We start from the raw sequence: 56,272 nt of genomic DNA, 5'->3' as shown, positions 1-56,272 counted from the left end.
TGACCTTGGTGGCCACGTCGGTGACCTTACCCTCGGTGGTTGCGTTCTTGAGGGTGATGTCGTGCTTCTTCAGCTCTTCGTGTGCCAGGGTGCCGCAGGGGACGTCTTCCTTGCAGACTGCGACGACGCCTTCGGTGGTCTTCAGGTCGTCGAGGCTGTTGATCTTACCGGGGTTGCCTTCAGCGGTAACGAGAACCAGCTTGTTGGTGACCAGAACGGTGGAGTCGGATCCAGAGAACTCGTCCAGCTTCTTAGCCTTGTCCATGTTCTTGGTGTCTGCGGTGATAAGCATGTCGGGGGTTGCGCCCTGCTCGATCTGGGTGACGAGCTTTGCGGAGCCCTCGTAGACGAAGGTGATGTCAACGCCGGGGTTAGCTGCCTCGTAGGCCTTCTCCAGGTCGGCGCCCGCATTGTTCAGGGATGCTGCGGCGAAGACCTGAATCTTGCCGGAGGATGCCTGAGATGCAGCGGAGGAAGAGGCCTGGGAAGAGCCGCAACCGGTCAGGGCCAGGGTTGCAGCAGCCAGTGCGCTAAGAGCGGCGAGAGGAGTCTTCATGAAAGTACTTTGTCCTTGAACTAGTCGTGTTAGTTGCATGAGGTGAGGTGCTCCACGCGAGGCTTTTGTGACAATTTATGTACGCCCCCTAGCTTGCGTACACCATGACACGTTATCGCGGTTTCTTTGGGTCACCGCGAATGTAACTTACCCTTCACACACTATGTAATGGGTCTTCGAACGTGGAATAATCATATTGTTACCCGAAATATACTAATTTTCTACATAGGTTTTCCATGGCGTACACGGCAGATTCTGGCCGCTCTCAGCTGATTGCAGGCCCTTTGTTAAGCACCTTATCTTCTGCGGATAACAGCGGTGCTGCTTTTGTGACGCCCGAAAAATCTGAGACCTCCACAAAGCCGCGGAGGAAGCTCCCAAATATTACGAACAGCGGTCCGCTCCTCGACCGCTGGGGACGCACCGCAACCGACCTGCGCATCTCATTAACCGATAAATGTAATCTTCGTTGCATTTATTGCATGCCGGCCGATGGACTGCAGTGGCTCCCCAAGGAAAACCTGCTTTCCGCCGAAGAAATTGCGCGCCTTGCAGATATTGCTATCTCCCAGCTGGGCGTCGAAGAGATTCGCTTCACGGGCGGTGAACCCCTCGTCCGCGCTGATTTGGTCGACATTATCTCCCGCATCCATCAGGAGCACCCCGAGGTTCCCCTGTCCATTACGACCAACGGCATCGGCCTGGACAAGCGGGCCGCAGCCCTTGCCGAGGCCGGGCTGACCCGCATCAACGTCTCGCTGGATACCATCTGCCGCGAGACCTTCGCCGAGCTCACCCGACGCGACAAGCTGGAGGCCGTGCTCAAGGGTATCGACGGCGCCGCCGAAGCCGGCCTATGGCCCATCAAGATTAATGCCGTGCTCATGCCCGGCCTCAACGACGGGCAGGCTCCCGAGCTCCTCGAGTGGGCGCTCAAGGGTGGCTACCAGCTGCGCTTCATCGAGCAGATGCCCCTGGACGCAGACAACCGCTGGACCCGCGAGGGCACCATCACCGCTGCTGAGATTCGAGAGAAGCTTTCGGCCGCCTACGTGCTCGGTTCGGTACGCGAAGCACGCGGCGATTCCCCCGCCCGGCTGTGGGAGGTCTACCCGCTCGGCACCGTGCTGGATGAGGCGGGGTTCCCCGTCGACGGCACCGAATCCCTGGGCCGCGTGGGCATCATCGCTTCGGTGACCGAGTCCTTCTGCGGCGCCTGCACCCGCACCCGCCTAACGGCCGACGGCAAGATCCGTTCCTGCCTCTTCTCCGATACCGAGACCGACCTCATGCAGCTATTGCGCTCCGGCGCCACGGACGATGAGCTGGCCCTGCGCTGGCGTGAAGGCATGTGGTTCAAACCGCGCGCCCACGGCAAGGAAGACGCAGATTTCGATATTGAGGAATTTGCCAAGGCGAGCCGCTCCATGAGCGCCATCGGAGGCTAACCCCTAGCCGCCCCGCGCACCCCCTTGTTTTTCGCGCCCCCTCGTATAGCATTAGGAGCATGATGCAGGTTCATTTCTTTGCTGCCGCGCGCGCGGCGGCGGGTACCGCCGAGCTGTCGGTGGCCCCGAGCGACATTGATTCGCCGACCCTGGGCGCGCTCATCGCCTACCTGGGCCGGGAGCTTACGGGGACCACCCCCTCCGGCCTGACTCTGGCCCAGGTTATGGAGCAGTGTTCCTTCCTGGTCAACGGCACCCACTCCGATGCCGACGCGCCGCTAACCGATGGCGATCGAGTTGACGTCCTTCCCCCCTTCGCGGGCGGTTAAGATGAGCGATTCTTCACCGTCGCCCGCCGCGATTCCCCCGATTCTTCCCGAGTACCCCGAGTTCTCCTGCGCCGCGGTTGTCGTGGCCGGCGGGCAGTCCAGCCGCCTGGGGCATGTGCCCAAGGCCTCGCTCTCGGACGGCACGAACACGCTTCTCGACTGTGCTTTGCAGGCGGTACGGCAGGCCTCGCCGCGAGTTGTGGTCGGGCCCGATACCCTGCCCGTCCCCTCCGACGTTCTACTCACCCGAGAAAACCCACCCTTCTCTGGACCGGCCGCGGCCATTCACGCAGGCCTAGAACGTATGGCGGCCCAATGCGAGGGCTCAGGTGCCCCGACGCCGAAATGGTGCCTCATCCTGGGTGTTGATACCCCGCGCATCGCTCCCGCGGTACAGCGACTTATGCGTACCGCCGCGGCCAACGATGCGACTGCCCGACCTCTCAGCCATGAGGGGGATTCCCCCGCGTCCGAGGGCTTCTGGGGGGTTTCTGAGGGCATCTACCAGCCACTGGTGGGTATCTACCGTTATGAGAGCATCCGTTCGGTGTTTTCAGAGGGCACCACCGACGCCTCCGTCCGTTCCTTCCTGCGCCGTCTCAACCCGGTCAACGTTGAGCTCTCCGCCCAGCACACCGCCGATGTCGATACCTGGGAGCAAGCGGAGCGACTGGGGTACACCACTTCCCTGTGGTCTAGCTACTAGACCGCCCCGCTACCACGGGCATCTACTTTCAGCGGCCAACTAGCGCCGCTTCAGCACACACGAGGTACCATGTCCCACCATATTCCCGCCGTCTCATGGGATCAGGCGCGCGAGCTGTTGCACGCCGCCGGCACACAGGCCGCCCCGGACACCAAGGCCGAGGCTCTTCCTCTCTTAGCGACGATTGACCATTACCTATCCGAAGACGTGCACGCCATGATGCCGGTGCCGCACTACAGCTCCTCCGCGATGGACGGCTACGCTGTGGCGGGCAACCCGCCCTGGCGTCTGGTGAGGCCTTCCTACCCGGAGGATTCTCGAGCCAATATTCACCGTCTCACCGTGCCGATTAGCCCGGGCGAGGCCACCCCGATTCTAACCGGCGGCCTGATTCCCGAAGGCACCGAGGCCATCGTGCGCGAGGAGCACACCAGCAACTACGAGGGAGCCGATTCCCTGGCCTCCGCCGATACCCGAGCCAGCATCCACTACCTGGAGATGGCTGAGGGATTTGAACCGCCCGCCCCCGGAACCGATATTCGTTTCGCCGGTGTGGAGCTACAGCACGGTGATTACCTGGCTCGCCACGGCGAGCGCATCTCCTCCCGCATGGCAGCGTTTCTGGGCACGAACGGTTTCGATGAGCTGCCCGTCTACGCGCCCATCCCGGTGCGTTGCGCTTTCACCGGTAACGAGGTGATTACCTTTGGCCTGCCCGACCCGGGTCAGGTGCGCGACGCTTTCGGAGGTTTCGTGGAGCACGCCATCGCCGCGGCCGGATGCGAGGTTCGCCCCTCGGCCCGCCTGGCCGACGTCGAGTCCGAATTCTCGACCTTCCTGACGACCTCCACCGCGCGCATCCTGGTGTTTACGGGCGGCTCGAGCACCTCGGGCGTGGACATGGTGCGTAAGGCCCTCAACGATTTGGGAGCGACCTATATCTTCGAGTCGGTGGATGTGCGTCCGGGCCACCCGGCCCTGGCCGCAAGCCTGCCGGTACCCGAAACCGGGCCGAACGCCGGTCACCAGCGTTTCGTACTGGGCCTTCCGGGTAACCCGTTGGCCGCCTATACGGCTCTCTACTCCTACCTGCCGCCTCTTCTGGCCGGCCTGCGCTCCATGCCCCTGCCCGCAGCAGACGCGGCCGTTCTTGCCGAGGATGTTCCCACGTTGCGCAAGGCTGTGACGACTCGCCTGGTGCCCGTCCGGGTGACCGAGGGCGTTGCCTATCCGCTACCGAAGTCGGCTTCGCACATGCTATCTTCCCTGGCAGCCGCCACGCACTTTGCGGTGCTCGACGATTCCACGGTAACCGGCGGGGCGCATCCTGCGGGTTCACGCGCGCGCATTATTCCGGTCTTCTAAGCCTGGGACACTTCATGCGGGGTGGGAAGGCTGGTTTCACCGTGGGTGTTATCGGCGTTCCCATCCAGCAGAAGGTATAGTTGATAGAGATATGTCAATCGTTTAGCATATCCTGTCTCAACCACAAAGGAGCCCCGTGGCAAAGCCCAAACTCAGCGACGTTGCCGCACTGGCGGGCGTCTCCCCCACCACCGTATCCCGAGTGCTCAACAACCGCGGTTACCTGAGCGAGGCCACCCGCACCAAGGTGCACGAGGCCGTCCAGCAACTCGGCTACCGGCCCAACGCCATCGCCCGAAGCCTGCAGGGTCAGCGTTCCCAGACGGTGGGTCTCATCTTCCCCACCGTGGCCAACCCCTTCTACGGAGAGATGGTGTACCAGCTCGAGAATCACCTGGCCGATGCCGGGTACAGGGTGATTCTCTGCAATAGCGAAGACCACCCCGAGCAGGAGAAGCGCTATCTCGATATGCTCTTCGCTAATCAGGTGGACGGCATCATCACCGGCGCCCATTCGGATGCGCTCGTGAACGTCCCGCATGCCCAGGCCCCCCTGGTGACGGTAGACCGTCGCGAGACCGGTTTTTACCCCAACATCCGCTCAGATAACTACGGCGGCGCACACGCGGCCACGGAGCACCTTATCGCCACGGGCGCCCAGACAATTGTGCACGTAACCTCAACCCTGGGCGAGCACAATGAGCGTCAGCGCGGTTACCGCGAAGCAATGCTCGATGCTGGCCTGACCCCCGAGTTTGTGGAGCTTGGCTTCCGCCCCTCCCTCGGCCTTAAGCGCGAGATGCTATACCGCTACCTGGACGAGCGAGCCGATAGCGCCGAGCCTGTGGATGCAGTGTTCGCCTCCAACGATAACTACGCCGCGCTGGCCCTGGGCTGGGCGCGCACGCGAGGTATCCGCGTTCCCGAGGATTTCCAGGTCATCGGCTACGACGGTACACAGACCGTTCAGCTGCTCATGCCGGAACTCGCAACCGTCATTCAGCCCATCGAGGGAATCGCTCGACGAGCCGTTCAGCGCCTGCTGGAGCTTATCGAAAGACAGGATGCATCGACCGCCTCCGCGGCACCCGCAGATTCGACTTCCGAGGGTTCCGCGTACCTTCCCGGGGATGTGCTGCCCATCGAGCTACACCTGGGGGCCACCGTGCGAACCATCCCCGATCTCTCGCTCGTGGAGCCGGACACCTCGGCACCGGACGAGCTGCAGTAGCTCTCCCCCGCTTTTCTTCCAAAGATTCGCCCCACCACTCCACATTTGTGGGGCGGTGGGGCAAATCTTTACGTTTAGGATCTTGTGGGGCTCTTGAGTAACCGAGTTACGACCGGGCCGTCGCGCTAGGCCTGACCGGCGGCACGGGCGACGACTTCCGCGGGGCCGATTGCGGGGTACACCATGCCGACCGCGTGAGCCTTCGGGAAGATACCTCCGAGAGGCCCCAGGGAGAGGAAGCCGCGACGCTCGTAGAGGCGAGCGCTGTCGTAGGTCGACGCTTCGAGGTAGGCCGGGTAGCCTTCAAGACGCGCGGTGCCGTAGTCGAGGAGCTTGCTGCCGATACCGCGGCCGCGTAGCTCCTCCAGCACGCCAATGTTGAAGAGATACCAGTGCTTGTACGAGGGGCGATACTTGAGCAGGTGCAGCTCCATCATGATGGCGCGAACCAGGGTAACCGGCCTCAGTCCACGGTAGTAGGCGCTAATCTGCTTGATTTCGTTGAGGAATGATCCCTCCTGGGACTCCGGGTTATTCCAGAGGCAGACGCCAACAATCTTGCCCGAGGAGTCATCCACGGCAACGTCGATTCGTCCGCGGTCCTTGAAATTACCGTAAACCTGCAGGGTCATAATAGCGCGGAGCTTTTCCATCTCCTTACGGCGGTTTTTGCCACCGATGATGGCCATCATGGCGGGGTCACCGTCAAAAGCCGAGATAAGCACCTCCACTACCTCCGAGTACTCGTGAGGTTCGGCGGTGCGGACGGTATAGGATTCCGAGGACATATTCACCCTTTACGAAAGCTTGAAGTCTACATAAATATTAGCTGTATTCCGTCCTCATGGCTAACGAATCGTGCCTAATCAAGACATTTTACATGCATATGCACAGACTCCCGGTAGTAAATATTGCACCATTATGCACAATTTATATGAATAGTTATTCACCCTTTCTATTTAGCCGCCCATAAAAAATTTGAACACCCCGCATTATTTCAAGGAAAAGATACGGGGTGTTCAAAAATGGAGAGTTTATCTACTCACTCTGTGTACAGACTATGCGTTAGCCTTAGCCTTCAGAACAACCTTCAGCACGGAGTCAGCGTTGGTCACAGCCGCGCCGGAATTCTGAGCGTCCTGCACCGACTCGGCCAGCTTCTTGGAGTTCGTGATAACCAGCGGAGTGGCCAGCGGGTAGCCGGCTGCCTTGATCGCGGGAATATCAAACTCAGCGATGACATCGCCGCGCTTGACGGTGTCGCCCTTAGCGACCTTCGGGGTGAAGTGCTTGCCGTCCAGCTCCACGGTGTCCATGCCGATGTGCATCAGCAGGTCCAGGCCGTCCTCGGTGCGCAGACCGTATGCGTGGCCGGTGGGGAAGGCGACGGTGATCTTGCCGTCAGCCGGTGCGTAGAGCTTACCTTCGGTGGGCTCCACTGCGGTGCCTGCACCCAGTGCGCCGGAGGAGAAGGTGGGGTCCTTGACGTCTACGAGAGGCACCACAGTACCCACCAGGTGAGCGCCCAGCTCAACGCCTTCGCCGGAGGCCTCGGCAGAAGCTACCGAGGGAGCCTCGGTGGAAGCTTCGGTAGCTGCGGGAACGGCAGGAGCCTCAGCTTCCTCAGTGTTGCCAGACTCGACCTTCTTGCCCCAGATGAAGGAGGCAACGAAAGCGATGACGGTGGTCAGGACGAGGCAGCCCAAGAAGCCCGGGATACCGGCACCGACGGTTGCTTCAATCGAGGGGAAGCCAAGGTAACCAGCAGCGCCCAGCTTACCCGCCTTAATTCCAAGGATAGAGGTAACCATCGAGCCAATACCCGCGGAAACGATTGCAATGTAGAAGGGCCAGCGCAGAGCCAGGTTCACACCGAACATTGCGGGCTCGGTAATGCCCAGGAATGCGGAGGGTGCGGCTGCCGAAGCAATACCCTTAATCTTCTTGTTCTTGGTGGTCAGTGCGACACCGGCTGCGGCAGCACCCTGAGCCACGTTAGACATGGAGGCAACGACGAAGATGAAGGAACCACCGGTTGCCCACAGGCTCATCTCGATGGGCGGGAATGCCTGGTGCATACCGGTCATCACGATGAATGCGTAGAAGGTACCGAAAATCAGACCACCCAGCGGGCCGGCAACAGTGTAAAGCCAGTTGATACCTTCACCCAGCCAGGTACCCAGCTGGAACATCGGCGGACCAACCAGCAGGAAGGTCAGGAAGCCGGTAATGAGGATGGTGAGGGTCGGGGTGAAGATGAAGTCGATGGTGCCCTTGAGGACCTTGTGGAAGAACTTCTCAATGTGGGAGAGGATGAAGGCAACCAGCATGATGGGCAGCACGGTGCCCTGGTAGCCCGCCTGCTGAACCTGCAGACCGAAGAGGTTCCAGTACTTCATCGGGTCGGTACCCTCGGCACCTGCCAGGGATGCTGCGACGTTGTAGCCGTTCATCAGGGCGGGGGAGACCATTGCGGCACCCATGGTCAGACCGAGGTAGGGGTTACCGCCGAAGACCTTGGTGGCGGAGAAGCCGACCAGCACGGGCAGGAAGGCGAAGGGAGCGGCGGAGAGCAGGTTGACAATGTCTGCAAAGTCAGCCCATTCGGGGAAAAGTTCAATAACAGCCTGAGGACCGAAAATACCCTTAGAGGTCAGGAGGCTATTGAGCGCCATCAGCATACCGCCACCGACCAGCACCGGGATCAGCGGCACGAAGATGTCGGCAATGGTCTTGATGAAGCGGGAGACAAGGTTACCCTGCTTCGCGGCGATGCTCTTGAGGTCATCCTTGGATGCCTCGGGTGCGCCAGCGGCAATCAGGTGCTTGTGCACCTCGTTGACGTCGCCGGGGCCGACGATAATCTGAAACTGGCCAGCGTTGAGGAAGCTACCCTTGAGATCCTCGTCGTTGTCGATTGCTGCCTGGTCGACCTTGTCCTGGTTCTTCAGGACGAGGCGAAGGCGGGTTGCGCAGTGCGCGGCTGCAACGATGTTGCCGGCGCCACCGACGTCCTTCAGCACGCGCTGTGCCACTGACTTGTGGTCCACGCTCGCTCTCCTTTGTTCGGAGCACCACCGGATGATGCTTTGTGAATGAGGTGAGATATGTCTGTGTGTGCATGTCATGCATATGTCATACGTTTGACATATCGGATGTAAGACATGGTATCACGCAGAATAACGCAAAGCGAGGGCCCACCCTCTCAAGAGAGTGAGCCCTCCGGCACATTTGTTCACTTTCCGCTCGGTCCGCACGAGCCTCAACCCGCGGACGAGCCACGGCGGGCCTAAAGGCGGCCGTACTCCAGGGACAGCACCTCGCCACCGGTCAGGCGGACGCGGCGCTTATCCCCCTTGAAGAAGGTGCGAGCCGTCATAACCTCTGCACCCATAGAGGCGGCCAGCTTGCCGCCCACGTACAGCTCAGTTGCCGAGCCGTCCACCAGTAGGTCGAACTCACGAATCTTCGAACGCTTCAGGCTGCGACGGCGCAGGCTACCACCCTCGGTGTAGCGGGTACCGCCGCGGTCCATCTGCACAAAGTCCTTATCCAGAACGATGCTCAGGGCCACGCCGTGAGTGTCCTTAATCTTGATCTTCACCCGTTCATCAGCCACGTTCACGCGGCCGCGCAGGCGGAAGGTCAGGGCGTTCTTCAGCTCGACGAGCTTGCCCTTCTCCTCCTCGCGGTACAGCGGCTTCATCTCCATCGCGTCGTTCAGCTGCGGAACCGGACGCTGGAAGAGCTTACCGTTGCGCAGGTGCAGCTCACGCGGGTAGGTGAACATGTGCACCCAGCGGTGGCTCCACGAGGGCAGGTCATCCTGATCCGCGTTGCCGAGCCAGGCGATCATCACCGGGGCATCGCCGCTTGCGGTGTGCGGTGCCTCCGGGTCGGCGCTCAGACCGGTGCCCGAGATGGTCTGCGGGGCGTAGAACTCGAAGCCCGCATCCAGCTCGGTGAAGGGGGTCTCCACCTTAAACTTGAGGGTCTTGTTATCCAGCGAGCCCACAATGTAACCGCTCTGGAAGATATTGTTGTACTTCTCCCCCAGCGGCTCCAGTCCCTGCGGGCTAAAGATCAGCACATCACGCAATTCGCCGGTCAGCTCATCGCGCATGCTCAGCAGGGAGGGGCACTCGTACATGTAGGTGCCCTTGAGGGTCTTATCCTTAATGCCCAGCTCACCGAGGAAGGTCCACTCGCGGCGGTCCTCGGAGGTGTACACGACCACGGCACCGGTCTTATCCTCGCGCTGAGCGCCGATGACCATCCACCAGCGACCGTCACGCTGGAACACGTGCGGGTCTCGGTAGTGGGCGGTGTAGCCCTCCTCGGGGCCGGAAATCAGCGGGGGCAGCTGACGAGTCGGCTTGGCGTCCTCACCGGCGGTGGCAAGAATCTGGTAGGTCTCGCGGTTGCCCTTGGAGTCCTTGACGTTACCGGTGTAGAAGAACTCAAAACCGCCGGGAACCTTAATTCCGGAACCCGAGTAGCAACCGTGCGAGTCGTAGCGGCTGTCCGGGACCAGTGCGGTGCCCTCATCGGTCCAGTGGGTCAGGTCCTCGCTCACGGCGTGACGCCAGTACACCATGCGCTCGGGGTGCAGGGGCGAGTATTGGTAGAAAGCATGGTAGCGCTTGCCGTCAAAGACAAGGCCGTTCGGGTCGTTCAGGCGGCCGACCGGAGGAGCCAGGTGCAGGGCGGGGTAGTCGCGATCTTCGCGAACTCCGGCACCAAAAGCATCCAGGATCTGCTGTGCCTCTGCCGCCAGGTCACGGGCGGGGCGGGGCGAGGACTTCTGATTCTTTTTCTTCTGCTCGCTCATGTCTTATCCGTTTTCGTCAGGAAGAATGTCTGGGTTGTCTCATCCCATCATACGGCACCCCGGAGCCCCGTACCGGGCCAAGGAGAGAGGCACCACAGAGGACGTTAAATGCCGCAGGGCGGCACATCCGTAAGGATGTACCGCCCGCGTAAGAATCGAGAAGAAGTCGATTACTTGAGGGTGACGGATGCGCCGGCAGCCTCGAGCTGCTCCTTAGCCTTCTCAGCGTCTTCCTTGGAAACGCCCTCGAGCAGGGTCTTGGGAGCGCCGTCAACCAGGTCCTTTGCTTCCTTCAGGCCGAGGGAGGTCAGGGCACGAACTTCCTTGATCACTGCGATCTTCTTGTCGCCAGCGGACTCCAGGACAACGTCGAACTCGGACTTCTCTTCAGCAGCCTCGCCTGCTGCGCCGCCTGCGACAACTGCAACGGGAGCAGCTGCGGTGACGTCGAACTCTTCCTCGAATGCCTTGACGAACTCGGAAACCTCAACCAGGGACAGTTCCTTGAATGCTGCAATGAGTTCTTCGATGGACAGCTTAGCCATTGTTTGGCTCCTTCACTATCTGTGCGGGTCGCCCCGCTGTGTAAATCTTGGGTACCCACCCCGTAGGGGTCGGTCAAACTAAGGGTGCGCATACGCTGTTGCGTTGTGCGCTGCTGAGTATCTCAGCGGCTGGTGCAGTAGCACGAAGGGGCTTATGCCTCCTCCGAAGCCTCCTCGGCAGCAGCGGGAGCTGCGCCTTCCTGCTCCTCCAGCTTGACGCGCAGTGCGTCCACAACCTGTGCGATGCGTGCGATGGCAGCCTTTGCACCACCTGCAACCTTGGACAGCAGAACCTCGCGGGATTCCAGGTCAGCGTAACGCTTGACGTCGTCCTCGGACAGAGCGGCACCTTCGTAGTAACCGTTCTTCACGATCAGCTGGGGGTTAGCCTTGGCAAAGTCACGCAGGCCCTTGGCAGCATCGATCAGGTCGCCCTTGATGAATGCCAGCGCGGAGGGACCGTGGAGGTGGCCTTCGAATGCGTCGATGCCAACTTCCTTAGCTGCGATAGCAGCCAGCGTGTTCTTCACCACGGCGTATTCGGTCTCTGCACCGAGTGCGCGACGCAGCTCCTTGAGCTGTGCAACAGTGAGACCGCGGTATTCGGTCAGGATGACTGCGTTCGAAGCTTCGAAGAGTTCCTTCAGCTCGGATACTGCAGCGATCTTTTCCTGAGTCGCCATGGTAGTTCCTTCTTCCGATTCTTGTAAGGTCGCCGGTAGAGCCTCGAAGCACTATTGCAAGCAATAAAAAATGCCTCGACGCGCAGGCGTACGAGGCACGATAGACGAAACCCTCAGGGTTTGCGTCTATTCACTTCGAGTCACCTACGCGGGCGGCGATTTCTTGAGGGAAATCAGCTCTTATCAGAACCCTGTTCTTAACCTCCACCAAAGTGGGGATAAAGGACATAGTTCTAGACCGGCGGTCTTTGGTTTGTTTATCATCTCAGGTTCTCGGGCAGGCCGCAAGTTAAAACAGGAAAATCCCGCCGTTAAGCGGGGTTAATCACTTAAAAGCTCAGAACCTCCGCCAACAGCGGGATTTACCAGCCTCAGCTCGACGTCGAAACAACACCGAAACTCGAGCTATCCGCCCAGGTAGAAGCGTTTGCCCCCGGAGAAGAGGAAGCACCGCTGCGGAGCAACACCCAGCTGCACATCGCTACCAATTGCGTAGGAGATTCCCCCGGCATCAGAGAGGAAGAATTCCAGCTCCTGACCGGCCGGCACACGCACCGAGTACTCAGCATTTTCAACATTCGAGGGTTCCACGGGATGACCGTCCGCCCCCAGCTGTTCCGAAGCCACAGGCAAAGTTGCGGTCTCACTCAGAGCCGCGCGGTAGAGCATACCGCCCACCAGGTGACGCTGCCCCAGAACCTGCGCCGACAGGACACCGTGCAATTGTTCGGATTCTCCCCCACCCAGTTCGTAGAAGGAGGAGGCGCGAATCACCAGGCGGCAATCGGCGGGCAGGGAATCCTCCGGTTCGATATCCAGCAGATTCAGCGCGGGGGCCGAAAGCAGCTTCGCCACCTGCAGGGTGTGAGGATAGTCCAAAAGACGACCCGGGGTATCCACCTGCACCAGGTAGCCGGAGTCCATGACCGCCACACGATGACCCAGCATGAGCGCCTCATTCTGATCGTGAGTCACGTACAAGCCGGTAAAACCGTAACGCTCGTGCAGGCGCACAATATCGGCTCGGATGCTCGCGCTCATCTCCTCGTCAACGCTGGCCAAGGGCTCGTCAAAAAGAACCACGGGAGCACGACGGATAAGGGCTCGGGCAATGCCCACGCGCTGGGCCTGACCGCCCGACAGCTGCGAAGGCTTGCGGTTCTCCAAGCCCTCAAGCTTCAGGGCTGCCAGCAGCTCGCGGTAATAGTCAATATCGGCCTCACCGGAAAAAGCATGCAGACGCGTGGGGAAGAGAATATTATCCTTCACGCTCAGGTGCGGGTACAGAATGGGACGCTGAAACACCACACCCACCGAGCCGCGCTCCAGAGGCTGACCGCCGTAGGTCACCCGACCCGTCGTGGGGTCCTCCAGGCCGGCAATAATGCGAAGAAGCGTTGACTTACCGGTACCCGAGGAACCAACCAGCGAAATCAACTCGCCGGGGTGCACATCCAGGTCAATCTCATTCAGAACCGTCGTACCGGCGCCAAAGGTCTTCGCGACGCCTCGAATACGCAGGCCCTCAAAAGGCTCCGCCGCGGCAGAAGAATAGGATGCAGAAGTCATTCCCCCATTATCGCCGAAACCCACCCACGGCATAGGCGCAGAAGATAAGCGCCGTCATACAACAGCACACTAACTTCACGCCGGCGCCTCACACGGGAACCTTAGTTCGGGCGCACCAACAGGCGTCCCTTCACAGCCAAGTACAGCGTGCCCGCCCACAGGAAAATCAAGAAAGCCGTACCCGCCACCGTTAGCGCAGGACCCACCAACCCCAGCGAGCCAGCAGCCGTCAAGCGAATACCGCTCGCCGCCATGGAAGCCATACCGAAGGAGAAGCCCCACATGCTCATCGAGAAACCACCCTCAAGAGTCCACGGGAGCAGACGCATCAGGAAAATCAGCTGCAAAATGCCGTAGCCGGTCAGCACCAGGAAGAACCAATCCACCGTGCCACCGTTAGCCGCAAGGTAGGCGTTACCACCCACAAAAGGCGGTGCCATCTGGATACCAATAATGCCGCGCTCCCCCTGCGGCAAGGGGGTCAGGGTGCGCAGGCGGCTCAGAATCGCGCCCTCAATGCTAAACCACGAAATCAGGCCCGCGCCGAAGAAGAGCATCGCCATATCATGCCAACCCACAAAGCCCATCGCCGTAGCAGTCGCGAAGTTTGTCGCAACCGTCGGCAGATACAGCACCGGTGAGGTTGCCTCAGGTGCATGCCCGCCACGCCACGTACCGGCAATACGATGAGAGGCGAAATACAACTGACCCACAGCGCCCAGCACAACCAGCGTGAGAGCCGGAACCTCCGCATACGGGTAGAGAGCCGCGCCCACCTGCGCCGTCGTCGCCGGAATCAGCGAAAAGAAGCAAGTACGCGCCGGATGCTCCCAAAAACTACACACCCATGCGCGGTACTTCACCACCGCGTGAACCAGGAAACCCACAAGGAGCAGCCACACCACGGCGTTAAAAGCCAGGATGCTCTCACCCACCCAGTCAGGCGCCATACCCTTCGAAGCACCAGTACGCCAGGCCGCACCCAGGGCCCCGGTGCCCAGTGCCACGGCAAAATAGTTGACCGGCAGGCTGAGGCCGCAACGGGCCAGCTGCGCGTTCTGGGTGGAAGAAGACATGGGTTCTATCTCTCGTCATAGATTGGGAGCGGATAGGAAGCGCTTGGGCTTCCTCCGCCATCGGTTTTAGAGGTGCCGGGGTAATCACGGCCAGGAGTTCATTCTACGTTTTAAGCCTATAAAAACTGGAAGTCCATGACGCACTTTAACTGACGCCGGTCACGCAATGTCTTGAATCTTCACACTGTGTTTTGAATCCTCACATAGACAAAATCATGCACAAAAAATCGCCCCCGACGCCTAAACGTCAGGGGCGATCACTAGCGAATGCTAGACGCTACAGGTGCATACCTTAGGCAGCAACGGAAGCCGGATCAACGGGGATACCGGGGCCGAAGGTGGTAGCAACGGTTGCCTTGGAGATGTAACGACCCTTAGCCGAAGAGGGCTTCAGACGGTTAATCTCTTCCAGTGCTGCCTGGAAGTTCTCCTCGAGCTGCTCAGCGGTGAAGGAAGCCTTACCGATGATGAAGTGCAGGTTGGAGTTACGGTCAACACGGAAGTCAATCTTACCGCCCTTGATGTCTGCAACAGCCTTTGCAACATCCATGGTCACGGTACCGGTCTTGGGGTTCGGCATCAGGTTACGGGGACCCAGGATCTTACCCAGGCGACCGACCTTACCCATCATGTCGGGGGTTGCAACCGCTGCGTCGAAGTCGGTCCAGCCGCCGGCGATCTTTGCGATCAGGTCGTCGGAGCCAACGAAGTCAGCGCCAGCTGCCTCGGCCTCAGCAGCCTTGGGGCCTGCTGCGATAACGACCACGCGAGCGGTCTTACCGGTGCCGTGGGGCAGGTTCACGGTACCGCGAACCATCTGGTCTGCCTTACGGGGGTCAACGGACAGACGCATTGCAACCTCAACGGTTGCGTCGGTCTTGGTGGAAGAGGTCTCCTTCGCCAGGGCGACTGCCTCGGCGGGGGTGTAGAGCTTACCCTCTTCAATCTTGGCTACAGCTGCCTTGTACGCCTTGCTGCGCTTTGCCATCTGCTTTTCTCCTTATGCAGTTGTGGTCTCGTGAGCCGCGCTCGGCTCTGCCACATCCCGTCACTCGACGGGCATTTACAAGTTCTGTGTAGAAAAATCTACGGTGCCGATCACTCGGCTATTCGGCGAACCGAAATTACTCGACGGTGATACCCATGGAACGAGCGGTACCTGCGATGATCTTGGATGCTGCATCCAGGTCGTTTGCGTTCAGGTCGGGCATCTTGGTCTCTGCGATCTCGCGCACCTGAGCCTCGGTCAGCGAGCCAACCTTGGTGGTGTGGGGAACAGCGGAACCCTTAGCAACGCCAGCAGCCTTCTTGATCAGCTGGGCAGCCGGAGGGGTCTTGGTGATGAAGGTGAAGGAGCGATCCTCGTAGACGGTAATCTCAACGGGGATGATGTTACCGCGCTGCGACTCGGTTGCAGCGTTGTATGCCTTGCAGAACTCCATGATGTTCACACCGTGCGAGCCCAGTGCGGGGCCGACGGGGGGAGCCGGGTTAGCGGCGCCTGCCTGGATCTGCAGCTTAATGAGGCCAGTGACCTTCTTCTTGGGAGCCAATGTAGGGTCCTTTTCTTAGCTGGGAACCGACGCACAGGAGCGTACGCCGGCAGGGTGATGACCGTGGCGCGGCCATCGGCGTGCGCGCACGAAAGCGTGACGTGCGCATACACAAACCAAAAGTTTAGCGTTAATCCGCCGCTTAATCCAGTGTTCACCGGTATTCGCTAATACCGGAGGCACGCGCCGGAACAAATGACCGGCGGCGGGAATGAAAAGATGCGGGTTAACGCAGAGCGAGCCCGGCCCCTTTCGGGTACCGGGCTCGCTCATGCGCTACAGCCTCGCTAGATCTTCTCGATCTCGGTGAAGCTCAGGGTCACGGGGGTGTCGCGGCCGAAGACGGAAATCATCACGACAATCTGCTGAGCCTCGGCCTTAATCTCGGACACGGTGGCGTCCATACCCTCGAATGCGCCGGACTTCACGCGGACGTTCTCACCCACGGTGTAGTCGGACTCAACGACGGGCTTGGAGACGGGCAGGCCCTGGCTCTGTTGCTGCTCCTCGAAGACGGGCAGGAGCATCTCGAAGACTTCATCCATGCGCAGCGGAACCGGGTTGTATGCATCCTGGCCCACGAAGCCAGTCACGCCCGGGGTGTGGCGCACAACGCCCCACGAGTGGTCGGTCAGTTCCATACGGACCAGCACGTAGCCGGGAACGCGCACGCGGCGGATGGTCTTCTTCACGGTGTTCTTGAACTCGACCACGGTCTCCATGGGAACCTGGACCTCGAAGATCTCATCCTCGGCCTCGAGGTTCTGGATACGGGTCTCGATACCGGTCTTCACCTTGTTCTCGTAACCCGAGTAGGTGTGCACCACGTACCAATCGCCCACCTGACGGCGCAGCTTCGACTTGAATTCTTCCAGAGCGTCGACTTCCTCAGCCACCTCGGCAACTTCCTCGGCTGCCTCAACAGCCTCGGTAGCCTCCTCAGCCAGCTGCTCGACAGCTTCGGCCTCTTCGGCAGCCTCAGCAGCGGCTACCTCGACCTCTTCAATCTCGGATACCAGTTCCTGCTCGGACACGTCGCTCCTACTTTCTATCGCTTACGATCTGGCTGCGCTGCATACGCAACACCGATCAATAATCCGGGAAAAATTATGATACTCGGCGCAACACCCCACCGGGGATGCGCTCGGTATCGGTTAGCTAGTTACGCTGAATCGTTCCGTTACCAAAGATCCAGAATGCTCCCTGGCCGAACAGATAATCCAGGCCGGAAATCAGCAGGAGCATCACCACGACGAACAGCAGAACCGCGAGGAAGTAACCAATCAGCTCGCGTCCGGTGGGAGTGGTAACCTTCTTCAACTCCGCGATAACTTCGCGAAGGAATGCAAAAATACGGCCGAAGAAACCGCGCTTCTCATCGCTCTTTGAGGATGCGCCAGACTCAGCAGCCTGAGTGGCAGTAGCAGACGATGCCATTTCTTCTGCCCCTTTCTGTATCTAAAAAAGTACGCCCGGAGTGCGGGCGTACAATCGTTTATTGAGGCAATTTGAGCAGGGCGGACAGGACTCGAACCTGCAACCTGCGGTTTTGGAGACCGCTGCTCTACCAATTGAGCCACCACCCTTTGAAGCCTGAGCTTCGGCGTGAGAGTTGCTTCTCACTCGTTCGCTCCTCCATTGCCTCCTAAGCCAGTGGGCTTTAGAGGGGCAAACAATTACACCCTTGCGGGTGCAGAACTAACTCTAAACCATGCCGACGCGCTCGTGCAACTCCAGAACGCAATATTTTTCAGAAAAAGGCTGTCCATTCTTTCTTTCGGAGGTATCCTATCTCCGGCGATGCCCCGTATCCTATAAGGAAGAACGCATCTTTACACACGAGGAACGCACGAGGTGACGCACCCGTACGCCCTCCAACGGGCCCGCCGGCTACGACCTCACCGGCGTTTCGCCCCCGCTACACACAATAAGAGAGAAGAGAGCCCCCATGGCGCGCATTTCCAGCCGTATCGGTGCCATTGCACCCTCCGCAACCCTTGCCGTTGATGCAAAGGCCAAAGCACTCAAGGCTCAGGGACGCCCCGTCATCGGCTTCGGCGCCGGCGAACCCAACTTTGCTACCCCCGCACACATTGTGGATGCCGCCCACGAAGCGTTGAAGGACCCCAAGAACTTCCGCTACTCCCCCGCCTCCGGCCTGCCCGAGCTGAAGAAGGCCATCGCGGACAAGACCCTGCGCGACTCCGGCGTTGAGGTCGATCCCTCCCAGGTCATCGTGACCAACGGCGGCAAGCAGGCCGTATACCAGGCCTTCGCCACGGTCATTGACGAGGGCGACGACGTTCTGCTGCCGGCTCCCTATTGGACCACCTACCCCGAATGCATCCGCCTGGCCGGCGGTAACCCCATCGAGGTTTTTGCCGGTAGCGACCAGCACTACAAGGTCACCGTCGAGCAGCTCGAGGAAGCCTACACCCCCGCAACCAAGGCGCTCATCTTCGTCTCCCCCTCCAACCCGACCGGTGCCGTGTACACCGAAGAGGAAACCCGCGCCATCGGCCAGTGGGCTCTGGAGAAGGGCATCTTCGTCCTGACCGACGAAATCTACGAGCACCTCACCTACGATGGTGCCGACTCGGTCTCGATTCTGAAGGCCGTACCCGAGCTGGCCGATCGCTGCGTAATCCTCAACGGTGTGGCCAAGACCTACGCCATGACCGGTTGGCGCGTGGGCTGGATGATTGGTCCTCGCGACGTTATCGCGGCGGCTTCTAACCTGCAGTCGCACATGACCTCCAACGTCAATAACATCGCCCAGCGTGCCGCCCTGGCCGCCCTGACCGGCCCGCAGGACGACGTGAAGGTCATGCACGCCGCCTTCGACCGCCGCCGCCGCGCCATCGTCGAGGGTCTTAACGCTATCGAGGGCGTGCACTGCCCCGTTCCCACCGGCGCGTTCTACGCCTACCCGGACGTTCGCGAGTTGCTGGGCAAGGAAATCGACGGCGTACGCCCGCAGACCAGCGCCGAGCTCGCCGAGCTCATCCTCGAGAAGGCCGAAGTTGCCGTTGTCCCCGGCGAGGCCTTCGGACCCAGCGGCTACCTGCGCCTGTCCTACGCCCTGGGAGATGACGATCTGGCCGAGGGCATTGCCCGCCTGCAGGAACTACTGGGTCGCGCGCGCGATTAGTCGCCTCTCGCGAGTGCGTTTCATGAATCGTTAAATATTTTTTTGAGCGCCCGGGGCCTGCCTCTACCATTACGGTGGAAGCAGGCCCCGGGCCTCTCTTCGTTGTCAGGGCGCGGATGCGGCAAGCGGCCGCTCAAAATATGCCAGCTGAGGGTGTAAAGCACCTGAACTTTTATGCCGGAATGAGGCCATTCCCACCCCAATCCACCACTACCCACACATCCCAAACCCCGCTAAAATAGAGACCAAGAGAATGACCTCCCGAGCGGCACTTTCGTGCGTGCCGACTTCGTGGAGGCCATAGTTATATACGCGCGCAACACACCCCCGACGCGCAGACATTCACAAGGAGCCAACATGAAGATCGGTCTGCTTACTTCCGGCGGCGACTGCCCCGGCCTGAACGCTGTCATTCGAGGTGCCGTGCTCAACGGTGTCAAGAAGTACGGTTACGAATTCGTCGGCTTCCGTGACGGCTGGCGAGGCGTCGTCGAGGGCGACTACATGGACCTGCCCCGCCAGAAGGTCCGCGGCCTGGCAGCCCAGGGCGGTACCATCATCGGCACCTCCCGTACCAACCCCTTCGACGGCCCCAACGGCGGCCCCGAAAACATCGAAATCATGATGGAGCGTCACGGTATCGACGCCATCGTCGCCATCGGCGGTGAAGGCACCCTCGCCGGCGCCAAGCGCCTGGCCGACGCCGGCCTGCCCGTCATCGGCGTGCCCAAGACCATTGATAACGACCTGCGCGCGACCGACTACACCTTCGGTTTCGATACCGCAGTCTCCATCGCAACCGAGGCTATGGACCGCATCCGCACCACCGGTGAGTCGCACCACCGTTGCATGGTCGCAGAGGTCATGGGTCGTCACGTCGGCTGGATTGCGCTGCACTCCGGCATGGCGGCAGGCGCACACGCCATCCTGATTCCCGAGGTCAAGGTCTCCATGGACCAGGTCGCCGAGTGGGTCACCGAGGTACACGACCGCGGCCGTTCTCCCCTGGTCGTTGTTGCCGAGGGCTTCATCCCCGAGGGCTTCGACGATGTCATGGCCAACAAGGGTACCGAGAAGGACGGTCGTCCGCGCCTCGGCGGCATTGGTGAATACGTGACCCACGAAATCGAACGCATGACCGGCGTCGAGACCCGTAACACCATCCTCGGCCACATCCAGCGCGGTGGCGCCCCCACCGGCTTCGACCGCGTGCTGGCAACCCGCCTGGGCATGGGCGCCGTGGACATGGTTGCCCAGAAGCAGTGGGGCAAGATGGTTTCGGTCCAGGGCACCGTCGTCAAGTACGTGCCGCTGGAAGAGGCTTTGGACGGCCTGAAGTCCGTTCCGCAGGAACGTTGGGACGAGGCCTCCGTTCTCTTCGGCCGCTAAGCCGCTCCCCGTACACAAAACCGCTGAGGCGGGCACTCCATCGCGAGTGCCCGCCTCAGCGGTTTCTACGCTTCCAGAAAGAACAGAGAGTCGGTTTCTAACGCTTCAAGAACTCCTGACCGGAGAGGGAACGGCGCGCCACCTCGCCCGAATCGGGCGAAACCACAGTCGTCTGAGCCACCGCATACTCCGTGGCCGGTGCCGGGGACCCGTCGGGCAGGAAATCCCCACCGTCTACCGCGCGCAGGGGCGCCTTCGGATCAACGCCACGCTTAATGACGGCCAGGGCGATGGGCCCGGCCTCGTGGTGCAGCGCCACCGAAGTGATACGGCCAACCGGGCGGGCCTTGCCCTCCACGAAGAGCTCACTACCGACGGCCGGCAGGGTGTGCTCCGAACCATCGATGTCCAAGAATACCAGGCGGCGCGGCGGGCGGCCCAGGTTGTGCACGCGCGCAACCGTCTCTTGCCCCTTGTAGCATCCCTTATCGAAGTGCACCGCAGTGCGGGAGTAGTCCAGCTCCTGCGGAATACTCTTGTCATCCACCTCGGTGCCGTAGCGGGGACGCCAGGCCTCGATGCGCAGGGCCTCGGCGGCCCATACACCCGCGAGGCGAACGCCCTCGCGGTTCTCCGCCAGGGCATCTAGCGTCCCGCGGGGAACAATCGTCCAGAACCGCACGTAGTCGGCTCCCGGGTGCGCATCCCCGGCCTCGTCGTAGCGATAGCCACCCGGGGCGGGGGTGTTCCAGGGGTCCTCCCACACCGGCAGGCCTTCGGCGGAGGCACCGGCGAGCGCCGCGGCCAGGGCCGGATGTACTACTCCATCAGCACCGCGGGGATCGCGGCTCGTCTCGAGCACCGCGTACTCGTCGCTGAGATTCTGAATCTCGACACGCAACATGAACTTCATGCGGTTGAGGTACTCCTCCAGGGATTCGGCCTGGTCACCCTCGACGATGAGCCAGAGGGCCTCACCGTCTTCGAAGGCTGCGGGGGCGTATTCGATGCGTCCCTGCGGGGTCAACAGCAGGAATTCACGGCTATCGCCGGCCTTCATATCGCTCAGAATCTGCGAGGCGATGGAGGTCAGCCAGGTCAGGCGGTCCGGGCCCGTCACTCGCACGATACCCAGGGACGAGCGGTCTACCACCACCAGGGGTTCGTCCGCCCCGGCGGAACGGTCGCGGCTCAGAGCTCGCTGCTCGTGGATGGGGTCGCCGTAGTGGGCCGCCACGCCCTCGTCGGGGCCGCCGGCGGCGAAAGCCCCGCTCACCGAAAGCAGGGGGCTTGCGAGGCGTGCGGTCCGGTCCTGTTCGGTCTCAGGCCGGGTCGGACCTGTCAAAGATTCAGTCACGGAGGAAACCTTTCACACAAAAGAACCCACCCCACCGGGGAGCGGGGCAGGCTCTAACTATTGGCACAAGCTATTCGGCGGCGGGCTTATCGGAAGGCTCGCCGGTGGGCTCTTCGCCGTCCAGGGAACCGAACATTGAAGTTCCCAGGGAATCGCCGGTCATCGAGGAGGTCTTGCGCAGCTCGGCGGAAGCGTGCTTGTGCAGCTTGCCCTCGGCGTCCGCAATCTCCCAGTCCCACATGAGGTTACCGTTGACCAGGCCCCACAGGCGCACCGAGCCGGCGTACTCGTGGGAAATCTCGTCGCGCAGCAGGTTGCCGGTCTGCATGCGCACGACCGGGCCCTTAACCATGCCCACGTAGTTCTCGCTGATACCGCCGGGGTGGGCGATGGTTGCGAGCAGGGAGAAGCCGTCGTCCTCGTTACGCAGGGTCTCGACGCTCTCCGCGTCGGCGAAGGCGGGAACAACGTCCTTGGGCACGATGCCGAAGCCGCCGTCGGCATCGGTGAGCGGGCGATCGATCTGCCAGAAACCGGTCTCTACGGTGATGGGACGGAGCTTCTTACCCTCGTCGTCGAGGAGGAAAGATTCGGCGCGGTACTCAATGAAGGGCAGGCCATCCTGCTCAAAGGTAATAATCTGGCCGAAGGGGGTGTTTTCCTGACCCTCGTACCACATGGTTCCGGTGCCTTCCCAGGTGCCGAGGAGCCACGCAAAGGGAACGAGTTCAGGGGTTAGGTTGGAAGGAATTTCAATAGCCATACCCACATTCTACCGGCTAGGGCAGGCAACGGATAGAGATATGTTACGAGTTCGCCAGCGGCCCAGAAGCCTACCGCCGGTAGCCCACCGGAGAAAACAGGCATAGGAAACCCCCGCCCGGATGAACCCGGACGGGGGTTTACGCCGTCATTGGCGCGGGCGGCTCACGAACCGCCCAATGCCCTATGTCAGGCTTATGCTTCTGCCCTTATCGGAAGATTACTTCTGACCGCTGAAGAGGCCGCGCAACACCGCGAAAGCACCGATTGCGATGCACACGGAGATGATAGCCATCAGCACCATGAAGAAAGCTTCGAGAGCCATAAGATTGTTATCCATGTCTTAAAGCTACCACACGCCCCAGCGCGAAAGAGCGCACGGGGGGCTGGCGGGGCGGGGTGTCCTTAGTCTGAGGCTGGCGCCGCTCCCGGCGGTTGGGGGCCGGGCGGGTACACTAGAAGAGATTTATCAAGCCGCCGCGTGACGTGTAGGAAGGGAGAGAACGTGTACCGTATTGCGCTTCTGAGCGACACCACGGCTCAGGACGTCGTTCCCTCTCTGAGCCTCCTCAGCCACCGGGTGCAGCTCTTCCCCCTCGACACGGCGCATAAGGTCCTCGAGGATCAGGGGTTTGACCTGGTCATACTGGATGCCCGCACCGCGCTCGTGCAGGCTCGCCACAGCGCCCAGCTGCTCCGTGCATCCGGCCTACAGCTCCCCCTCATCGCGCTTCTTAACGAGGGCGGTATGGCGGCGGTTGCCTCCTCCTGGCAGGTGGACGACATCGTTTCGGATCAGGCTTCCCCCTCCGAAATGGATGCCCGCCTGCGCCTGGCCATCGTGAGTGAGGCCGAGCCCCAGGACGAGCCGATGCAGGAGCGCATCATCCGGGCCGGCAACCTGGTTATCGACACGCAGGCCTATTCGGCACATCTCTCCGGGGCCGCGCTCAACCTGACCTTCAAGGAGTTTGAGCTCCTCAAATTCATGGCCATGCACCCGGGCCGCGTCTTCTCGCGCGCGCAGCTGCTCTCGGAGGTCTGGGGCTACGATTCCTACTACGGCGGCACCCGCACGGTCGACGTGCACGTGCGTCGCCTGCGATCGAAGCTGGGCACCGAGCACGAGCAGATGATTTCGACCGTCCGCAACGTGGGATATTCCTTCAGCTCGACCCGTTAACCGACACGCGAGGGGCGTAGGACGGTCGGTTCCCGTCATATTCGTTCGTAACCTAGACCAAACTCTTCAAAGAACAATATTCCCCGGTAGAGTTAAAGGGAAGGCTACGAAAGAAGGCAATGATGGCCACCAGTCAGACAACCCCTCCCTCAACCGACCTTGTCTACACCGAACCCGCACTCACCGCCGAGCTGCTGGACCGTTTCGATACTTTTGCCCGCGAGGTTGCGCTCCACGACGGCGTCTCGGCGTTCTCCGAGCAGACCCGCATCGAGCTCACCAAGGCCCTGCGCGAGCGCACCCTCACCCCTCCCCGCCTCTTCCTGGCCGAGGACGGCGGCACCATCGCGGCCGCCTTCGTGGCCCTCACTCCCGTCTCCGATGAGGACGGCGGCGTCATCGAGGCGGCCGTGGCTCCCGCCTACCGCGGTCGCGGCGCGGGAAGCGCGTTCTTCGAGCACGCCGTCCGTCAGCTCGGTAAGGATGCCGTGCGATACCGCCTCTGGGTGCACGGAAGCGCCAACGACACCGGCATCGAAACCCCCGCGCACGCCTTCGCGACCCTACACGGGTTCAGCCCGGTGCGCGTTCTGTACAAGATGGTTCTGCCGCTGGACGAGTCAACCCGCGAGGACCTCGTTGAACGCTCCGACGCGCGCGCCCTCCCCGAGAATCTGCGGATGCGCACCTACACGGGCGCGGACGAGTTCCCCTGGCTGCGGGTTAACGCGGCCGCCTTTGCGCACCACCCTGAGCAGGGCAAGCTCACCCTGGCCGATTTGCGCGAGCGCACCGGCTCCGATTGGTTCCGTCCCGAGGGCTTCTTCATCGCCTCCGAGAAGGAAGACGACGCTTCGATTGCTGCGTTTACCTGGACCAAGATTCCGACCGGGCAGGGGAGGGGCGAGCTCTCCCCCGCCGGCGAAATCTACGTGGTGGGAGTGAACCCCGACTCGCAGGGAGGCGGCTTGGGCCGCACCCTGACCCTGCGAGCGCTGGCCTACCTGGCGTTGGCCGCCGACGAATCGGGCGAGCCTCTGCACGCCATCGAGCTCTACGTGGATGCCGACAACACCGCGGCCTACTCGCTGTACACCTCGTTGGGATTCAGCGTGGCCACGGTGGACCGCATGTACGCTCCCGGTCACGCCGCTTAGCCCGCCTGCCCCCGAGCCCGCTCAGGCCTCATTGCATGCCGGGCCCGCCCCTGCGCGCCGCCGCGGGTGCGCCCACCGATTTAGCTAACCACTACACAGGAAAGGAAGTACAGTATGGTACCCGCCCCTAACGGTCTGAATAAGGCACCCAAACCCAAGCCCACCGAGCCGGCGCCCATGACCGGCGTTATCCACATCGGCAACGACATCTCCAAGATCGAGCGCGCGGACTCCCGCGGCGACCGCATCGAGAAGGGCGAGAAGCGATCCTACTTCAGCCTGGAGGAAGAGTTCGGCCCCGAGCGTTTCTTCGACCGCGAGAGCAGCTGGCTCGACTTCAACACCCGCGTGCTGGAGCTGGCGGAGGATCCGGACCTGTACCTGCTGGAGCGCCTGAACTTCCTGTCCATCGTCGCTTCCAACCTCGACGAGTTCTTCATGGTGCGCGTGGCCGGCCTGAAGCGCCGCATCGCCACCGGGCTGGCCGTGCCCTCCGCCGCCGGTCTGAGCCCCGAGGAGCAGATGGAGGAGATTGCCGAGCGCGCCCACAAGCTGCAGGAGCGCCACGCCAAGGTATTCCACGAGCAGGTGCTGCCCGCCCTGGAGGAACAGAATATCCGCATCGTGAGCTGGGAGGATTTGGACACCGACGCCAAGGTACGCCTGCGCCAGGATTTCATGCGCGACATCTTCCCGATTCTGACCCCGCTGGCCGTGGACCCGGCTCACCCCTTCCCCTACATCTCGGGTCTTTCGCTCAACCTTGCCGTGCTGGTGCGCAACCCGCAGACCGGCAAGGAGCTTTTCGCCCGCGTCAAGGTACCCGATCAGCTGGACCGTATGGTCTCCGTGGACGGTGCCCGCGCCGCCAACACCGCCGGCCGCGAGAGCCGCTACATTCCGCTTGAGGACATCATCGCGGAGCATCTCGACACGCTCTTCCCCGGCATGGAGGTTGTGGAGCACCACGTCTTCCGCGTGACCCGTAACGAGGATCTCGAGGTGGAAGAGGACGACGCCGAGAACCTGCTGAAGGCCCTGGAGAAGGAGCTTCTGCGCCGCCGCTTCGGCCCGCCGGTGCGTCTGGAGGTTGAGGATACTATTAACCCCACCATCCTCGACCTGCTGATTTCTGAACTGAACATCGACGAGTCCGAGGTGTACCGCCTGCCGGCCCCGCTGGATTTGCGTGGCCTGAGTGCCATCGTGCGCGCCAACCGTCCGGCGCTGCACTACCCCAAGCACATTGCGCACACCTCCCGCTGGCTCAACGCCGCCGAGACCGCCAAGGAAGCGGATGTCTTCGCCGCAGCCCGCGACCACGACGTGCTGCTGCACCACCCCTACGATTCCTTCGCCACCAGTGTGCAGGCTTTCCTGGCTCAGGCCGCCGCCGACCCGCGCGTGCAGGCCATCAAGCAGACCCTGTACCGCACCAGCGGCGATTCCCCCATCGTGGACGCCCTGATTGAGGCCGCCGAGGCCGGCAAACAGGTCGTGGCGCTGGTCGAGATTAAGGCCCGCTTCGACGAGGAGGCCAACATCTCGTGGGCTCGCAAGCTCGAACGCGCCGGCGTGCACGTGGTGTACGGCATCGTGGGCCTGAAGACGCACTGCAAGCTCTCCCTGGTGGTGCGCCGCGAGGGCAACCACCTGCGTCGTTACGCCCACATCGGCACCGGTAACTACCACCCCTCCACGGCCCGTTTCTACGAGGACCTGGGCATCATCACCTGCGACGAGCAGATTTGCGAGGACGTCTCGCGCCTGTTCAACCAGCTCTCCGGCTACGCCCCGAAGACCAGCTACAAGTCGCTGCTGGTTGCACCCCGCTCCCTGCGTAGCGGCCTGATTGAGCGCATCGACCGCGAGATTGAGAACCACCAGGCGGGTAAGCCGGCCAAGATTCAGATCAAGTGCAACTCAATGGTGGACGAAGCCGTCATCGACTCGCTCTACCGCGCTTCCCAGGCGGGCGTGCCGGTGGATGTGGTCGTACGCGGTATCTGCGCCCTGCGCCCCGGCGTTCCCGGTCTGAGCGAAAACATTCGTGTGCGCTCGATTCTGGGCCGCTTCCTGGAGCACTCGCGCGTGTTCGCCTTCGAGAATGCGGGCGATCCGGTCGTGTACATCGGCTCGGCCGACATGATGCACCGCAACCTGGACCGCCGCATCGAGGCGCTCGTGCAGATCAAGGATCCGCGCCACATCAAGTACCTGCTCGATATGTTCACCATCTACATGAGTGATTCTTCGCGCACCTGGCACCTGGCCGCGGACGGCACCTGGACCCGTCACAACACCGATAGCGAGGGCAAGCCCCTGCAGGATGTGCAGTCCTACTACCTGCGTTCGCGCTCGCGTAAGAACGTGGATAAGGTCTAGGCCGGTATCGTCCCTTCCACAAGGAGCCCCACTTCCCACCCCGTACGGTGGGGAGCGGGGCTCCTTCGCTATCCTGCGTCGGTTTGCCGGTTCCCGCACGCCCACCCAGACATAACCCGGACGCAAAGGTGAACAGAAGGTTACGTCAAGGTGACAGGTTGTGGTTTTTCTCCCGTACAATAAGACGCGGAACCCGGCGCTTCCACCGCGCCGTGCAGACCCAACCACCAAGGACTAGAGAGACATGGCCCCGCAGGATTCCTCCTCCATCTACTACTCGGCCCGACGCTTCGACGCGGTGAACAGCGTCGACCGTTCCCCCGCCAACACCGCAGAAATCGTTGCTGCCGGCGCGCTGATTTGGCGCGTGCGCGACGATGTCTTCGAGGTGCTCATCATTCACCGACCCAACTACGACGACTGGTCCTGGCCCAAGGGCAAGCAGGACCCGGGCGAGTCCCTCGCAGAAACCGCAATCCGCGAGATTCGTGAGGAAGTGGGCCTGCAGGTGACCCTGGGCGTGCCGTTGGCTGTCACCTCCTACCCCGTGGGCGGCCGTCCCAAGGATGTCTTCTACTGGTCCGCTCAGCTCCCCGAGGGCGCTCGCGCCCTGGCCGATGAGGGTGAAGTGGACGAGCTTCGCTGGGTGACCCCCGAGGTGGCCCGCGCCCTGCTGACCAACCGTGATGACCTGGGCCCGCTAGATTCCCTCGAGGCTCTGCGCGAGGCGGATGCGCTACGCACCCGCCCCGTCATCATTGCCCGCCACGCGAAGGCCAAGCCGCGTTCGCACTGGGCCGCCGCCGAGGATGACCGTCCGCTAGCCGGCACCGGTAAGCGCCAGGCCCTCGCCTCCAGTGGCCTCTATGCTGCCTGGGCACCCAACCGAATCCTCTCCTCGCCGTGGCTGCGCTGCCTGCAGACGGTGACCCCCTACTCCGTGGAGCACGGCGTGGCGATCAAGGAGAAGAAGTCCCTCTCGGAGGCCGGCGCTCAGCGTCACCCTGCGCGCACGACCCGTACCGTGGCCTCCCTCTTCGAGAAGGACGCCCCCTCGCTGCTGTGCACGCACCGCCCCGTGCTGCCCATCGTCATGGAGGTTCTGGGCGAGCACCTGTGGGAGGGATCGCCCGCCGATATCCTGCCGGCCGCCGACCCCTACCTGGAGCCCGGCGATGCCCTGGTGCTGCAGGTGACCGAGGGTGAGAATCCGCGTATCGTTTCGGTGGAGCGGGTACGCCCGGCCCTAGATTAGCCCTCCGCTTTTAACTTCTGACCGCGAACGCGCCGATTCGTACTCCTCGGCGCGTTCGCGCGCTTCTACAATGGATAAACGGCCCGGCACGAACCGCGCCCGGCCATCCCGCACGGACTACCACGAAGGTTCATCATGAGCGACGCACCCATCCCCACCCCGTACGAAGATCTTCTGCGCGACATCCTCGAGGAAAACAAGGACGCCATCGCCGCCGACGCTCAGCGTTCCGACCGCACCGGCACCGGCACCTTCGGCGTGTTTGGCCGCCAGATGCGCTTCGACCTGCGGGATTCCTTCCCCCTGATTACCACCAAGCGCGTGCACTTTAAGTCGGTTGCTATTGAGCTGCTGTGGTTCCTGCGCGGTTCCTCGAACGTCCGCTGGTTGCAGGAGCGCGGCGTGACCATTTGGGATGAATGGGCCGACGAGAACGGTGACTTGGGTCCGGTGTACGGCGTGCAGTGGCGTTCCTGGCCGACCCCCGACGGAGGCACGATCGATCAGATTGCCAAGGTCATCGACTCGCTCAAGAACAACCCCGCCTCGCGCCGCCACATCGTTTCGGCGTGGAACCCGGTCGAGGTGGACAACATGGCGCTTCCGCCCTGTCACGCGCTCTTCCAGTTCTACGTGCACGAGCGCCCGGACGGCGTGAAGGAGCTCTCCTGCCAGCTGTACCAGCGTAGCGCGGACATGTTCCTGGGCGTGCCCTTTAACATCGCCTCCTACGCCCTGCTGACCTACCTGATTGCGCAGGAGGTGGGCATGGTTCCGGGCGAGTTCGTGTGGACTGGCGGTGACTGCCACATCTACTCGAACCACCTGGAGCAGGTGAAGAAGCAGCTGGGTTACGGCACCGACCCGGAGGGCAACCCCTACCCGCCGCGCGAGCCCTACCCGTACCCGAAGCTCGTTATTAAAACCAAGAAACCTTCTATTTTCGATTACGAGTACGAAGACTTTGAGCTGGTGGACTACAAGCACCACCCGGGCATTGCCGCCCCGATTGCGGTCTAACTGCAGGTAGCTCTAGGAGGCATGATGTATTGTCTGGGTGCTATTTGGGCTCAAACCGATGCCGGAGTCATTGGCCGCGCGGGGGATATGCCCTGGCGCGCCCCGGAGGATTTGGCGCATTTCAAGGCGGTCACCCTGGGGGCTCCGGTCATCATGGGGCGCCGCACGTGGGAGTCCTTCCCGCCGCGTTTCCGTCCACTGCCGGGCCGCACGAATATTGTGATTAGCCGTTCGGTTTCTGAGGCTGAAGAAAGCGATGGTGCCCTGTGGGTTCCCTCGCTGGATGCGGCCCTGTACGCGGCTCGCGACGCCGTGGGCGCACCGGTTGAGCCGAATCCCGAGCTGCCGGAAAGCACCGCGGCTAACACCCCTACCGTTGATGCCTGGATTATTGGCGGCGGTTCCGTGTACGCGGAGGCGCTCTCCCGCAACGACCTGCCCGCCTTCGGTCGGGTGGAAGTGGTGGAGCGTACGTTCTTCTACTGCCAGGAAGGCAACGAGATTACCGGCGATACGCGAGCGCCCGAGCTGCAGCTCGCGGACTCTCACGGAAACTGCGCGGCAGGCTCCCCGAACGGATGTTGGCACGTGGTCTCCGAGACGGCCTGGGAGAAGAGCGAGAAGGGGTATCTGCTCGATGAGTCGGGCACGAAGAACCCCATGTACTTCTCCTTCCAGAGGCTCGAACGTCTCTAGCGTTGGCTCGGCTTCTCCGGCCCGAACGCGTCTTTTAGGCGCATCGCTCAAGCCCGCGGATACTTCACCCGGAGTGCCGCGGGTTTGAGCGTTTAACCCGCCCCGAGCGCCCCGAGGATAAGCCCCGGCGGTAAGCTCCGCGCCTCCGCGGGATGTTCCGTTCCGAATACCAGATTTTTTGTACGGTGTTATCCCGGATGCGCCAACCTGAGAGTACACTGGGAACCATGAACTTTAATCCCGGTGACTCTGTAGGTTTTGTTGGCTGGCGCGGCATGGTGGGCTCGGTCCTCATGAAGCGCATGGTTGAGGAAGGCGACTTCGAGGGCATTACCCCCGTTTTCTTCACCACCTCTAACGTTGGTGGCCAGGCGCCCACCTTCGACGGCGTTCTCGAGCCGTCCGAGCTGAAGGACGCCTACGACATTGATGAGCTGCGCAAGCACTCGATTATTGTGACCGCTCAGGGCGGTGGCTACACCGAGGCTGTGCACCCGAAGCTGCGTGCGGCCGGCTGGGACGGCCTGTGGATTGACGCCGCCTCTACCCTGCGCATGAACGATGACTCCATCATCGTGCTGGACCCCATTAACCGCGACGTCATCGACCGCGGCCTGGCCTCCGGCGTGAAGGACTACATCGGCGGCAACTGCACCGTCTCCTGCCTGCTGATGGGTCTGGGTGGTCTCTTCAAGAACGATTTGGTCGAGTGGGCAACCTCCATGACCTACCAGGCGGCTTCCGGCGGCGGCGCCCGCCACATGCGCGAGGTGCTCGCACAGTTCCGCGACCTGGGCAATGAGGTGGCCGCAGAGCTGGACGACCCCGCATCCGCAATTCTGGACATTGACCGCAAGGTTCTGGCAAAGCAGCGTTCCGGCGAGCTGGATTCCACCCAGTTCGGTGTGCCGCTCTCCGGCTCCCTGATTCCCTGGATTGATTCGGATCTGGGTAACGGCCAGTCCCGTGAGGAATGGAAGGCTGAGGTCGAAACCAACAAGATTCTGGGCCGTTCCGCCGACGATAAGGTCACCATGGACGGCCTGTGTGTCCGTATCGCCGCGATGCGCTCGCACTCCCAGGCGCTGACCATCAAGCTCAAGAAGGACCTGCCGCTGGAGGAAATCGAGCGCATTATCGCCGAGGATAACCCCTGGGTTCGCTTCGTGCCGAACGAGCGCGAGGCCTCGATGGAGCAGCTGACCCCCGTGGCCGCCTCCGGCTCCCTGGAGATTCCGGTTGGCCGCGTGCGCAAGCTGGCCATGGGCCCCGAGTACATTAGCGCGTTCACCGTGGGTGACCAGCTGCTGTGGGGTGCCGCCGAGCCGATTCGCCGCATGCTGCAGATTGCCGTGGGCAAGCTCTAAAGCTTGCTGACTAGCACGTACGAAAGCCCTCGCTTTCCATCCCGGACGGATGGAAGCGAGGGCTTTTGCTCTGTCATTAGCGCTGGCGGGTGGGATACAGGCGTGAGGCGGGCTCTAGCGTTGCTGAGCTCGGGCCGCCTTGCGTGCGGCTTTGCGCTCCTTACGCTGCTGGCTCCAGGCGCGGTAGCGGTACCAGGCGGTGAGCACCACGTGCTTCATGAATCGGTTGGCGCGGCGGGCCCAGGTAAATTCGGTGCCCCAGATGCCCAGGCCGATGAAGATGAAGAGCCAGCCGGGGCCGGGGGTGACGAGCATGATGAGCCCGGCGATGAAGCAGAAGGCGCCCACACCGATCACGAGGGGTTTGTAGAGGTGCCGCAGGACCGGATGCGCGTTCATACGCTCCTTGCGGGCTTCGAGCCAGCGGTGAAAGCGACTGGTTTCGCTTTCTTTGACTTCGTCTTCGATGGTTTTCAGGGGTGGTCCTTCCAAACGGGCGGCGAGTTTCGCCGAGCGGCGGGCTGGTTAGAGAATATCATCTGTCGCTGGGCGGGGGCTGTGAAGAGTTTTCTTAATCTATGAGATTTTTTGTCATCTTCACGTTTTTTCGTTTCTATGGTGTTCAAGTCGAAAATACCTTTATACACTGTAAGGGAAACAATTCACCGGCATTACGCCTAAACACTAAGGAAGCGACCCACCACCGTGTCCTCCTCCCGTCCCGTATCAACGGACTCATCCCGCACCAACGCCGCTGCGCCCGCCACGGAACGCAACGCCGCACCCACTCTCAACGAGCGCCTCGAAAACCTCCCCTTCACCCGCGCCCACGGCAAGCTCCTGGGCATCTCGGGCCTCGGCTGGGCACTCGACGCCATGGACGTCGGCCTCATCTCCTTCGTCATGGCCGCGCTCCTCAAGGAATGGCACCTCAGCCCCACCGAAGCCTCCTGGCTCGGTTCCATCGGTTTCGCCGGCATGGCACTCGGCGCAACCTTCGGCGGTCTGCTCGCCGACAAGCTCGGCCGCCGCTATATCTTCGCCCTCACCCTGCTGATCTACGGCCTGGCGACCGGCGCCTCCGCGCTGTCCACCTCGCTGGGAATGCTGCTGGTCTTCCGCTTCCTGGTCGGCCTGGGCCTGGGCGCCGAGCTGCCCGTGGCCTCCACGCTCATCTCCGAGTTCTCGCCCCGTTCCATCCGCGGTCGCGTCGTGGTCGCTCTTGAAGCGTTCTGGGCCATCGGCTGGATTCTGGCCGCCGTCATCGGCACCTTTGTCGTTCCCCAGGCCAACGGCTGGCGCTGGGCCCTGGCCATCGGCCTGATTCCCGCCATCTACTCGCTGGTGGTCCGCATGGGCACTCCCGAGTCCGTGCGCTTCCTGGAGTCCGTCGGCAAGCACGATGACGCCCGCCGCGTCGTCGAACGCTTCGAAGCCTCCCCCGCTCTCTTCCCCAAGGCGCAGAAGGCCGAGGAGACCGCCGTCCACGGCACCGAGGAGAGCACCGACAACGCCGAATCCGCCAAGGTCCACTCGATTTGGGCCGCGGGTCAGCGCCGCAAGACCATCGCCCTGTGCATCATCTGGTTCTGCATTAACCTCTCCTACTACGGCGCCTTCATCTGGATTCCGGCGTTGCTGAGCGCTCAGGGCTTCAGCCTGGTCAAGTCCTTCGCGTTCACACTCATCATGACCCTCGCGCAGCTGCCCGGTTACGCCGTGGCCGCCTACCTCATCGAGAAGTGGGGCCGCCGCGCCACCCTGGCCGCCTTCCTGATTGGATCCGCGCTGGCCGCGGCGGGATACGGCCTGGCACACTCCGACGTGTTCATCATCATCGCGGGTTGCCTGCTCTCCTTCTTCAACCTGGGTGCTTGGGGTGCGCTCTACGCCCTGAGCCCGGAAATCTTCCCGACTCACCTGCGCGGCACCGGCACCGGTGCTGCGGCCGGTATTGGACGCCTGGCCTCGATTGCGGCACCGCTCATCGTGCCCCCGCTCGTGGCCTTCGGCGGAACCCCATTGCTGTTCACGCTCTTCGCTCTGGCCTTCCTGACCGCCGCAACCACGGTGTTCTTCCTGCCTGAACGTCGCGGCCAGTCGCTCTAACCGCGATTCGCTGTAAACCCGCACGCCGTGCCCTCCCGCAGCTTTTGGGGAGGGCACGGCGTTCTTGTGGGCCATAATGGTTGAAGACCTAGAATACGTCTTTGAGGGGTCACCGCAATGCTTGATTCTTTTGTACCCACCGCCTACCGGACAGAGTTCACGCCCTGGCCCGTGAGCGAGCGCTACGCCACCGCCCGCCGCGCGGGAACGCCCGAGGCCCAGCTGCTCCCCGGCGAGCTCACGGTGCATCGTAGCGACGGGGCTTCCATGAGCTACTACCTGGACTGGCCCGAGAACTTCGGACCCACCGATAAGCCGATTGCATTGAGACCCCGGTACAAGAACTCCTACCCGCAGGACTTCGTGCTCACCGTGCAGGTGCGCGATGCGCAACTCCTCTTCAGCGTGTCCTCGCGTAGCTTCTGGGAGCAGCGCGACGGTCGCGCGGTGGAGCGCGGGTTGATAGCCCGCGGCTACCTTCCGCTGGATGCGCCCGGAACGCCCCGGCGCGATGAGAACCGGGGCAAGGAGAATCTACGCCAGGAAGGGGATTCTTCCCCCGCGGTCTCTTCCGCCCCGCCCCTGCTCGGCTGGGATATCACCGACATCTACCCGGCCCGCATGGCGCTGATTCGTGCACTCTGTGAAGGCCTCTGCGCATCTCTCGCGGCGCAGGCCTCTGTTCTGGCCCCCGGCGAGGCCCGCGTGGACGAGCTCGGGGACAGGCTGCGGGCTGTACATCTGAATCCCTCCGAACGCCCGGATGAGGCAGAGGCGGGCCGAGAGGTTTCCGCGGGCATGGTGCGCGCGCTCATCATTGAGCAGGATGAATCCGCGGGCGGCGAGGCCCGCGCCTACTACGCCAACGTGCTCTCGCCCGTGCCGAACGAGTTCGGCAATATCGTCTGGTCCACCCGCGAGGACGCCGAATACTTCCCCTGCCGTCCCGTGAGGCACAAGCCGATTTTCCACGTCCCCTGCCCCCGCGAACGGGTCCCCTTTGCTGTACAGGCACTCGTGCGGCATCTGCCCGAGGCTCCCGCAGCTACCGGCCGCGAGGCCCCTCCGCGGAGCCAGACCCTACCGGCCCCCGGCGAATCTCCCTCGGCCGATCCCCGTTAGGTTGCATCCGGCACGGTCACTTCCGGCACAGTCGCTTGCGGTCAGGCAGGCTCCGGGCGGAATAACCGCTTCCCCATAAACGCACGATACCCCGGTTCCGTTTCACACAAAACGGAACCGGGGCATCGTCACTACAATGGCGTCTAGATTTCGCCGTTGACCACGACGGGCTCGGGTACGAGGGTTACGCCAAAGCGCTCGCGCACGCCGTCACGCACGGCGCGAGCAATCGCGAAGATATCCTCGGCGGAGGCGCCACCGCGGTTCGTAATGGCCAGAGTGTGCTTGGTCGACAGGCTTGCGCGGCCGTGGGCAATCTCGCGGGACTCGCCCTCCAGACCGAAGCCCTTGTCGAAACCGGCGTGCTGAATCAGCCAGGCAGCCGAGAGCTTCACATGATCGGGATCCTCAACACCCGCGGTGAACGGGGAAGTCTTCACGACCACCGGGAAGTTCGGGGCGCCCTCGGGCAGGGAATCCAGGGCCGAGCGCGGAACGATCGGGTTGGTGAAGAAGGAACCGGTGGAGAAGGTGTCGCGATCCTCGGGGTTGAGCACCATGCCCTTGGAGCCGCGCAACTGAAGCACCTTTTCGCGTACCAGGGCGGATTCGGCGCGCTGACCGGGCTCAACGCCCAGGCTCTTCGCCAGCTCGGCGTAACGAATCGGGGAGGACAGGCTACCGAGGGTGAACTGGAAATCGACGGTCAGCACCACGTAGCGGGGCGAGCCGTTGACGGTTGCGCGCTTGAGCACCGAGTCGCGGTAGCCGAAGCGCAGGTCTGCGCTCGCGAAGGTCTTCCGAGTGTTCTTTTCGCGGTCCCAGGTGCGTACGGAGGCGATGAACTCGCCCACCTCAACGCCGTATGCGCCGACATTCTGCACGGGGGTTGCACCCACGGTGCCGGGAATGCCGGAGAGAGCCGCGGGGCCAACCCATTCGTTCTCGATGCTGAGCTTCACGAAGTCGTCCCAGATGGTGCCCGCCTGCACGCGCACGTTCGCGCCGCCGCATGCGGGGATGGGCAGAACCTCTACGCCTTCGGAGGCGATGTGCACGACGGTTCCGTTGAAGCCTTCGTCGGAAACCAGCAGGTTGGAGCCGCCGCCCACGATGAGGACGGGTTCGCCTGCGGCGTCTGCAGCGGAGACTGCTTCGATAATTTCTGCTTCGGAGGTGGCGCGGACGTAGGTCTTAGCGGGGCCGCCTACCTGGGCGGTGGTCAGTTCGCTCAACAGCTTTTCAGTCATAGGTTAAGAATACCGGTCGTTGTGCGGGGTCAACACCCGCCACACGTTAAAGTCACGAAAACCTTATGGTGATTTTGTCTTCATTTTCCGCCGTACCTTTCTCAGAAAACGCAACTACCCCGCCGGTAAGCGCACAAAAGCGGTGAGCGCGCAAAGCCCCGGCACCACCGCATCGGGTAGCGCCGGGGCCTTCACACAGCTATCTGCGAGCACAGAAACTCTGTGCCGAGGGACTATGCCGAAAGACGCACCAGAGCCTGGCTCTTCATCAGAACCTTCTGCTCCTTGCCTTCCTCATCACGAGCGGTGACGGTCAGGTCAATGCGGGCGGTGCGCTCTTCCTCGTTCAGGGCACCCACCTTACCGCTGATGGTCAGGGCGTTCGTGGGGGTGTCGGGGTTTTCGCCGCCGGGTGCATCCGCCACGGGAACGGGCTTGGTGAAACGGGTCTGGTAGTCCACGATCGCGCCGGGGTCGCCCGCCCAGTCGCTCACGAGCTGCACGGCGGTGCCCATGGTCAGCATGCCGTGCGCAATCACGCCGGACAGGCCCACCGACTGGGCAAAACGCTCGTTCCAGTGAATCGGGTTGAAGTCACCGGATGCGCCAGCGTAACGCACCAGCGAAGCGCGGGAGAGCTCCACGGTACGCGAACCGATGTCCTGGCCCTTTTCAAGATTTTCGAAACGCACCATTAGTTTTCCTCCTCGGCACGAACCAGCAGGGAAGAAATGCAGGTGGTGACCGGCTCGCCCTGGGCGTCAACGATTTCTTCGCGGGTGGTCAGCATTGCGCCGGCACCCATAACGCGCACGGAGTCCACGTGAACCTCGGTGCGCAACTCGTCACCGGCCACGATGGGGCGGTGGTGAGTGAAACGCTGGTCGGCATGCACGACGCGCGAGAAGTCGATGCCCGCGGACTCGTCGTTGATGAGTGCCGCGTCGGCTGCCTGCGCCAGGATAATGGCGAAGGTCGGCGGGGCAATCACATCTGCGTACCCTGCCGCGCGGGCTGCCTCAACGTCGTGGTGGAGGGGGTTTTCTGCGTGAACTGCTCGGGCAAACTCGCGGATCTTTTCGCGACCGACGGCGTAGGTGCCCTCGGCGGGATAGACCCTGCCCACAATCTCAGGGTTAATGCTCATGATTTCAGTCTACCGTTCTTGTGCACAGTGTTCAGCTCGAACGCGCAGAGTGGACAGACCGCTGTGCAGGTAACCGGCATGCAGGCGTGCAGTATTTCGTCGCATTTTTACCTGCTAGCGAAGGCCCCTACCTATCCAGCCCAAGCAGGCGTAGGCTGGACGGGTACCTGCAATCTATTTCAGAAGGAGAAGTTATGTCTTCCAACGTAAAAATTTCGGTGCTTGACCTGATGCCGCACCGCCCCGACCAGAGCCAGCACCAGACCATGCTCAACACCATCGATGCCGCCCGCGCGGCTGAGTCCTACGGTTACGAGCGTTTCTGGGTCGCCGAGCACCACAATGCCGGCTCCCTGCTGTCCTCGGCGACTGTCGTGGTCATGGCGGAGATTGCCGCCGCAACCGAGCGTATTCGCGTGGGTTCAGGCGGCATTATGCTCCCCAACCACGCACCCTACGTGGTGGCGGAGCAGTTCGGTACCCTCAACGCGTTCCACCCCGGTCGTATTGACCTGGGTGTGGGCCGTGCGCCCGGCACCGACCCGATGACCGCCGCCGCTCTGCGCCGCGATGATTCTGCCGCTATGAGCTTCCCCGCCGAGGTGCAGCAGCTACAGCGCTTCCTGGGCGAGCCCTCCCCCATGCACCGCGTGCACGCCATCCCGGGCCAGGGCTCGAAGGTTCCCATGTACATTCTGGGTTCCTCCCTGTTCGGCGCGCAGCTTGCCGCGCAGCTGGGTCTGCCCTACGCGTTCGCTTCGCATTTTGCGCCCGCAATGCTGCAGGAGGCGGTAGACACCTACCGCGCAAACTTCAAGCCCTCGGAGCACCTGGAGCAGCCCTACGTCATGGTGGGTGCAACCGCAATGCTCGCCGATACCGACGAACGGGCACGCTACCTGTACACGAGCCAGCAGCAGCATTTCCTGGGCGTGGTGCGCGGCAATCTGTCTTTCGCACCTCCCGTGGGAGATATGGACGCCGTCTGGACCGACACGGAGAAGATGCACATCGACCGCATGACCGCCGAAGCAATCGTAGGCTCCCCCGCCACCGCGCAGGCTCGTATTGAGGACCTGGTGGCGCGTACGGGCGCTGATGAGCTCATCGTCATGACCGAGGCGTGGGAGCATGAGGACCGCTTGCGCTCCTACGAGCTGCTGTCCCAGCTGCCGGTGGTGCGCCGCGCCTCCTAACGCTTTGATCAGAGCATAAAGATGAAGCCCCCGAGTTTTTCTCGGGGGCTTCGCTATGCCCGGTATCGAGCCGTGCGCTGAGTACCTATTGAGCACCTGCAGACCAGGCTTCAGGCAAAGAAAATAGGCAGAGAAAATTGGCAAACAAAAAAGCCTGCCTCCGAAGAGACAGGCTTATCTGAGCCCCGACCGGGAATCGATCCCGGGACCTCCATCTTACCAAGATGGCGCTCTACCACTGAGCTATCGGGGCGTAGCGGTGGACGGGCTCGATCCGTCGACCTCACGATTATGAGTCGTGCGCTCTAACCAGCTGAGCTACACCGCCACATCATTAACGCCGCATAACGGGCTAATGACAGAGCCCCGACCGGGAATCGATCCCGGGACCTCCATCTTACCAAGATGGCGCTCTACCACTGAGCTATCGGGGCAACAGGTAAAACTATACATGGCTTTAGGGGCACCCGCAAGCGCGAATAGTATGGCATACACCACAATTTTACCCTCGGGAATCCACTCCTCCATGCTCCCCGCCATGCCGCCGCAATCGGACGCGCGAGACAAACAAAAGGCCGGCGGAGAAACGGATAATTCGTCCCCCACCGGCCTGGACGCTTTGAGCCCTCCCCGCGCTACGCGACGCTCCGGTCACGCGGCGCGGGATACGGCTTCCGGGATACAACGCCCGCTTAGTAGCGCTTGCCGCGACCGCCGCGGTAGCCGTCGCGACGGTTATCGTCACGACGGTTATTACGGCCGCCGAAGTCGCGGTTACCGTACTCGCGGCCGCCGCGGTCATCGCGGCGAGCACCGCGGTCGTCACGACGCTTGAAGTCGCGGTCGCCGCCGAAGTCACGACCACCGTCACGGTTACCGCGGTAGCCGCCCTCGCGACGGTTATCGTCACGACGGTTATTACGGCCACCCTCACGGCGGTCGAAGTCGCGGTAGCCGCCCTCGCGACGGCCGCCGCCGAAGCCGCGTCCGCCACCCTTGGGGCCGTTGTCCTTACGGATGTTGATGAACTCACCGGCAATCTTGGTGTCGCGCAGACGATCGAAGAAGTCGCGCGGCAGGTCCTGGGGCAGGCCCACAATGGTGAAGTGCTGACGGATATCAATCGAGCCAATCTGCGAGCCCTTGATGCCGCCCTCGTTAGCCAGCGCACCCACGATGGCGCCCGCGGTCACACGGGAGGAACGGCCAACGTTCAGCTTGTAGTTGACCATGCCCTCGTCGTTGTGCACGCGCTTGCCCTTGCGGCCGCCGCGGTCCGAATCATCGTCGGAGAAGGGGCGGGAGTTGCGGGCGATGTCCTCAGACTCGTCCAGGAAGAACGGGCGACCCTGCTGGGCGATAACGGCCAGTGCGGCCGCGATATCCTCGGCGGTGGTGTCGTGCTCGTTCTCGTAGTCCTCAATAATCTGGCGGAAGAAGCTCAGGTCCTCGGACTCGATGGTCTCAGTAATCTGCTGGGCGAAACGCTGCTTACGGGTCTCGTTCACGGCCTCCGCGGTCGGCATGTGCATGGGCTCGACCTTCTGGCGGGTAGCCTTCTCGATCTGGCGCAGCATGTACTTCTCGCGCGGGGTCACGAACAGAATGGCGGCACCCTCGCGGCCTGCACGGCCGGTACGGCCAATGCGGTGCACGTAGGACTCGGTATCGTGGGGGATGTCGTAGTTGACGACCAGGGAGATGCGCTCCACATCCAGGCCGCGTGCCGCCACGTCGGTTGCCACGAGGATGTCGATGCGGCCGTCGCGCAGGGCATCCACGGTGCGCTCACGCAGCTGCTGGGGAATGTCACCGTTGATGGCAGCCGCCGCAAAGCCGCGGGCCTTCAGCTTGTCGGCGACCTCCTCGGTCTCCTTCTTGGTGCGCACGAAGACGATAATGCCGTCGTAGTTTTCAACCTCGAGCACTCGGGTCATGGCGTCCAGCTTGTGGGAGTGCATGACCTGCATGTAGCGCTGGGAGATGTTGGCGCTGGTGGTGGTCTTAGCCTTCACGCGAATCTCGACCGGATCGGTCAGGTACTGCTGAGCGATCTTGCGGATCGAGTTGGGCATGGTGGCGGAGAACAGGGCCACCTGCTTGCTGTCGGGGGTGCCTTCGAGGATCTTCTCCACGTCTTCGGCGAAGCCCATGCGAAGCATTTCGTCGGCCTCGTCCAGAACCAGGTACTGCAGGTTGGACAGGTCCAGGGAGCCCTTTTCCAGGTGGTCAATCACGCGGCCGGGGGTACCGACGACGACCTGCGCACCGCGGCGCAGGCCGGCCAGCTGCGGGCCGTAGGGGGAGCCGCCGTAAATCGGCAGCACGGTGAAGTCCTCCATATGGGTTGCGTAGGAGGAGAAGGCCTCTGCAACCTGCAGGGCCAGCTCGCGGGTGGGGGCCAGGACCAGCACCTGGGTGTCGCGGGAGACACCGTTGATGTCGGCGAGTTCAGCCATGCGGGAGAGGGCCGGCAGCGCGAAGGCCGCGGTCTTACCGGTACCGGTCTGCGCCAGACCGACCACGTCGCGGCCCTCGAGCAGCAGCGGGATGGTCTGTTCCTGAATGGGGGACGGCTTCTCGTAGCCGACCTCTTCCAGAGCAGCCAGGACGCGGGCGTCCAGGCCCAGGTCGGTAAAGCGCACGCCCGCTTCCTCAGCCTTTTCGGCGGGGGCGTCTGCGGTGGTTTCTGCGGTAGTCTCCGCCGCGGTTTCTTCCGCGGCGGGGGTCTCAACGTTGTTCTCAGCGGTCACAACGGTCTCTGCCTCGGCGTTCAGTTCGGCCGGGGTAGCGGTATTCTCAGTCAATTTTTCCTCTATACGGTAGGGGTGGATAGCGCACGCTCTTCGGCGCTTACCGGGTGTCCCCTTCACGGCCCAGTCACATGCGTCCGGCGTATTGTTCAGCCGACGGTTTCACCGCACACACCCGGTTATCCCCTCGCGCGGGGCGCAGAGGGCACAGTGAGGGTGTGAGGGTTACTGCTGGGAGCGGTCTTGAATTTCTCGCTACACAATTGGAGACTCGTACGTCACCGCGCCGAGAACGCGCACCGGGCGCGCGGGGCGGAGAGGGGTACGGTCAATTGTGCTCACATAAGGCGTCACGTATTCCTGGCGTGGGGCCTCACCCGTATGGTGTATCAGTCTGTAACAGCAGACGCGTCAGGAGGCTTTGACCAGAGATCGTTCAGAGAAGCCCGAGTGCGGCGGAGCCGCAACTTTCGGGGCGTATCAATCGGTGATGGTGAGTACGGCGCACTTTCCGAAATGACACCACCTGGGGTGCTCGGTGCGCACAAGACCTTCATCGGGGGTTCCCGTGTTTATACAGTGTACCGCAGGGTCCCTTCCTCGGCTATAAAAAGGTGCTTAAAACCTCATCTCTTAGGCACGAGCGCCCACCCTCACTCTTGGAGGGTGGGCGCTCATCTAGAGGCTTAGCCGAGGGGCTAGTCGACGCGGCGCACGATATCGATCGTGCCGACGGTCGCGTGCTTAGCGTAGGAGTGGCCGTAACGGTCAGCGGCGTACTGGGCCACATTCGCCGGAGGATTACCACCCCAGGAGTTATTGCTGCGGTCAATCACCACGTACTCGGGGGCCGGCTCGCCGGTATGACCAATCCAGTAGACGGTGCGACCAGGAATCAGCTGCGTCAGAATGGACAAATCCGAGGCCACGGTAACGCCCTCGGGCACCTGCTGCACGGCCTTGAGCTTCATCTGATCGCTGGAGGTCAAAGCAGAGTCGGTAAACTGCGAGTTCGCCAGGGCTGCGAGAGGCTGCGTCGAGCCCGGCACGAAAATCGGGGAAGCGGCCAAGAAAAGCGCTACGGCAGGAAGAATCCACACCGGCAGGTTGCGAACCCGGATGCGGCTGCGACCGGAAGGCTCCTTGGGGGCGTCGGGAACCTCGGCGGGCTCCGCGAGTTTGCGGGCCGGAATCGCACCGTAGCGCATCCGTAGCACGGTATCCAGCAGGGCGCAGAAGACGACCGGCATCAGCACCAGAGAGTAGTGCCAGGTGCTGGCCCAGTAGGACTCCATCGTGGAGAGCAGACGCCACGCGATGGTCGGCAGAGCCACCAGCGCAAGGGGCGAGCCAACCCACAGCACCGCACCCGTGATGAGTAGCAGGCCCAGGGTCGCCATCTTCGTGTTGTTATTCATCATCTGAATCAGGGAGCCGAAGGGATCCCCAACGGCAGCGGCAACATTCACCTTGTCGGCGTAGTCAAAGGTTCCGCCGCTGTTGAAGTAGGGCAGAATCACGGCGATTGAGACCACCGACCAGAAGATGCCCCACGCAATTACCATGCTCGACTCGGCAACCGCGCGAGTGCGGGCCCAGGAGTGGTATAGGGAACGCAGGCGAACGCGGAACGAAGCCGGTTCTCCCTCAGAGAGGCGGGGCAACAGAATATCGTACGCGACACCCAACCAGCCGCTACGAATCAGGGCCACAACGCCGATGACGGCCACGGTTACGCCCATATCCTCCTTGACGAAGGCGATGGGCAGCGCCCACCAGCAGGCGCGGGCAAGGTATCGGTTTCGTTCGTCGCCGCTCACGCGCGAGGCGAGCACCAGATAGCCCAGGCTCACGATCAGCAGGGGCACGGCAAAGGCCACTTCGTGGAACTGCGCGGCGACGGCCTGCTGCACGCCAAAGCTCAGGGCGAAGCCCGCACCGAGCAGAAGACCGGTCAGCGTCGGCACGAACCGCTGGAACCGGGACGGCTCAGCTTCCTCACCTGTTCGGGAGGCTCGAGCCAGGGTAAAGGCACGCTGGGTGAAGAAGACGATGGCACTCGTTGCGGCCGCAATTAGGGCGTTCTGCACAACGAGCAGGGTCGTGGGCGAGGGAAACATCCCGTAAATCGGCCCCAGCAGCATCAGAATGGGGTGGAAGTGATCGCCCCAGAGGTTAAAACCGGGCCCCTTAACCGGCACGATTGGTGCGGAGAAGTGCGAGTACGCCTGGGCCATCTGCGTGAAGATTGCCAGGTCCCACGAGGGGGTCACCCAGTGCTTAACCTGCTGCAGCGAGTAGTAGGTGTACAGCGCCATAACGGCCACGCCCAGCACCAGTCCGGGGAGCAGGTCAAGCAGACGGATGCGCTTGAGGCGCTCGCGGAGGCCCCCGGCGACGCCCGAACGGGAAGCTAAGCCACCGGTGATTCGAGGCTTCGTCGGAGCCGCGCTCTGGGCGGCTACTTCAGTCTCTTCCGATGCCATGGGCGTCCTTCCCTCGGGAGCGCATCCGTCGAAGCCCGGGTTTCACCGCCAGCCCTGTGATGCACTGTACACATTCCTTATCACTCTAGGGTAGCGTATGAGTCCGGGACGCTCCATCGCCGGGCTCCGTCGGCTCGAAGCCCAGAACCCGGCCGCGTAGACTGGTGCTGTGAGCACGCAACCCCCCTCGACCCCCCGGACGCTATCTCCGGCAGCGGGCACTAACCCGCACCCGCTGGCCGCGGCGCGCCTGCCCTATGCCCCGGGACCGTTGCGTGCCGAACCGCGCGTGACGATTCGCTCGCTCTCCCCCGCGGGTACGCGCTCCCTGCCGGGCACCCTCGCGCCCGAGTCCTGCGAGGTTATCGTCGAGCCGCAGGTTCCCGTGCACCTGGCGCAGACGCTGGGCGCGCTGAGCCGAGGCGCGAGCGATCCGGCCTACCGCGCGCTCAGCCGAGAGGCCGGAGCCGAACGCATCTGGATTACGGCCCGCACGCCGGAACATAACTTTCCCGCGGTGCTCTTCGCAGAGCGCCTTCCCGATTCCGCGGCAGCCGCCCTTCCGGCCCTGCACCGGCTGCTGATGCGCCCCGTCCGCGTTCGCATCTGGGCTTCCTACGACTCCGCCGAGCGGCAGCTGGCGGCGCGCCACGACGTACGAGCGCTGGCCGATGAGATGACCTACTGGCTGGGTCTGCACGACCGTCCAGAGGATTTCGCGTCCCTTCCCTCGTTTGGGGAACTCCCCGAGCGCATCCGTACCGCGTGGCGGGCCAACCCCGGGCTACGGCTAAGCGCCTCGGGCCAGCTGGACCGGCACGTACTCAACGCCATTGTGGAACAGCGCATCACGCAGACCGAAGCCTTCAGGGCGTTGCGGTGGATTCTGTACCGGCACGGCGAACCTGCCCCGGCAAGCGGCCTCCCCGCTCAGCCCGAGGGCATGCGCGTCTACCCCACGGCCCGCACCCTGGCGGCCATCCCCACCTGGGATTGGCACCGGGCGGGCGTGGATAAGAGCCGCTACGATGCGGTGCGCGCCTACGCCCGCTCCGCCCCCGCCATCGCTCGGGTTGCCGGCACCGGCGATGTCACCGCCCTGGCCCGGGCGCTCAACACGCTACGCGGAGTAGGCCCGTGGAGCATTGCCGAAACCCTCCAGCGCGTCTGCGGGCATCCGGACGCTATCAGCGTCGGCGATTACCATCTGGCCCACTCGGTTGGCGAACTGCTCGGGGGCCGCCGCACCGATGATGCGGGCATGCTCGCCTTGCTCGCCCCCTACAGCCCGCACCGGCAGCGCGTGGTGCGCTACATGTACGCCTCGGGCTTCTGGAAGCAGCGCTTCGGCGCGCGCATGAGCATTGAGGATCACCGCGAGCGCTGAGTGCCCGGTGAGAGCACAAGCAACGGGGCGCACCCTCCGGTTACTCCGGTGGGTACGCCCCGTTCAAGCTCTGATGCGTGGTTGAGCTTACTTCTTCTCTGCGGAACCTTCAGCCGCTGCAATCTCTGCACGGACCTTGTCCATGTCGAGCTCGCGGATCGAGCTGATCACGGTCTCGAGCTGGTCCTCGCGCAGTGCACCAGCCTGCTGGTACACCAGGATACCGCCACGGAAGCCCATGATGGTGGGGATGGAGGTAATGCCTGCGGCCTGGGCGAGCTGGCCCTGGGCCTCGGTGTCAACCTTGCCGAAAACGATGTCGCTGTGCTTCTCCGAAGCCGCCTCGTAGACGGGGGAGAACTGCTTGCAGGGACCGCACCAATCTGCCCAGAAGTCCAGGAAGACGATGTCGTTGCCCTCGACGGTAGAAGTCAGGTTCTGCTGAGTAATTTCAATAGTAGCCATGTGATAACGCTACACCTTCTACATCCCAATCGCTAATTGTTCGCCCTGGGATTCAAACATTGTGAAAGATATGACAAGCAGCCGTCATAGTTGGCTCTTTACGCGGTAGTTTCTGCCGAGTTTTAGGCGTGTCGCGGGAACTCCGGTGAAGGTTCCTGTGGCCGATTGTGGAGGCGCGCTACCCGGCAGGCACAAACCGTACCTGGACTTCGCTGAGGAGCATCATCGCGCAGATGCGCCTCACCGCTAAGCTTTTGGTTTTAGATGCACAAAAGCCCGGTTACTTTCGTAACCGGGCTATTTGTGGCAGGTGAGGGATTCGAACCCCCGTAGGCAGTGCCAGCTGATTTACAGTCAGCCCCCTTTGGCCGCTCGGGTAACCTGCCGCCTAGCTAGGTGCTAGTTGCTCGCTCACGCGAACAGAGACTACTCTACAGCAGATTACGAGCCGTGTACACTTCAGAGCTGAATTTGTGATGAAGGTTATACTCGATGATGGCTCTTGGCCCGGAACCCCGCAAGAACGGCAAACCTCACGACTATCAGTCTGGGAGGCACCCAGCCTAGAAGGAACGGGAAGGAATATCGCCGTCCTGCTCAAGCAACAGCACAATCTCAAGGTGCTCCAGGTAGCGGCGCGCCTGCTCAACCGTGCACATGCCGCCGGAAATTTCGCGCTCCAGGTCGCGACGAACGCCGCAGAATCGAGCTACAAGCGAAGGCTCCGTCAGGGTGATGCCAATACCGTCGAAGGGAGAGGGCTCAGAATCCTCGTCGGGGAGCTCGAGCTGAAGGCTTTCCAGGGAAGGTTCGGGGGCGAGGCGCTCGGCCTCGGGAATATCCTCGGGTTCAGGACTCAGAGAATTATGCAAGTCCATAAAGAGAAGGGTCTGCAGGTCTCGAGCTTCTTCGCTCGCTTGCACGTCCGTCACGGACAGGTCATAAGTGGTCATACTTCTATTATCCTCTTCAAAGGTTAGAGTGACCTGTAAAACAGGTCGGCATTTCTGTTAGTTAGCTGTGAACAACTCCGTAGACCCGGTAGGCTAGTACTAACCGGTGCCCCGGCACCCCGTTCACGAAAGGAATATCCATGGCTAGCGAATCTTCGTTCGATATCGTCTCCAAGGTCGACAAGCAGGAAGTATCCAACGCCCTGCACCAGGCTCAGAAGGAAATCTCCCAGCGCTACGACTTCCGCGGCGTCGGCGCAGAAATCGACTACTCCGGCGACAAGATCCTCATTAAGGCAAACGCCGAAGAGCGCGCCCTGGCCGTACTGGATGTGTTCCAGTCGAAGCTGGTCAAGCGCGGCATCTCCCTGAAGTCCCTGGACGCGGGCAAGCCCTACGCCTCCGGCAAGGAAACCCGCATCGAGTGCTCCATCAAGGAAGGCATCGCGCAGGACCAGGCAAAGAAGATCTCCAAGATGATCCGCGAGGAGGGCCCCAAGGGCGTGAAGGCAACCATCCAGGGTGATGAACTGCGCGTTTCTTCCAAGTCTCGCGACGATCTGCAGGACGTTATCGCAATGCTCAAGTCCGCCGACCTTGAGGTTGACCTCCAGTTCGTCAACTACCGCTAAGCGCTCGGGGTCCAATGGAGCCGGCGGATGCACCCGTCGCATCCGACGCGCACCATCGAGCGCAAAAATCCTCGGGACGACTACTTCCACAGTAGCCACCCCGAGGATTTTTGTCTGTAGTCCCGTCATCGCGGGTCATAATCGTCACGCCGAGTCATCTTCCGACTCGGCGGGTTTGACGAAAAAACTATGCGGGCTTGCTCAGCCTAGTACTGACCCATTTCGCGGGCCATCTGCTGCAGGCGCGCAATGCGCTGATTCATCGGCGGGTGGGTGGACATCACGTTCTGCAGGGATCCGAAAGGGTTCGCAATCATCATGGCGCTCGCCGCCTGAGTGCTGCGGTTGTTCGGGTCCATCGGGTACAGAGAGACGCCGTGCTCAAGCTTATTCAGGGCGGAGGCCAGGGCGATGGGGTCGCGAGTCAGGCGTGCGCCATCCTCGTCCGCGTCATACTCGCGGGTGCGACTAATCGCCATCTGAATCACCTGGGTGGCAATCGGGGCCAGCATGGCAATCACAAACGCCGCGAGGGGGTTGGCTCGGTTGTCGTCGCGGTTCGAGCCGCCGAACATCGCACCAAAAGAAAGCACCTGGGCGATTATGCCGATGATGGAGGCAATGCCCGCGGCCACAGAGGATGTGAGGATATCGCGGTTGTACACGTGCATGAGCTCGTGGCCGAGCACGCCGCGCATCTCGCGCTCATCCAGCAGCTGCAGAATACCCTCGGTGCAGCACACGGCCGCATTCTGCGGATTACGGCCGGTTGCAAAAGCATTCGGAGTCATCGTGGGGGCCACGTAGAGGCGGGGTATCGGCTGGCCAGCAGTACGCGAGAGCTCCTCCACAATGTCATAAAGCACCGGCACCTCATCACGAGTGACCGGGTAAGCATTCATCGAACGCAAAGCCAGCTTATCGGAGTTCCAATAGGTGTACGCGATGCCGCCCAGGCTCAGCAGGCCCATAATCCAGATGAAAGCCGAGGATTTAAAGGCTGCCGACAGCAGACCGCCGATGAGCAGCATAAGGCCCACCATAGACCCCATAAGCAGGGTGGTCTTAAGGCCATTGTGGTGACGATGCATGAGGAACCTCCTGAGCTCCAAAGTGCGGATAGACAGCGCGGTAGACCGCGCTTGACTCTTCAGAATACGGAAGCGGCCCGCCGGGCGCCTCCCCAAAAGCGGCAGATTCACCCAGAGCGTCAGAACGGGGCAGGACGGCTAGGGTATAGCCCCGGGGATAGTCACGAGCGGCACCTGCTCCAGAACCTGCGCGGTTGCGGTAGGAAAGATACCCAGTATGAGGATGGTGCCGTAGGCTCCCAGAAAGATAATGAAGAGCAACCCCAGCATAATTTGCCCCTCCAGGTCAAATCCTGACCTGACGCTACGGTACTGGGCGTAGAGAACGGGAGTTACAAGGGGCGCACCAAAGAGCAGAACCATCAGCAGGATATAGATGGGGTTCGTGAAGTTGTAGACCACGTTCGTACCCTCCCCGGTGGTTCCTTGACGGTTTATCGGTCGCGCCTTCATTGCGCGGTCCTTCGTTCCCGATTGTACGGCATCGGTCGTCGCAGGAACGGGAGATACCACCAGTTCCTCGAGGACTGGAAAGAGGACCGAAAATGGTGAGCCGCTGCTGAGTCCCCCCTAAGGATTTATTATGAATTCATAATAATATAATGATGAATTCCTCATAATAACGTGTAAAATGGGACCATGACCGACGTACACAACACCACAGACCTGAAGACAACCCCCATCCCAGAACAACAACTAGCCGGGCCCGGATGTGCACACCTCACCGGGCTACCCGTCCTCTCCCCCATGAGCGACGAGCAGCTCGAGGAAGCCTGGACCACCGGCCTGCGCACCCGCGGACGCCGCGTCACCAAGCAGCGACTCGCAGTGCTCCACGCCGTGCAGGACCACCCGCACTCCACCGCGGACACCATCGTGCAGGCCGTGCGCGAGCGCATCCCCGCCATCACGGTCCAGTCCGTCTACGTCATTCTCGCGGACCTGACCGATATCGACCTGCTCCGCAAGTTCGAACCGCCCGGAACCCCCGCCCTGTACGAAACCCGTACCGGCGACAACCACCACCACGCCTTCTGCGTGCGCTGCGGCAAGGTTGAAGACGTCGACTGCGCCGTGGGTTCAGCCCCCTGCCTGACCCCCAGCGATTTTCACGGAATGGCGCTCTTCAGCGCCGATGTGCTCTACCAGGGCGTCTGCACCGACTGCCAGACCGAGGAAGAGGCCAAGCTCGCCCGCGCCCAGCGTGAGGCGGCGGCCCAGCTGCTGGGTAACTAACCGTTAAGCGCGGCGGCGCCCCGCATCCTACGCGTCGGCTGGATCCCGGAGCGCATCCGCCTGCTAAAAGATTGACCGCTAGAGACGACCATCGGGTCGCCGCTAGCGGTCAGCTGTTTTAAGTATGTTGAAGCTACATGCCGGGACGGGGCTGCGAGTCCACGATCTCCAGCAGCTCACGAATCTGCTGGGCGCTCAGCACGGTCGAGGGGTTAATCGCGTTTACCTTCACGCTCGGGGCGCCAATCTCCAGCGCATAGCGCAGAATCTCCAGGGCGTTCGCCGAACGCACCTCAATATGCGGGTCCAGCGCCGCAATCTCAATCGGCGAGGTGAAGACCAGCAGACTCTGCGGGTTGCCGTTCTCGTCGGGATCAAACACGAACGAGGAACCCGAGATGTCGTTCGGGTCCACGCCCACCAGCAGCACCGAGGCAGGAGACACGAGCGAACCCAGCAGCATCTGCATGTTGTCCTGGGTCAGCGCCATCTTCGCGCCATCGTTGCGGGGAGAGGTCACAATCCACTGCACCTGAGCACGCTCAATGTAGCACTCGTGATCGGTTCCGGGATCGACCACAATTAGGTCGAGCGCCTCATTCGCGAGGAAATCCATGAAGACCTTCATCGCGGGCTCGCGAAGAATCAGCTCTTCACCCTCGGATTCCTGGCGCACGTAGCTCTTACCCACGTGCTCCGAGGACGAGAAGACGCACAGGGCCTGCATGCCGGTCTCAGGCATGCGAATCACCTGGTGGGTCAGCACGGATTCGGGGCCCATCGGGTCGGTCTCCGAGGGAATCAGCAGCGAACCGGTCGCGTCCAGCAGAACATCGCCGCCGAGCATCGTGCGCACCACGTTAATGAGGGTGCGTTCCTGCACATCGTTCCGGAAGGTCTGCAGCGCAGCCACCAGGTAGGGATTCGGAATCTCGTGCTCGCTCGAACCCAGAGCCGCTGCGGCCGAGTGTCGGGCGCGCCCCTCCATACGTTCGCGGGCCCACTCGGGCACGCGGGAAGCGTCACGCGGGAACTCAGCCAGGTGCTCGCGCACGTCCGTGGCGGTCAGGGTGCCTTCGTTCTTCCAGTTGTCCGGCTCGTCGTCGCGGTTGTACGATGCGCCCACGCTGAACTGCGGGTTGGGCCAGCCGGTGGCCGCCACCACGATAGATGCGGTGAACCAGGTGCCGCGGTTACCGTCGTAGGCTGCGCGCTGCAGCTTGCGCACCTCAGCGATAATGGGCGAACCCTCCTTGAGGGGGCCAACCGTACCGATGTACTCCTCGCCGTCACGGAATTCGCGTACCCGCACAAAAATCTGCCCCGCGAGAGGCTTCACGTCGAGTACCATTTCGCTCCAGCCGGGGTCGGCGTTCACAACGTCGAGCAGCCAGCTACCAATGTTATTGAGCGCGTCCTGGATGCGCGCAGCGCGGCTACTCGTCTCGGTGAGGCGGGGTTCAGTCATGTGTTCATACATCCTTGAGTGTTGAATTACGGCGCGGCAGAGTGCATCCGTGATTGCATGTGAAAGATCTATGGGCTTGCAGTGGTGCCGGAAAAAGCCGCTCACTTCGATTCTAACGAACGTGTCAGCTTCACGGTCATAGTTTACGCCGAAAGATGTATGTTCGCCCTCTCCTCGACGCTCCTTAAAACCCCGAATCAGACCCCCGCCCTCAACCTCAGCAAGAGGCTGAACCGAGGTCCGCGGCCTCCTCCATCGAGCCCTGCCCGCCACGCATCCGTCGAAAGAGCGCCCGAAACGGGGGATACAGGGCAGATACACCCTCAAAAGGTTGATAATCTTAAATCATGACGAATTCTCTGCAGGATCTTATCGACGCATCGATTTTTATCTCCACCGAGTACCAGGCTCGACTCGCCGAGCTCGTGGGTACCTCCGAGTGGAACGTGGACTTCACTTCTCAGTCCCTGGACTTTGAGACCGTTCCCCCGCTCTCGCTCAAGCCGCACCTGCTGGGCACCGAATCCGAAAACCGCGGCACCTGGATTTGGTCCTGGCAGCAGCTGGGCTACTTCCCCGACTCCGTGGTTTCCGCAGCCATTCAGGCCCGCGAAGCTGGCGAGCGCGACGGCCTGGTCGAACTGACCACCGATGAGCTTCCCCTCTCGGAGTCCCTGGCCCGCCGGCTCACCCTGGCGGCCAAGACCCTGAGCGGTCTCTACGCCCACTACCCGCTGCCCGCCGGTGCCGGTGTGCGCGCGTGGACTCTGCTGGAGGGTCACGAGCTGGCCCTCGAGGCCCCCACCTACAAGGGCATCGGCCGTGTTATCGCCAAGACCCTGCAGAGCGAAGAGATTCACAACCAGGTTCTGGCGGTGGATTCCTACGCCCAGCAGCGCGGCTTCCACATTGCCTGGGATACCGAGGCAACCGCCGTGCTGACCGCAACCGACGGTGCACTGCGCCTGTGGTTCGACGACGGTCGCATCAGCGGTATTGAGGAGGCCGAGCCGCAGGTTGGCCCCGAGGTTCTGGAGCAGTGCGCCGCCGCCGCTGCCCAGCGTCGCGAGTCGCTCGCAGCCGCCCGTACCGAGATTGAGCGCATCGCCGCTGCCGAGGCCGCCGCTCAGAGCGCCCAGCGCGAGCAGGAGGCCGCCGAGCGCGCCGCCGCCCGCGCCGAGGCCGAGCGCGCCGTCGAGATTGCGGAGCACGCACCGGTTGCTGACACCTACGAGGCACCCGCCGCCGAAGCTCACGAGGAGTACGAGGCACCCGTCGCCGAGGCTCAGCCCGCCCCGGCGGAACAGCCCGTCGAGGAGCACGAGCCCGAGCAGGCCCGCGTCTACACCGACGCCTCGATTGGTGCCGAGGACGAGCAGCACGTTGAAACTCACGAGGCTCCCGCCGAGCAGGCACCGGCAGAGCAGCACGCCGAGGAGCCCGAAGCTTACGAGGCACAGGGCGAGTACACCGAAGAGGAAATCGCCGAGTACGTGGAGCCGATTCACAACGCCGGCGACGCCCCCGACCTGCCCGCCGAGCACGAAGAAGCCGCTCACGAAGAGTACGAGCGTCAGCACTTCGAGGAGCGCCGCGAGGAAGAGCAGCAGAAGCCCGAGCCCAAGAAGAAGGGCTTCTTCTCCCGCTTCTTCGGCCTCTAAACCGAATACACAACACCCCGTCAGGCGCGGTATCCTCGTGGTACCGCGCCTGTCGGCGTCCGGAGCACCTCTATCCGGTCCCCACGAGGATGTCTGCAGTGCGCGGGATTGATTGTGTGCGGCCCCAACCCGACGAATAACGCTCAAAGAACACGCACAGAAGAAAGTAGCTCAAGAAGAAACCATGTCAGAGACGCAGAAACACGCCACCCGTAACGGGTTTATCACCATCATCGGTACCTACCTCATCTGGGGTCTGCTCCCCCTCTACTTTGTGGTCATGGCGCCGGCCGGGCCGATTGAAATCGTCGTGGCCCGAGTGGTCTTCTCCCTCATCTTCTGCGCCCTGCTACTACCTCTTGTTCGGGCAACCGCCGACTTCCGCCGAACCCTGCGGAACCGCCGCATCATGCTGGTGCTGACGGCCGCCTCCATTCTCATCTGCGCAAACTGGCTCATCTACGTGGTGGCGACGACGACCGGCCACACGATTGATGTGTCGTTGGGATATTTCATCAATCCGCTGGTTTCGGTGGTGCTGGGCGTAATTTTCCTGCAGGAGCGGCTGCGCGCCGCGCAGTGGGTCTCGGTGGCGATTTCCTGCATCGCTGTGCTGATGATGAGCCTCATCTACGGGCAGGTGCCGTGGACCGGCCTGGGCGTGGCCTTTACTTTCGGCATCTACGGCCTGCTCAAGGCCCGTATCGCCCATGAGGTGAGCCCCATCGTCTCGCTGTCCCTCGAGACGCTAATCCTGGCTCCCTTCGGCGTTATTGCGCTCTTCGTCCTCAACGCACAGGGTCAGATGACCCTCTTCAGCGAGGGCACCGGGCACTTCTGGCTCCTGGCGTCCACCGGTGTGGTCACCGTTGTGCCGCTCATGCTCTTTGCGGCGGCAACCAAGGCCCTGCCGCTCTCGGTTATCGGCATGGTGCAGTACCTGGGCCCGACCATCCAGTTCGTTCTGGCCATCACCGTGCTGCACGAGCGCATGAGCCCCGATAAGGTGCTGGGCCTGGGCCTCATCTGGGTTGCGCTCATCATTTTCACGGTGGATGCTCTGCGTGCCTCTCGTTCCTACCGCGCCTCCGCGCTGTCGGATCCGGAGACCGGCATGATTCCGCTGGTTCAGGCGGAAAACGTACAGGCTGAGGATGCGCAGATTCTTCTGGAAGAGCAGGAGCAAACCCAGCGCTCCGAGAACAAATAGTTCCCTCCCCCGTTCTGTCCCTTCGGCACGCTCAACACCCGCATAAAATACAGTGATGCCCCGCCAACTATACCGGCGGGGCATCACTGTATGTCGCGTTTACGCTCTAGAGCTCGGAGCCCTGAGCCTCAGCCGCTTCGTCCAGGGCATCCAGGTCCGGATGACGGTGCAGGTTCAGCATCGCCAGGCCCAGGCCACCCCAGATAATCAGGATGGCCACAATCAGCATCACAATTGCAGAGATAGACATGAGGGCTCCTAACGGGTAATGGTCGTATCGACGTGGTCGTGCTCCACCTGACCGGCAATCACCGGAGGTGCCGGAGGCTTCTCAGCGGCACGAGACTTCTTCGACCAGGGCAAGAGAGAAACAACGATCGCGCCGACCAGCAGGAGCGCGCTCATACCCCAGCCGAAGATTGCCAGCATATCTGTCGGGTAACCCTCGTACGGAGTCTGAATCAGCTTGATGACGCTCTGAATCAGGGAGTAGCCAAGAACCAGCGGGGTCACGACGGCCAGCAGAACCATCCAAATCTTACCGACCTTGATGGAGGAGTAACGGTTCAGGTGCTCGGCCAGGGCGGGCAGCGCACGCACCACGTACGCCACGACGATGATGGCGCACAGGCCGGCGGCCAGAATACCGAAGAGGTTCACGAAGTTATCGAGAATATCGAGCACGTACAGGCCGGTGGTGGTCGGCATCAGCAACAGCGAAATTACGGCGACCGGAATAATCACCAGGGCGGTGGAGGCAAGACGCGAGGTGGCGAACTTGTCCTGAACACCCGCAATAATCACCTCAAGAATCGAGATGAGGGAGGTGAAGCCCGCGAAGAGCAGGGAGCCGAAGAAGAGAATACCGATCAGCACACCGCCGGGAGCCTGAGAAATAATGGTCGGGAACGCGATGAACGCCAGACCAATACCACTGGTCGCGACATCGCTCACCTGGGTGCCCGCAGCCTGAGCCATGAAGCCCAGAGCCGAGAACACACCAATACCCGCAAGCAGCTCGAAACCGGAGTTTGCAAAGCCAACCACGGCACCCGAACCGGTCAGGTCAGCCTTGGGCTTCAGGTAGGAGGAGTAGGTGATCATAATGCCGAAGCCGATGGACAGCGAGAAGAAAATCTGGCCGTAGGCGGCAACCCACACATCCGGGTTAGCCAGCGAATCCCAGCTGGGGGTGAACAGCGCGTTCAGACCGTCAACTGCGCCGGGCAGGGTCAGGGAGTAAATCACCAGGCCCACGAACATGACCAGCAGCAGCGGGATAAAGACGATGTTGGCCGCGCCAACACCCTTCTGCACGCCCAGAGCCATCACAGCCAGCAGCACACCCCAGACGAGAACCATGGGAATCAGGATGTTCATGTTGAAGTCCAGGGAGACACCGGGGGTGTCCGCAACCTTCAAGAACTCACCCTGGAAGAACGCCTTCGGGTTATCGCCCCACGCATTGGTGAAGGAGAAAACCATGTAACGCAACGACCACGCCACAATAGCGGCGTAGTAGATAGCAATCACGAAGTTAATACCCATGTGCCACCAGCCGATGAACTCGGTCTTGCGGTTCAGGCGGCGGAAGGCCAGCGGCGACGAAGCACGCGCACGGTGACCAATGGCGTAGTCAAAGAACAGGAAAGTCAGGCCGGCGGTTAGCAGGGCGACAATGTAGGGGATCATGAAGGCGCCGCCGCCGTTGTCGAATGCGATGTAGGGGAAACGCCAAATATTGCCCAGACCAACAGCAGAACCGATGGCGGCAAAGATAAAGACGCGGCGGCTCGAGAAGCCTTCGCGCTTCGCGGGCGCCTTAGGGGTAGATGCTCCCATTGTTGTAAACCTCTAGATGTGGGGACGCGGATGGTTGGTGCGAGGGGAACCGCGGGTTGGCGGGACTTGCTCGCGTCCAAGAGAAGCGACGGCCCGTCCAACGCGGGGTGGGCGAGGGAGCCGTCGGGGGTCCAGAACGTGGTGGCACGTTTTAGACATGACTCTCAGGTTTACCTTAAAGAGCGAGAACCGGTCAAGAAATTCCCGCACAACCCCACCATGCGAAATATCGGAGCCCCGTTCAAACGAGACACGACACAAAATTCTGCCCGCAGATACGCCGTGAGGCCCCGCTCGTCCTGGTGGACGGGCGGGGCCTCACGGTCAAGAATCAGAAGGCAACCCTTTAGCTGAGACTAGCCCTCGCGGTGAACTACGGCGTGGGCGAAGGACTCCAGCGCAGCCTTCGCGGTGGAATCGGGCAGTGGAGCGATCGCCTCAATCGCGCGATCGGCCCAGTCGTAGGCAATCTGCCAGGCTTCCTGGGTGACCGGGTGGGCCGAGAGGGCCTCAACGGCCGTCTCCAGGGCCTCGTCGGAGCTGAGGTCGGCGTCCAGCAGGGCGCGTACCTCGCGGGCGGACTCATCGCCGGCCGCCACAGCGCGATCCAGCAGGATGGTCGGCAGGGTCGGAACGCCCTCGCGCAGGTC

General features: G+C 62.2%; 50 protein-coding genes and 5 tRNA genes (2 of these 55 only partly in view). 22 read left to right on the top strand and 33 right to left on the bottom strand.

The annotated features are described in order from the left end of the window. Positions 1 to 556: the 5' portion of a molybdate ABC transporter substrate-binding protein gene (modA, locus tag HMPREF2674_RS00890; RefSeq protein ID WP_049345765.1), read on the bottom strand. 236 nt of this gene lie to the left of the window's left edge; only the first 556 of its 792 coding nucleotides appear in the window; it begins with the start codon at positions 554 to 556; its stop codon lies off the left edge, out of view. A gap of 236 nt (positions 557 to 792) precedes the next feature. On the opposite strand from modA, the gene moaA reads away from it, so the two are divergent. The 5 genes from moaA to HMPREF2674_RS00865 all read left to right on the top strand — a co-directional run bounded on the left by moaA (position 793) and on the right by HMPREF2674_RS00865 (position 5,635). Continuing rightward, complete coding sequence (moaA, locus tag HMPREF2674_RS00885) at positions 793 to 2,004, top strand: GTP 3',8-cyclase MoaA (protein ID WP_049345763.1); 1,212 nt, start codon at positions 793 to 795, stop codon at positions 2,002 to 2,004. A gap of 62 nt (positions 2,005 to 2,066) precedes the next feature. Then, entirely contained in the window at positions 2,067 to 2,333 is a 267-nt protein-coding gene (locus tag HMPREF2674_RS00880) for a MoaD/ThiS family protein (protein WP_070824573.1), read from the top strand. Position 2,334: 1 nt separating this feature from the next. Beyond that, positions 2,335 to 3,039, top strand: a complete 705-nt coding sequence (locus HMPREF2674_RS00875; protein ID WP_070824572.1) for a molybdenum cofactor guanylyltransferase — start codon at positions 2,335 to 2,337, stop codon at positions 3,037 to 3,039. Between the two features lie 69 nt (positions 3,040 to 3,108). Then, positions 3,109 to 4,404, top strand: a complete 1,296-nt coding sequence (locus tag HMPREF2674_RS00870; RefSeq protein ID WP_049331865.1) for a molybdopterin molybdotransferase MoeA — start codon at positions 3,109 to 3,111, stop codon at positions 4,402 to 4,404. Between the two features lie 136 nt (positions 4,405 to 4,540). After that, positions 4,541 to 5,635: a LacI family DNA-binding transcriptional regulator gene (locus HMPREF2674_RS00865; RefSeq protein WP_070824571.1), complete on the top strand. Its 1,095-nt coding sequence runs from the start codon at positions 4,541 to 4,543 to the stop codon at positions 5,633 to 5,635. Positions 5,636 to 5,760: 125 nt separating this feature from the next. On the opposite strand, the gene HMPREF2674_RS00860 is transcribed toward HMPREF2674_RS00865, so the two are convergent. The 12 genes from HMPREF2674_RS00860 to HMPREF2674_RS00805 all read right to left on the bottom strand — a co-directional run bounded on the left by HMPREF2674_RS00860 (position 5,761) and on the right by HMPREF2674_RS00805 (position 17,478). Further along, positions 5,761 to 6,423: a GNAT family N-acetyltransferase gene (locus tag HMPREF2674_RS00860; RefSeq protein WP_049343264.1), complete on the bottom strand. Its 663-nt coding sequence runs from the start codon at positions 6,421 to 6,423 to the stop codon at positions 5,761 to 5,763. 270 nt (positions 6,424 to 6,693) lie between these two features. Beyond that, positions 6,694 to 8,685 (bottom strand): PTS sucrose transporter subunit IIABC, encoded by a 1,992-nt coding sequence (locus HMPREF2674_RS00855; protein WP_049343265.1) that lies wholly within the window; start codon positions 8,683 to 8,685, stop codon positions 6,694 to 6,696. Positions 8,686 to 8,924: 239 nt separating this feature from the next. Next, positions 8,925 to 10,466, bottom strand: coding sequence for a glycoside hydrolase family 32 protein (locus tag HMPREF2674_RS00850; protein WP_049343266.1), 1,542 nt, complete (start codon positions 10,464 to 10,466; stop codon positions 8,925 to 8,927). Positions 10,467 to 10,636: 170 nt separating this feature from the next. Then, a complete protein-coding gene (gene rplL / locus HMPREF2674_RS00845) occupies positions 10,637 to 11,011 on the bottom strand; it encodes a 50S ribosomal protein L7/L12 (RefSeq protein ID WP_049331852.1) in 375 nt (124 codons plus the stop codon). A 152-nt stretch (positions 11,012 to 11,163) separates the two neighbouring features. Next, positions 11,164 to 11,694 (bottom strand): 50S ribosomal protein L10, encoded by a 531-nt coding sequence (gene rplJ, locus HMPREF2674_RS00840; protein WP_049345752.1) that lies wholly within the window; start codon positions 11,692 to 11,694, stop codon positions 11,164 to 11,166. 405 nt (positions 11,695 to 12,099) lie between these two features. After that, positions 12,100 to 13,263, bottom strand: coding sequence for an ABC transporter ATP-binding protein (locus tag HMPREF2674_RS00835; protein WP_049345750.1), 1,164 nt, complete (start codon positions 13,261 to 13,263; stop codon positions 12,100 to 12,102). Between the two features lie 101 nt (positions 13,264 to 13,364). Beyond that, on the bottom strand, positions 13,365 to 14,339 hold the full coding sequence (locus HMPREF2674_RS00830; protein WP_049343268.1) for a TDT family transporter: 975 nt from the start codon (positions 14,337 to 14,339) through the stop codon (positions 13,365 to 13,367). A gap of 292 nt (positions 14,340 to 14,631) precedes the next feature. Continuing rightward, on the bottom strand, positions 14,632 to 15,327 hold the full coding sequence (rplA, locus tag HMPREF2674_RS00825; protein ID WP_049331841.1) for a 50S ribosomal protein L1: 696 nt from the start codon (positions 15,325 to 15,327) through the stop codon (positions 14,632 to 14,634). A gap of 136 nt (positions 15,328 to 15,463) precedes the next feature. Beyond that, entirely contained in the window at positions 15,464 to 15,892 is a 429-nt protein-coding gene (rplK, locus tag HMPREF2674_RS00820) for a 50S ribosomal protein L11 (RefSeq protein ID WP_049331838.1), read from the bottom strand. A gap of 287 nt (positions 15,893 to 16,179) precedes the next feature. Then, the gene (nusG, locus tag HMPREF2674_RS00815) at positions 16,180 to 16,926 is read right to left on the bottom strand and encodes a transcription termination/antitermination protein NusG (protein ID WP_049345747.1); all 747 of its coding nucleotides are present in this window, start codon (positions 16,924 to 16,926) and stop codon (positions 16,180 to 16,182) included. A 124-nt stretch (positions 16,927 to 17,050) separates the two neighbouring features. Further along, entirely contained in the window at positions 17,051 to 17,329 is a 279-nt protein-coding gene (gene secE / locus HMPREF2674_RS00810) for a preprotein translocase subunit SecE (protein WP_049331833.1), read from the bottom strand. A 76-nt stretch (positions 17,330 to 17,405) separates the two neighbouring features. Beyond that, a tRNA-Trp gene (locus HMPREF2674_RS00805) sits at positions 17,406 to 17,478 on the bottom strand. 362 nt (positions 17,479 to 17,840) lie between these two features. On the opposite strand from HMPREF2674_RS00805, the gene HMPREF2674_RS00800 reads away from it, so the two are divergent. After that, positions 17,841 to 19,043 (top strand): pyridoxal phosphate-dependent aminotransferase, encoded by a 1,203-nt coding sequence (locus HMPREF2674_RS00800; RefSeq protein WP_049345743.1) that lies wholly within the window; start codon positions 17,841 to 17,843, stop codon positions 19,041 to 19,043. 357 nt (positions 19,044 to 19,400) lie between these two features. Further along, entirely contained in the window at positions 19,401 to 20,432 is a 1,032-nt protein-coding gene (locus tag HMPREF2674_RS00795; protein ID WP_070824570.1) for a 6-phosphofructokinase, read from the top strand. A 97-nt stretch (positions 20,433 to 20,529) separates the two neighbouring features. Here HMPREF2674_RS00795 and HMPREF2674_RS00790 read toward each other — a convergent pair whose 3' ends face one another. Both HMPREF2674_RS00790 and HMPREF2674_RS00785 read right to left on the bottom strand, forming a co-directional pair. Beyond that, positions 20,530 to 21,789, bottom strand: coding sequence for a CAF17-like 4Fe-4S cluster assembly/insertion protein YgfZ (locus HMPREF2674_RS00790; protein WP_371441244.1), 1,260 nt, complete (start codon positions 21,787 to 21,789; stop codon positions 20,530 to 20,532). Positions 21,790 to 21,859: 70 nt separating this feature from the next. Further along, complete coding sequence (locus HMPREF2674_RS00785; RefSeq protein ID WP_049331824.1) at positions 21,860 to 22,552, bottom strand: heme-binding beta-barrel domain-containing protein; 693 nt, start codon at positions 22,550 to 22,552, stop codon at positions 21,860 to 21,862. Between the two features lie 504 nt (positions 22,553 to 23,056). Here HMPREF2674_RS00785 and HMPREF2674_RS00780 point away from each other — a divergent pair. The 7 genes from HMPREF2674_RS00780 (at position 23,057) to asd (ending at position 31,614) form a co-directional block, all read left to right on the top strand. Then, a complete protein-coding gene (locus HMPREF2674_RS00780; RefSeq protein WP_049331822.1) occupies positions 23,057 to 23,734 on the top strand; it encodes a winged helix-turn-helix transcriptional regulator in 678 nt (225 codons plus the stop codon). Positions 23,735 to 23,856: 122 nt separating this feature from the next. Beyond that, positions 23,857 to 24,891, top strand: coding sequence for a mycothiol synthase (mshD, locus tag HMPREF2674_RS00775; protein ID WP_141761779.1), 1,035 nt, complete (start codon positions 23,857 to 23,859; stop codon positions 24,889 to 24,891). Between the two features lie 114 nt (positions 24,892 to 25,005). Next, complete coding sequence (locus HMPREF2674_RS00770) at positions 25,006 to 27,276, top strand: RNA degradosome polyphosphate kinase (protein WP_080975241.1); 2,271 nt, start codon at positions 25,006 to 25,008, stop codon at positions 27,274 to 27,276. A gap of 244 nt (positions 27,277 to 27,520) precedes the next feature. After that, the gene (locus tag HMPREF2674_RS00765; RefSeq protein WP_070824568.1) at positions 27,521 to 28,531 is read left to right on the top strand and encodes an NUDIX hydrolase; all 1,011 of its coding nucleotides are present in this window, start codon (positions 27,521 to 27,523) and stop codon (positions 28,529 to 28,531) included. Positions 28,532 to 28,666: 135 nt separating this feature from the next. Further along, on the top strand, positions 28,667 to 29,551 hold the full coding sequence (locus HMPREF2674_RS00760; protein ID WP_049347644.1) for a thymidylate synthase: 885 nt from the start codon (positions 28,667 to 28,669) through the stop codon (positions 29,549 to 29,551). Between the two features lie 24 nt (positions 29,552 to 29,575). Next, positions 29,576 to 30,247 carry a dihydrofolate reductase gene (locus tag HMPREF2674_RS00755; protein ID WP_070824567.1) on the top strand — a complete coding sequence of 224 codons (672 nt, stop codon included), beginning with the start codon at positions 29,576 to 29,578 and terminating at the stop codon, positions 30,245 to 30,247. A gap of 227 nt (positions 30,248 to 30,474) precedes the next feature. Beyond that, positions 30,475 to 31,614, top strand: a complete 1,140-nt coding sequence (asd, locus tag HMPREF2674_RS00750; RefSeq protein ID WP_049331813.1) for an aspartate-semialdehyde dehydrogenase — start codon at positions 30,475 to 30,477, stop codon at positions 31,612 to 31,614. 114 nt (positions 31,615 to 31,728) lie between these two features. On the opposite strand, the gene HMPREF2674_RS00745 is transcribed toward asd, so the two are convergent. Next, on the bottom strand, positions 31,729 to 32,013 hold the full coding sequence (locus HMPREF2674_RS00745) for a PGPGW domain-containing protein (RefSeq protein WP_246826139.1): 285 nt from the start codon (positions 32,011 to 32,013) through the stop codon (positions 31,729 to 31,731). A gap of 306 nt (positions 32,014 to 32,319) precedes the next feature. Between HMPREF2674_RS00745 and HMPREF2674_RS00740 the strand changes: the two genes are divergently transcribed. Both HMPREF2674_RS00740 and HMPREF2674_RS00735 read left to right on the top strand, forming a co-directional pair. Next, positions 32,320 to 33,723 carry an MFS transporter gene (locus tag HMPREF2674_RS00740; protein WP_070824566.1) on the top strand — a complete coding sequence of 468 codons (1,404 nt, stop codon included), beginning with the start codon at positions 32,320 to 32,322 and terminating at the stop codon, positions 33,721 to 33,723. 117 nt (positions 33,724 to 33,840) lie between these two features. Beyond that, positions 33,841 to 34,845, top strand: a complete 1,005-nt coding sequence (locus tag HMPREF2674_RS00735) for a histidine kinase (RefSeq protein WP_070824565.1) — start codon at positions 33,841 to 33,843, stop codon at positions 34,843 to 34,845. A 143-nt stretch (positions 34,846 to 34,988) separates the two neighbouring features. Here HMPREF2674_RS00735 and HMPREF2674_RS00730 read toward each other — a convergent pair whose 3' ends face one another. The 3 genes from HMPREF2674_RS00730 to HMPREF2674_RS00720 all read right to left on the bottom strand — a co-directional run bounded on the left by HMPREF2674_RS00730 (position 34,989) and on the right by HMPREF2674_RS00720 (position 37,242). Continuing rightward, on the bottom strand, positions 34,989 to 36,095 hold the full coding sequence (locus HMPREF2674_RS00730) for a UDP-N-acetylmuramate dehydrogenase (RefSeq protein WP_070824564.1): 1,107 nt from the start codon (positions 36,093 to 36,095) through the stop codon (positions 34,989 to 34,991). 233 nt (positions 36,096 to 36,328) lie between these two features. Continuing rightward, positions 36,329 to 36,790 carry a MaoC family dehydratase gene (locus HMPREF2674_RS00725; protein ID WP_049343280.1) on the bottom strand — a complete coding sequence of 154 codons (462 nt, stop codon included), beginning with the start codon at positions 36,788 to 36,790 and terminating at the stop codon, positions 36,329 to 36,331. After that, a complete protein-coding gene (locus HMPREF2674_RS00720; RefSeq protein WP_049343281.1) occupies positions 36,790 to 37,242 on the bottom strand; it encodes a MaoC family dehydratase N-terminal domain-containing protein in 453 nt (150 codons plus the stop codon). The genes HMPREF2674_RS00725 and HMPREF2674_RS00720 overlap by 1 nt, the downstream gene beginning before the upstream one ends. A gap of 194 nt (positions 37,243 to 37,436) precedes the next feature. On the opposite strand from HMPREF2674_RS00720, the gene HMPREF2674_RS00715 reads away from it, so the two are divergent. Beyond that, complete coding sequence (locus HMPREF2674_RS00715; protein ID WP_049343282.1) at positions 37,437 to 38,438, top strand: LLM class flavin-dependent oxidoreductase; 1,002 nt, start codon at positions 37,437 to 37,439, stop codon at positions 38,436 to 38,438. 181 nt (positions 38,439 to 38,619) lie between these two features. Here HMPREF2674_RS00715 and HMPREF2674_RS00710 read toward each other — a convergent pair. From HMPREF2674_RS00710 to HMPREF2674_RS00690, 5 genes are all read right to left on the bottom strand, one after another. Continuing rightward, positions 38,620 to 38,691 (bottom strand) — tRNA-Thr (locus HMPREF2674_RS00710). A 1-nt stretch (position 38,692) separates the two neighbouring features. Continuing rightward, a tRNA-Met gene (locus tag HMPREF2674_RS00705) sits at positions 38,693 to 38,766 on the bottom strand. A gap of 34 nt (positions 38,767 to 38,800) precedes the next feature. Continuing rightward, positions 38,801 to 38,872 (bottom strand) — tRNA-Thr (locus HMPREF2674_RS00700). Positions 38,873 to 39,130: 258 nt separating this feature from the next. Next, entirely contained in the window at positions 39,131 to 41,245 is a 2,115-nt protein-coding gene (locus HMPREF2674_RS00695; protein WP_080975277.1) for a DEAD/DEAH box helicase, read from the bottom strand. Between the two features lie 644 nt (positions 41,246 to 41,889). Next, a complete protein-coding gene (locus HMPREF2674_RS00690; RefSeq protein WP_070824563.1) occupies positions 41,890 to 43,677 on the bottom strand; it encodes a DUF2079 domain-containing protein in 1,788 nt (595 codons plus the stop codon). Positions 43,678 to 43,846: 169 nt separating this feature from the next. Here HMPREF2674_RS00690 and HMPREF2674_RS00685 point away from each other — a divergent pair, with 169 nt between their 5' ends. Then, entirely contained in the window at positions 43,847 to 45,064 is a 1,218-nt protein-coding gene (locus HMPREF2674_RS00685; protein WP_070824562.1) for a DNA-3-methyladenine glycosylase family protein, read from the top strand. 87 nt (positions 45,065 to 45,151) lie between these two features. Here HMPREF2674_RS00685 and HMPREF2674_RS00680 read toward each other — a convergent pair whose 3' ends face one another. The 3 genes from HMPREF2674_RS00680 to HMPREF2674_RS00670 form a co-directional block, all read right to left on the bottom strand. Further along, the gene (locus HMPREF2674_RS00680) at positions 45,152 to 45,529 is read right to left on the bottom strand and encodes a thioredoxin family protein (RefSeq protein ID WP_049343235.1); all 378 of its coding nucleotides are present in this window, start codon (positions 45,527 to 45,529) and stop codon (positions 45,152 to 45,154) included. Positions 45,530 to 45,833: 304 nt separating this feature from the next. Continuing rightward, a tRNA-Tyr gene (locus HMPREF2674_RS00675) sits at positions 45,834 to 45,915 on the bottom strand. A 177-nt stretch (positions 45,916 to 46,092) separates the two neighbouring features. Further along, complete coding sequence (locus HMPREF2674_RS00670) at positions 46,093 to 46,482, bottom strand: hypothetical protein (RefSeq protein WP_049346848.1); 390 nt, start codon at positions 46,480 to 46,482, stop codon at positions 46,093 to 46,095. A gap of 140 nt (positions 46,483 to 46,622) precedes the next feature. On the opposite strand from HMPREF2674_RS00670, the gene HMPREF2674_RS00665 reads away from it, so the two are divergent. Then, on the top strand, positions 46,623 to 47,114 hold the full coding sequence (locus HMPREF2674_RS00665; RefSeq protein ID WP_070824561.1) for a YajQ family cyclic di-GMP-binding protein: 492 nt from the start codon (positions 46,623 to 46,625) through the stop codon (positions 47,112 to 47,114). 206 nt (positions 47,115 to 47,320) lie between these two features. Here HMPREF2674_RS00665 and htpX read toward each other — a convergent pair whose 3' ends face one another. Together htpX and HMPREF2674_RS00655 are read right to left on the bottom strand one after the other, a co-directional pair. Next, positions 47,321 to 48,205, bottom strand: a complete 885-nt coding sequence (gene htpX / locus HMPREF2674_RS00660; RefSeq protein ID WP_070824560.1) for a zinc metalloprotease HtpX — start codon at positions 48,203 to 48,205, stop codon at positions 47,321 to 47,323. 138 nt (positions 48,206 to 48,343) lie between these two features. Beyond that, entirely contained in the window at positions 48,344 to 48,658 is a 315-nt protein-coding gene (locus HMPREF2674_RS00655) for a hypothetical protein (protein ID WP_239662744.1), read from the bottom strand. A gap of 186 nt (positions 48,659 to 48,844) precedes the next feature. Here HMPREF2674_RS00655 and HMPREF2674_RS00650 point away from each other — a divergent pair, with 186 nt between their 5' ends. Beyond that, positions 48,845 to 49,441: a Fur family transcriptional regulator gene (locus HMPREF2674_RS00650; protein WP_210400111.1), complete on the top strand. Its 597-nt coding sequence runs from the start codon at positions 48,845 to 48,847 to the stop codon at positions 49,439 to 49,441. Positions 49,442 to 49,574: 133 nt separating this feature from the next. On the opposite strand, the gene HMPREF2674_RS00645 is transcribed toward HMPREF2674_RS00650, so the two are convergent. Then, a complete protein-coding gene (locus tag HMPREF2674_RS00645; RefSeq protein ID WP_070824558.1) occupies positions 49,575 to 50,909 on the bottom strand; it encodes an SseB family protein in 1,335 nt (444 codons plus the stop codon). A gap of 347 nt (positions 50,910 to 51,256) precedes the next feature. Here HMPREF2674_RS00645 and HMPREF2674_RS00640 point away from each other — a divergent pair, with 347 nt between their 5' ends. After that, entirely contained in the window at positions 51,257 to 52,570 is a 1,314-nt protein-coding gene (locus HMPREF2674_RS00640) for a DUF6882 domain-containing protein (RefSeq protein ID WP_070483606.1), read from the top strand. Positions 52,571 to 52,754: 184 nt separating this feature from the next. Further along, positions 52,755 to 53,780 (top strand): EamA family transporter RarD, encoded by a 1,026-nt coding sequence (gene rarD, locus HMPREF2674_RS00635; protein ID WP_070483603.1) that lies wholly within the window; start codon positions 52,755 to 52,757, stop codon positions 53,778 to 53,780. Positions 53,781 to 53,886: 106 nt separating this feature from the next. Here rarD and HMPREF2674_RS09035 read toward each other — a convergent pair whose 3' ends face one another. The 3 genes from HMPREF2674_RS09035 to HMPREF2674_RS00625 form a co-directional block, all read right to left on the bottom strand. Continuing rightward, positions 53,887 to 54,030 (bottom strand): methionine/alanine import family NSS transporter small subunit, encoded by a 144-nt coding sequence (locus tag HMPREF2674_RS09035; RefSeq protein WP_080974908.1) that lies wholly within the window; start codon positions 54,028 to 54,030, stop codon positions 53,887 to 53,889. Between the two features lie 8 nt (positions 54,031 to 54,038). After that, complete coding sequence (locus tag HMPREF2674_RS00630) at positions 54,039 to 55,622, bottom strand: sodium-dependent transporter (RefSeq protein ID WP_049331769.1); 1,584 nt, start codon at positions 55,620 to 55,622, stop codon at positions 54,039 to 54,041. Between the two features lie 356 nt (positions 55,623 to 55,978). Next, positions 55,979 to 56,272: the 3' portion of a polyprenyl synthetase family protein gene (locus HMPREF2674_RS00625; RefSeq protein ID WP_049331767.1), read on the bottom strand. The gene runs 768 nt beyond the window's last position; the window shows 294 of its 1,062 coding nt (coding positions 769–1,062); its start codon lies beyond the right edge, outside the window; its stop codon occupies positions 55,979 to 55,981.

The organism is Rothia sp. HMSC062F03 (genome assembly GCF_001836905.1).
In the GTDB taxonomy this organism is placed as follows: domain Bacteria; phylum Actinomycetota; class Actinomycetes; order Actinomycetales; family Micrococcaceae; genus Rothia; species Rothia mucilaginosa_A.
This window is presented reverse-complemented; position numbering and strand designations above follow the sequence as displayed.

Excerpts from the sequence above, each read along its gene's own strand:
- HMPREF2674_RS00720 (WP_049343281.1), bottom strand. The coding sequence starts at position 37,242 with ATGAGCATTAACCCTGAGATTGTGGGCAGGGTCTATCCCGCCGAGGGC.
- HMPREF2674_RS00680 (WP_049343235.1), bottom strand. The coding sequence starts at position 45,529 with ATGGCTACTATTGAAATTACTCAGCAGAACCTGACTTCTACCGTCGAG.
- HMPREF2674_RS00785 (WP_049331824.1), bottom strand. The coding sequence starts at position 22,552 with ATGGCTATTGAAATTCCTTCCAACCTAACCCCTGAACTCGTTCCCTTT.
- HMPREF2674_RS00770 (WP_080975241.1), top strand. The coding sequence starts at position 25,006 with ATGGTACCCGCCCCTAACGGTCTGAATAAGGCACCCAAACCCAAGCCC.
- secE (WP_049331833.1), bottom strand. The coding sequence starts at position 17,329 with ATGGCATCGTCTGCTACTGCCACTCAGGCTGCTGAGTCTGGCGCATCC.
- HMPREF2674_RS00730 (WP_070824564.1), bottom strand. The coding sequence starts at position 36,095 with ATGACTGAAAAGCTGTTGAGCGAACTGACCACCGCCCAGGTAGGCGGC.
- moaA (WP_049345763.1), top strand. The coding sequence starts at position 793 with ATGGCGTACACGGCAGATTCTGGCCGCTCTCAGCTGATTGCAGGCCCT.
- HMPREF2674_RS00830 (WP_049343268.1), bottom strand. The coding sequence starts at position 14,339 with ATGTCTTCTTCCACCCAGAACGCGCAGCTGGCCCGTTGCGGCCTCAGC.
- asd (WP_049331813.1), top strand. The coding sequence starts at position 30,475 with ATGAACTTTAATCCCGGTGACTCTGTAGGTTTTGTTGGCTGGCGCGGC.
- mshD (WP_141761779.1), top strand. The coding sequence starts at position 23,857 with ATGGCCACCAGTCAGACAACCCCTCCCTCAACCGACCTTGTCTACACC.
- HMPREF2674_RS00715 (WP_049343282.1), top strand. The coding sequence starts at position 37,437 with ATGTCTTCCAACGTAAAAATTTCGGTGCTTGACCTGATGCCGCACCGC.
- HMPREF2674_RS00725 (WP_049343280.1), bottom strand. The coding sequence starts at position 36,790 with ATGGTGCGTTTCGAAAATCTTGAAAAGGGCCAGGACATCGGTTCGCGT.
- HMPREF2674_RS00850 (WP_049343266.1), bottom strand. The coding sequence starts at position 10,466 with ATGAGCGAGCAGAAGAAAAAGAATCAGAAGTCCTCGCCCCGCCCCGCC.
- HMPREF2674_RS00690 (WP_070824563.1), bottom strand. The coding sequence starts at position 43,677 with ATGGCATCGGAAGAGACTGAAGTAGCCGCCCAGAGCGCGGCTCCGACG.
- HMPREF2674_RS00835 (WP_049345750.1), bottom strand. The coding sequence starts at position 13,263 with ATGACTTCTGCATCCTATTCTTCTGCCGCGGCGGAGCCTTTTGAGGGC.
- rplL (WP_049331852.1), bottom strand. The coding sequence starts at position 11,011 with ATGGCTAAGCTGTCCATCGAAGAACTCATTGCAGCATTCAAGGAACTG.
- HMPREF2674_RS00875 (WP_070824572.1), top strand. The coding sequence starts at position 2,335 with ATGAGCGATTCTTCACCGTCGCCCGCCGCGATTCCCCCGATTCTTCCC.
- HMPREF2674_RS00640 (WP_070483606.1), top strand. The coding sequence starts at position 51,257 with ATGACGAATTCTCTGCAGGATCTTATCGACGCATCGATTTTTATCTCC.
- HMPREF2674_RS00765 (WP_070824568.1), top strand. The coding sequence starts at position 27,521 with ATGGCCCCGCAGGATTCCTCCTCCATCTACTACTCGGCCCGACGCTTC.
- HMPREF2674_RS00755 (WP_070824567.1), top strand. The coding sequence starts at position 29,576 with ATGTATTGTCTGGGTGCTATTTGGGCTCAAACCGATGCCGGAGTCATT.
- HMPREF2674_RS00870 (WP_049331865.1), top strand. The coding sequence starts at position 3,109 with ATGTCCCACCATATTCCCGCCGTCTCATGGGATCAGGCGCGCGAGCTG.
- htpX (WP_070824560.1), bottom strand. The coding sequence starts at position 48,205 with ATGCATCGTCACCACAATGGCCTTAAGACCACCCTGCTTATGGGGTCT.
- HMPREF2674_RS00795 (WP_070824570.1), top strand. The coding sequence starts at position 19,401 with ATGAAGATCGGTCTGCTTACTTCCGGCGGCGACTGCCCCGGCCTGAAC.
- HMPREF2674_RS00760 (WP_049347644.1), top strand. The coding sequence starts at position 28,667 with ATGAGCGACGCACCCATCCCCACCCCGTACGAAGATCTTCTGCGCGAC.
- HMPREF2674_RS00645 (WP_070824558.1), bottom strand. The coding sequence starts at position 50,909 with ATGACTGAACCCCGCCTCACCGAGACGAGTAGCCGCGCTGCGCGCATC.
- HMPREF2674_RS00745 (WP_246826139.1), bottom strand. The coding sequence starts at position 32,013 with ATGAACGCGCATCCGGTCCTGCGGCACCTCTACAAACCCCTCGTGATC.
- HMPREF2674_RS00860 (WP_049343264.1), bottom strand. The coding sequence starts at position 6,423 with ATGTCCTCGGAATCCTATACCGTCCGCACCGCCGAACCTCACGAGTAC.
- rplA (WP_049331841.1), bottom strand. The coding sequence starts at position 15,327 with ATGGCAAAGCGCAGCAAGGCGTACAAGGCAGCTGTAGCCAAGATTGAA.
- rplJ (WP_049345752.1), bottom strand. The coding sequence starts at position 11,694 with ATGGCGACTCAGGAAAAGATCGCTGCAGTATCCGAGCTGAAGGAACTC.
- HMPREF2674_RS09035 (WP_080974908.1), bottom strand. The coding sequence starts at position 54,030 with ATGTCTATCTCTGCAATTGTGATGCTGATTGTGGCCATCCTGATTATC.
- HMPREF2674_RS00735 (WP_070824565.1), top strand. The coding sequence starts at position 33,841 with ATGCTTGATTCTTTTGTACCCACCGCCTACCGGACAGAGTTCACGCCC.
- rarD (WP_070483603.1), top strand. The coding sequence starts at position 52,755 with ATGTCAGAGACGCAGAAACACGCCACCCGTAACGGGTTTATCACCATC.
- HMPREF2674_RS00650 (WP_210400111.1), top strand. The coding sequence starts at position 48,845 with ATGACCGACGTACACAACACCACAGACCTGAAGACAACCCCCATCCCA.
- HMPREF2674_RS00665 (WP_070824561.1), top strand. The coding sequence starts at position 46,623 with ATGGCTAGCGAATCTTCGTTCGATATCGTCTCCAAGGTCGACAAGCAG.
- HMPREF2674_RS00880 (WP_070824573.1), top strand. The coding sequence starts at position 2,067 with ATGCAGGTTCATTTCTTTGCTGCCGCGCGCGCGGCGGCGGGTACCGCC.
- HMPREF2674_RS00655 (WP_239662744.1), bottom strand. The coding sequence starts at position 48,658 with ATGAAGGCGCGACCGATAAACCGTCAAGGAACCACCGGGGAGGGTACG.
- HMPREF2674_RS00630 (WP_049331769.1), bottom strand. The coding sequence starts at position 55,622 with ATGGGAGCATCTACCCCTAAGGCGCCCGCGAAGCGCGAAGGCTTCTCG.
- HMPREF2674_RS00670 (WP_049346848.1), bottom strand. The coding sequence starts at position 46,482 with ATGACCACTTATGACCTGTCCGTGACGGACGTGCAAGCGAGCGAAGAA.
- HMPREF2674_RS00800 (WP_049345743.1), top strand. The coding sequence starts at position 17,841 with ATGGCGCGCATTTCCAGCCGTATCGGTGCCATTGCACCCTCCGCAACC.